This window comes from Herbaspirillum sp. YR522 (genome assembly GCF_000282575.1).
In the GTDB taxonomy this organism is placed as follows: Bacteria; Pseudomonadota; Gammaproteobacteria; order Burkholderiales; family Burkholderiaceae_D; genus Herbaspirillum.
The window spans coordinates 1-56486 of sequence record NZ_AKJA01000027.1; the positions used below are offsets into that span (position 1 = coordinate 1).

Genomic DNA, 56486 nt, shown 5'->3' on the forward strand with positions numbered 1-56486 from the left:
AGAAAGCCGTTCTCGAGGCTGGCGCCGACCACCTTGATATGGTTGGCCAGCTGGAAGCGCTGTTCGAAATCGCGTGCGGCGATGCCACGGTGCAGGAAGTTGACCTGCTGGTCTTCCTTCTGCTTGCGGCCGACCACCTTCAGGGTCTCGTTCTCGGTCTCGATCTCGATCTCGCTGCGGGCAAAGCCGGCAACGGCCATCGTGATCCGGTATTTGTCTTCGGCCACCAGTTCGATGTTATACGGCGGGTAGCTGGGCTGATCGTTGCGCTGGGCGTTGTCGAACATCTGGGCCAGGCGATCGAAGCCGATGGCAGTACGGTACAGGGGGGACATGTCAAAAGTACGCATGATAAAAATATCCTTTCAAAGTAAGCGATGTTTTTGTCGCAGACCTCAACCTCGAGCATCTGCTGGTACCGATCTAGGGACGTCCTTTTTTCTTTTCAAGAGATTTTTTTCAAAAAAAAATCGCACGGGCCCAGCGTCGCCATGACCCGTTCCCGCTCGGCCAGCACCGCCTGCGCGCCGGATGCCAGTCTTTCCATCGTGAAAAACCTCAGGTCGTGCAAGCCGATGGTCGCCAACGCGACCTTCAGGTAAGGCCTCAGAAAATCAGGCTGCCGCGCCCTTGCGCCGTTCAAGCCGCCACCGGCGACGACCCCGACATACACCGGCCGGTCACGCAGCAGGCCTACCTTGCCGTTGGGCGTGATGGAAAAGGTGCGGCGCACCCGTACCACATGATCGATCCACGCCTTGAGCGAGGACGGCACCGTGTAGTTGTGCATGGGGGTGCCGATCACCAGGCAATCGGCCGCCTCGACCTCATTGATGAGCTGTTCCGACAACGCACGCGAACTGCCTGCCGATGGCTGTTCTTCGGGCTCGGCGGGTGCCGCCAGCGCATCGGCGTACTCGGCATCGATATGGGCCACGGGCGTGGCATGCAAGTCGCGCACGGTCAGTTCGACGGCGACGTGGCCGTCGGCCAGGCGCGCGATGATGCGCTGCGCCAGCCACCACGCGTTGGCGTCCTGGCTTTTGGGGCTGGCTGCGATGTGCAGGATCTTCATGCCGCCGCTCCGATGGCTTTTCCAAAGCGCATCGCACTGCTCAGCAGCCCCTGGCGAAAATAGAACCGTTGTGCCAGCGCGTTGCCCAGGCCGGTATCGAGCACCAAGCGCGCGCAACCGGCTTCGGCCGCCACTGCGCTCAATGCGGCCAGCAGCCGTTCGCCCCAGCCCCTGGAGCGGGCCTGCGTGGCCGACACCAGGTCGCCGACATACAAGAAGCGCCCGTAGACCAGGTTTTCCTGGAAGCGATAACCGGCCAGCGCCACCACCTGGCCCCGCTCCCAGGCGCCCAGGATGCGATAGCTCTCGTCGGCGGCGCGGGCGATGCGCGCCAGGAATTCGGCCTGGCTGCCCAGGTGCGGCCTGAGCTCGCGCATCACCGCATAGCACGCGCGACGCTGCTCTTCGTCGTCGGCATGGCGCAGCGCCGGGTCGGTGATGGTCCATTGTTTCCGGGTCAGTTCCTGCAGGCGGTCATGCATGGTTTTCCTTGCTTGTGTCGTGGTACGGAAAGAACATCGTAAGGGACCAATGGCATAATCGGCAGAGCCAAGAAATGTTATTTGGACTAGACCATGAAAACCACGCTCCCGCACGCACTGCTGCAACTGCAGACCAGCACCGATACGCCCTATTACCGCCAGATCTACACCCGCTTGCGCAATGCCATTGCCGACGGCCTGCTCAAGCCGGGCCATCGCATTCCTTCTGCGCGCGCGCTGGCGGCCGAGATGGGTCTGGCGCGCGGCACCATCGAGAGCGCCTACGCGTTGCTCACGGCCGAGGGTTATATCGAGGCGCGCGCCCAGGCCGGTACGGTCGTCGCACCCGGGGTGCGACCGCATGCGCCGACAGCGCTCCCCTCTGCGCGGCATCCGCAACACGAGGTGCAATCGCATGCCGATAGCGGCCCGGCACCGGTCATGCCGCGTGCGTTCCAGATGGGTGTACCGGCGCTGGATGCGTTCCCGCGCAAGATATGGGCGCGCCTTGCCGCCCGCGAGGCGCGCGCCACCCGCAGCATCGACATGCTCTATCCGCCGCCGGCCGGACTGGCATCGCTGCGCGGGGAGATCGCGCGCTACCTGCAACTGTCGCGCGCCATATCCTGCGCACCGCAACAGGTCTTCGTCACGGCCGGCTACCGCGACAGCCTCGACCTGGTCACGCGCGCGCTGCTGCGGCCGGGCGAGCAGGTCTGGATGGAAGACCCCGGCTATCCGCCCTCGGCATCGCTGCTGCGCGGGGCCGGCATGCAGTTGGTCGGGGTGCCGGTCGACGCCCAGGGATTGCAGGTCGAGCAAGGCCTGCTGCTGGCACCCGACGCGCGCGCGGCGCTGGTGACGCCGGCCCACCAGAGCCCGCTGTGCGTGACGCTGTCGTTGCAGCGGCGCATTGCCTTGCTGGAATGGGCGGCGCGGCGCCGCGCCTGGGTCATCGAAGACGACTACGACGGCGAGTACCGCTACGACAGCCGCCCATTGCCTTCCCTGAAAAGCCTGGACCGCGACGACCGCGTGCTGTATGCCGGCACCTTCAGCAAGGTGCTGTTTCCGGCGATCCGGCTGGCGTACCTGGTGGTACCCGCTGCCGAAGTGCAGCGTTTCGAAGACGCCGCACGCTGCTTTTCGGGTGGCAGCCCGGTACTGATGCAAAAGGCGGTGGCGGGCTTCATGGCCGATGGGCATTTTGCGCGTCACATCCAACGCATGCGTCGACTCTATGCCCAGCGGCGTGAACTGGCGGCGGCCGGATTGGCCGATGTGCTGGGGCGGGCGGTGCAGATGGAAACCACGCCCGGCGGCATGCACCTGCTGATGCGCCTCAAAGGCCGGCGCTCGGACCGCCTGCTGGCACAGCGCATGCGCGACGCCGGCATGTTCAGCCGCGCATTGTCCGAATGCACGCTGGATCGACGCCACGACCTGACACCGATGCTGATGCTGGGTTTCACCAACATCACCTCGCGCGAGCAGGCGCAGGAACTGGGCCGGCGTATCCTCGCACTGCTGTGACCGGCTCATCATGGCCTATTACCTATTACATTTCTTGGCGCTTATCGACTGTCCAAGAAAGCAACATGATGACGGCTCTTCCCTGTCACCTGAGAGCACATCATGAGCACGCGCATCGACATCTACAAGAACGCCACCGAGCCATACCAGAGCCTGCTGGCGGTCAACACCTACCTCGCAGGCTGCAGCCTGCCGCGCGAGCTGGTGGAAATGGTCTTCCTGCGCGTGTCGCAGATCAACGGTTGTGCCTATTGCATCGACAAGCATTCGCGCGACCTGCTCAAGGGCGGCATGACGGTCGACAAGTTGGTGCTGGTGCCGGTATGGCATGAAGCGGGGGCGCTGTTCTCGCCGCAGCAACAGGCGGCGCTGGCCTGGGCCGAGGTGGTCACCCGCATCGACCGGGGCGGCGCCGCCGACGCCGATTACGAGGCCGTCGTGGCGCACTTCAGCCAACGGGAATATGCCGACCTGACCATCGCCATCGCCTTGATGAACGGGCTGAACCGGCTCGGCATCAGCGGTCGCCTGGTACCGGCGGCGGCGCTGGCAGGCCACTGAACTAAGCGGCCTTGATGGCCGCCACCAGTACCCGCAGCATGTCGCGCGTGCGGGCCTGGTCGAGCCGCGAATGCAATACCACCTGGGCCAGCGGCAGGCTCGGCAGCCCCAGCCTGGCACCCACCTCGACCGCACCGGGCGGCGCCGTTCGCACCAGCAGCGCCGATACGGCAAGACCGGCCGTCACCGCCGCGCCCACGGCATGGATGCCGCCTCCGATGAACACCTCCGCCCAGGCGATACCGGCCTCGTCGAGCCGCTGCAAGGCCAGGTCGCGAATCCGGCAGGTAGTCGAGAAGGTGGCCAGTCGCAGGGGCTCCCCGGGCCGCTGCTGCCAACCGGGCGCCGCGAACCAGCCGATGCGTTCCTGGATCACCAGCTGCCCGTCGGTGTCATGCGGCTCGCGCCGTACGATGGCCGCGTCGAGCTCGCCCCGCAGGTATTGCTGCATGACCTCGCGCGAAGGGGCGATGCGTACCTCGATCACCACCGCCGGGTCGTGCCGATTGACCTGGGCCAGCACGGCGGCAAAATCGTTGCCCGCCACATGGTCGCTGATGCCCACCGAAAAGCGCACGCGGTCGGCTTGCAACTGTCCCAGCGCGCGTTCGTGCACCGCCAGCAACTGGCGCGCCAGCGGCAGGAACTGCACGCCATCGGTCGACAGCTGCACGCTGCGCGGGGTGCGCTCCAACAAGCGCCGCGCCAGGCGCTGCTCGAGTTTCTTGATCTTCAGGCTGACGGCCGACTGGGTACTGTCCAACGCCTCGGCGGCGCGGGTGAAACTGCGCATGTCGGCGGCCAGCACGAAGGCTTGCACGGCATCGAGATCGAGTGGCTTTTCCATGGCGACTCCTGCTGCCCAATGAACCTCAATGATTCGATAAATAAATCATTTAAATAATCAAAGAGATGTTTTTTAAATGACTGGCGCAGCTTAGCATGCTTCATCACCTCACTCGAAAGGAGCACCCCATGCCACTGGTCCGGATCTCGCTGCTGCGCGGCCAAAGCCGCGCCTACCGCGCTGCCATCGTCGACGGCATCTACCAGGCGCTGCGCGACAGTTTCAACGTGCCCGATGAAGACCGCTTCATGGTAATGACCGAACACGACCCCGAGGAACTGGTGTTCAGCCGCAGCTACATGGACATCGCCCGCTCGGACGGTTTCGTGCTGATCCAGTTGACCGTCAGCAACACCCGCGACCAGGCCCAGAAGAATGCACTGTATGCCAGTATCGTCGCTCATCTAGGGCGCGACCCCGGGGTGCGACCGCAGGACGTCATGATCAGCCTGGTCGAGGGCGACAAGGGCAATTGGTCGTTCGGACATGGCCTGGCGCAATACATAAGCCCCCGGTGACGCGAAACAGCGGGGCAATGCCTCGTCATTTCGGGCAACGACGGCCGGGCTGACCTGCTACGATGGCGGCTTGCCATTGAACGCGCAGCCGCGCCTTGCACATGCCCCCCTCGCCTGCCACGGCCCCTTCATGCCCCTCGTCCCGACCAACCCGCCCATCCCGCCCGCGCCCGCTGTTGCTGGGCGCCGTGGCACTCGCCGTGCTGCTGGCGGGCTGTTCTTCTTCCAGCAAATATTACGATCCGAACAAGTCCAATCGCACCGAATCGGGTTTCCGCAACAACTACGAGCAGCCAGCACGGGGCTCGTTGTGGAAGTGGCAATGGGAACGCCTGGTCGAAGGGCATCCCAAGCCGCCGGCCAACGGCTACCGGTTTCCGGTGCTGCATCCCGACCTGGCCTGGTTGAACGCCAACCGACGGCAACCCAGCGTGACCTGGATCGGCCACGCCACCTTCCTGCTGCAGATCGGTGGCAAGAATGTGCTGACCGACCCGATCTTTTCGGAACGGGCCTCGCCCTTCTCGTTCGTGGGACCGCGCCGCAAGGTGCCGGTGCCGGTCGCCATCGCCGAGTTGCCGCACATCGACGTGGTGGTGATCTCGCATAACCATTACGACCACCTCGACCGCGCCAGCGTGGAGCAACTGAACCGCCAGGCCGGCGGCCCGCCGCTGTTCCTGGTGCCGCTGGGGGTAATGGACTGGATGAACGACCTGGGCATCACCAACGTGCGCGAGCTGGACTGGTGGGACCGCATCGCCCAGGACGACCTCGATATCTACTTCGTGCCCGCCGCGCACTGGTCGGCACGCGGCCTGTTCGACCGCTCCGAGTCGCTGTGGGGCGGCTGGGTGTTTCGCGACATGCAGGCGCAGGCGCGCGGCCAGGCCTTGCCGGCCGGGCACGAACCGTTCTCGGTGTTCTTCGCCGGCGACACCGGCTACTCGAAGGACTTCCGCGACATCGGCGAGCGCTTCGAGCGCTTCGACCTGGCGCTCATTCCGATCGGTGCGTATGCACCGCGCTGGTTCATGCAGAACCAGCACGTCGACCCGCAGCAGGCGGTGCAGATCCACCAGGATGTGCGCGCCAAGCGCTCCATCGGCATGCACTGGGGCACCTTCGAACTGGCCGACGAGCCGCTGGACGAACCGCCCCGAGTGCTGGCCGAGGCGCTCAGGCAGGCCGACCTGCCGGCCGACGAATTCATTACGCTGGAGCACGGCCAGACCGTCAAGCTGGCGCCCTGAAGCGCCTCAGAAGCGCCAGCTGGCCGTCGCGCTCAAGGCGGTCGTCGGGCCCTGGCCGGCCCGGTTCAGCACCGACAGCGCCGCCGCCAGCGTAGCCTGCGAGCCCTGCCAGCCCACCCCCGCCTGCCATTCGAGCCCACGCCGTGGTGCTATCGCCGCGCGGGTCGTGAAGGCCGGCGCGCCGCCCAGGCTGGCCGACTGCACCTGCTGCGCCGGATGCCAGGCCTGGATCCACTGCACGCCCAGATCGGCACCCCAATGTGCGCCCTGCTGCGGCGCCTGGTGCAGTCGCCATTGCACGCCCGTGCGCGCCTGCAACGTATTCACACTGCTCGACGCCAGGCGCAGGCGCGCACCCTCGGCGCCGCTCTCCTGCGCTGCGGCCCGTTGCAGGCGTTGTCCATCCAGCCCGGCCACGGCGGCAACGCTGGTGTTGTGCGCCAGCGGCCAACGCCAGCCACCGCCGATGCCGGCGGCCACCCAGGCAGCGCGCCAGTCGCCCCGCAGGCCGGCGCGATAGCCATTGGCATCGACCTGCCGTTGCACACGCCCTTCTTCCACGCCCAGGCGTGCCTGCATCGTGGCAAACGCGCCGGCCTTGGGATGCTGTGCAAAGCGCGCATGCAATCCGGCCTCCAATGAAGAGGCATGTCCGCGGCCTGGCGTATGGGCATCGAAGCTGGCACTGCGGTTGGCCAGCGCGCCGTGCCATCCCCAGCGCCAGCCGGGTGCTTGACGCGCTGCCGTGTCCATGCCGAAGGCCACGCCACTGATGCTGCCCTGGCTGGCGGCCAGTTCCGTGCCTGCGGACTGCCGGTAGACGCCGCCGAAGGGTGCCGCAAAAGCGCGCCAGCGGCCCGGCTGCGTGGCATGCGGCGCCAGGTTGGCCACCAGGTCGTCCAGCTGGCGGGTGCGATGCAGGATCCCCGCGGCCATCGCGCCGTATGCCAGCGGCGAGAGCTGTCGCAGCGCGGCGCTGACGCCGCTGCCGTCGGCAGCCGAGAAGTCGAGCGCGGCCAGCAACGCCTGCTGGTCGGACGAGGGCGAGGCCGCGGCCATGGCGTCGAGGCTGGCGCCCACGCCGGCGTACCGGTTGCCGCCATGACGCGCATAGGCATTGCCGCAACGGGTCATGCGCACCGTTACCGCGCTGCCATCAGCGGGTGCCAGCGTCATGGCCAGCGTGGGCGAAGCCAGCGCCGAGCGCAGCTGGGCGAAGCGCCCGCTGGCCTGGCCGGCGCTTACCCAGTGCTGGCCAGCGATGACGAAGTCGTTCGGATACCAGCCGCGCTGCGCATCGACGACCAACGTCCCGTCCAGCGTGGCGCGCCCGCTCACCACCAGCCTGCCGTAGTCGCCGCCGGCATCGATCGTGCTGCGCAGCGTACCGTCGCTGCCCTGCCGGTAGTGGCCGTCGATGACCACCCGCCCCTGCGCGGTCTGCGGCAGCACCACGCCGTCATTGCGAAACAGGCCGGCTCCGTGGAGTCGATAGCGGCCATTGCCAGCCAGCGTGGCGCCCTGGTCGATCGTCACGTCGTGCAAGGCATGGTTGCCACTCAACACCGATTCGCCACCGGCCAGGCGCAGCGAGATACTGTCGACGCCGCTGATGTTGCCGTCATAGCCGAACGCGAAACCGGTATCGGCGCGACCGTCGGCGCCCACGCCCAGGTTGAGTGCCGTCAGGCGCGGCGCGCCGGTGCCGTCGCGCTGGACGAAGCGCGAACGGATATCGCCCTGCAGCGCGGCACCGCGCATGATATCGATGCGGGCGACGTAGGCGTTGTCGGCGATGTCGATGGCCGCGACGCGACCGGCCACGCTGCCATGCACCTCGACCTGGCGCATCAGCGGACCATCGAGTTCGTCCAGCAGCGGGGCAACTGCGCCGTTGAAAGTGCGCTGGTAGGAACCGCGCGTTTCATAGGCATTGCCGCGGGCGTTCTGGCCGAAGTCGAAGCTCAACGCCAGGCCCTGCTCGCCCATGGCCTGGACATGGCCGCGTTGCTGCAGCACATGGTCGCGTCCGTAGGCAAACAACACCCCGCGCCCGTGGGCGCCGTCGGCCATCACCCGGGTGCCCGGCGCGATGACCAGCGTGTTGGATCGGCCATCGACGCGCACCCCCGCGGCGCCCTCGCCCACGCTCAGCAGGTCCGCACGCTGGTGGATGGTGTTGCGGCTGCCATAGACATGCAGCCCCATGGCCAGCGGCACGGTGCTGGGATGCGCGGCCAGGTAGCCAGCGCCTTCCCGGTTGCGCTGCGAGAAACCGGCGTCGTTGACGAGCTGGTCGCCGCTGCGATAGAGGGAACGGCCGAACAGCGCGCGGCGGTCGATGGTGTATCCCATGTCTTGCAGCGCGGCCAGTTCGGCTTCCATCATGACACTGTAGTTGCGATATTCCTGGTGGCTCATCAGGCTGTTCTTGAGTTCCATGTGCGACATGTAATTGGCATCGAGCCTGCCGTCCTCGTAGTGCATGCGCACCGGCACGCCCGGCATCGCACCGTCGAGCACCTGGCTTACCTGCGCACCGCTGAAGTGGCCGCGCTCGGCGCGCACGTCGAACGCGTTGGCCTGGTCGGTGTTGGCACAGGTGCCGCACAGGATGGCTTGTCCCGGCTGCGCCGGGCGACCATGGTCGTCGCGCAGATGGCTGGTCCAGGCGTTGAACGCACCGGCGAAAGCAGGCGCCGTCGGGGCCGTGGGGTCTTCGGCCAGGTTGACCACCGTCGCATTGACGCCCAACCCATGCGCCAACTCGTGCAGCAACACCGGCATCAGGCCCATGCCCGACGGTGCACTCGGCAACACCCCAGCCTGCGGCACATCGGAAAAGGGCTCGTTTCCCACCACGATGGTGGCGTGATTACCATTGGAAGCGATACCGGCGGCGCGCCCCAGCAGGACCGCCTGCAAGGTCGAGTAGCGGGCGTCCGGCGCCGGGTCGCTGGTGGCCAACAGCACGGGCAGGCCGACAGGCAGGATAGTGATGTTGGCGGCAAATGGCAGCGATGGCCCGCCCAGCGTACGGTTCCAGTAGCGCATCGCGTCCAGCATCTGCCGGCGTTGCGATGTCGAGAAATCCCAGGCGGTGTCCGGGGCTGCCGGCGTCAATGGCGACTCGGCCGCGCTGAGGAAATCGATACGCATGCGGGCGACGCCGCGGGGGTCTTCCAGCACCACCGATTCGACGGCGCCCACCGGCGCGATGAAGCACATGAACACGGCGCCGGCCAAGGCACCTCGTCTGAATGGGGCCATGACTGCTCCTGACAGGCCGCAGTCGTGACGACTATCGGCGACGTTAAAAAGTCGCGAATCTACCGATCTGTCCTTGCATTAGAAATCGTAATACGACGAGATCCCCTTAAACCCTGCGAATCTCGTCGACGCCCTGGCCCAGCCTCTCTTCCTGGACAATTTTTTATCTTATTTTTTCTATTTTCGAACCATCGCGGATGGTGACGGCCGTTTCCGCAAACAAAAAAAGCCCGCATCGACGATGCGGGCTTTTGGCGGCAGACAGGCGCCGTCGATGGGCTTTCAGTCGACGATGAACAATCTGGCGCCGATGGCGGTCGACGAGCGATGCGGCTCGGCGTTGTCGGCCACCTGGTAGCTCATGCCAGGCTTGAGCACGAAAGTACGGCCGTCTTCCAGCTCGGTATGCAGTTCGCCTTCCAGGCACAGCAGGATGTGGCCCTTGACGCACCAGTGGTCGGCCAGGTAACCCGGCGTGTACTCGACCATGCGCACGCGCATGTCGCCGAATTGCATGGTGCGCCAGGTGGCATGCCCGGTGTCGCCGGCGTGCTCGGTCGCGGCCACGGTGCTCCAGTCGGTGGTACCGAAGGGCAGGTTCTCGATCTTCATGGGGCCACGCCTTGCAACTTGGCAGCGATCAGTTTGCCCAGGCGTTCGACGCCGGCCCGGATCTGTTCCGGCGGCACCGTCACGAACGACAGGCGCATGGTGTTCTTCTCGGCCACGTTGGCGAAGAACGGCGCGCCCGGCACGAAGGCCACCTTTTCCTGCTCCACCGCTTCGTTGAGCAGCGCGCCGCTGTCGATGTGCGACGGCAACGTGACCCAGACGAACATGCCGCCTTCGGGCTTGCTCCAGCTGCAACCGGCCGGGAAGAATTCCTGCAGCGCACCCAGCATCGCATCGCACTGGTCGCCGTAGAGCTTGCGGATGGTCGGCACGTGCTGGTCGAGGAAACCGTCCTTGATCGCCTCGAACACCACCATCTGCGTCAGTTGCGCCGTGTGCAGGTCGGTCGCCTGCTTGGCCTGTTCCATCTTCAGGATCAGCGGCCGCGGCGCCACCACGTAGCCCAGGCGAATGCCCGGGGTCAGCACCTTGGAGAACGAACCCATGTAGATCACGCCGGACGGGTTCATCGTCAGCATCTTGGGCAACGGCGCATTGCGATAGCTCAGCGCGCCGTACGGGTCGTCCTCGATCAGCGGCAGGCCCAGGCGGGCACAGGTCTCGACCAGCCGGACGCGACGCTCGGCAGGGATGGTGCGACCGGTGGGGTTCTGGAAGTTGGGCAGCGAGTACAACATGCGGGCGCCGGCGGCGATGGGCGCTATCGCCTCCGGCAGCAAGCCTTGCTCGTCGCTGGGGACCGATTCGAACCTGGCGCCATACAGCGAGAACGCCTGCAATGCGCCCAGGTAGCTGGGGGTCTCGACCAGCACCTTGCTGCCTTCGTCGACCAGCACCTTGCCCAGCAGGTCCAGGCCCTGCTGCGAGCCCGACACCATCAGCACCTGCTCGGGCAGGATCCGGGCGCCGTCGGTCGACAGCGAATCGGCGATCCACTCGCGCAGCGGCAGATAGCCGTCGGTCGGGCCGTATTGCAGCGCGACCTTGCCCTGCTGCGTCAGCACGCGGTCGAAGGCCGCCTTCATGTGCTCCACCGGGAAGGTTAGCGGCGACGGCAGGCCACCGGCAAACGAGGTGATGTCGGGACGCATCGTCACCTTCAGGATTTCGCGGATCGCCGAGCTTTGCATCTGCTCGGCACGATGGGAGAACTGCCATTGCAGCGGGGCGGGGTTTTCGGGTTTCATATCGGTCCTACGAATTGTCTGGGGCGACCGCCCAGCCGGCGAGATCGATCTCGCCACGGCTGCGGTCGCGCGGTCTTGCAAGGGGCCACCGGTGCCGGCACGCCAGGGCGATCAGGCGATCTCGGCGATCATCTCGATCTCGACGCAGGCGCCCATGGGCAACTGTGCCACGCCGAAGGCGGAACGGGCATGCTTGCCGGCGTCCCCGAAGACCTCGCCGATCAGTTCGGAGGCGCCGTTGGTCACCAGGTGGTGCTCGGTGAATTCGCCGGTCGAATTGACCAGGCTCATCAGTTTCACGATGCGCTTGACCCGCGTCAGGTCGCCGCCGCAGGCCGCCTGCAGCGTGGCGATCAGGTCGATCGCCACGGCACGCGCCGCCTGCTTTGCATCGTCGGTTCCGATGTCGCGTCCCAGCTGGCCGACCCATACCTTGCCATCCTGCTTGGCCAGGTGGCCCGACAGGAACACGGTATTGCCGGTCTGCGCATACATCACATAGGCTGCGGCCGGGGTGGCCACGGCCGGCAGTTCGATGTTGAGCGCCTTGAGCTTTTCATATACGGACATACGGAACTCCTGTTTTTGCATCGCACCCGGCCCGGGGGTCTCCCGGGAGGCACTTTGCCGTTGAAAAATAGACGTCGATTATCGCAAATATCGGCAACTTTGGCCGGACAATCGCGGCCGCTGGCATATGGCCGGTCGGCTCGCAATGCCGGCACGCGCCTAGCGCCGGACCGCCATGCGGCGCCCCACCGCCACCACCGCGATCACCGCCAGGGCGAACAGCAGGTTGCTCGCGTCCAGCGGCTCGCCCACCACCAGCGCCGCGCCCAGCAGGCTCATGAAAGGTTGCAACAATTGCACCTGCCCGACGCGGGCGATGCCGCCCAGCGCCAGCCCGCGGTACCAGAAGAAGAAGCCGATGAACATCGAGAACAGCGATACATAGCCAAACGCGATCCAGGCTTGCGGGCCGGCCGACAAGCCATGCTGCCAGGCCATCGCCGCCGATATCGGCAAGCTCACCGGCAACGAGATCACCAGCGCCCAGCAGATCACCTGCACACCGCCCATGCTCTGCGCCAGGCGTCCCCCTTCGGCATAGCCCATGGCGCCCGCGGCCACGGCGGCAAACAGGGCCAGGTCGGCCGCATGAAAACTGCCGCCGCCCTGGCGCAGGGCAAAGCCGACCACCATGCCGCTACCGACCAGTGCCGCCAGCCAGAAGCCGGCCGAGGGCCTTTCGCCAAAGCGCAGCGCGCCCAGTACTGCGGTCGCCAGCGGCAATACGCCCAGCACCACCGCGCCGTGCGAAGCCGGCACATGCTGCATGGCCAGCGAGGAAAACAGCGGAAAACCCACCACCACGCCCAGCGCCGTGATGATCAGGCTGCGGCACTGCTGCGCCGTGGGCCGCGGGGCGCGACTCCAGGCGAGCAAGGCGATGGCGCATAGCGCAGCCACGACCGCCCGTCCCAGCGCGAAGAACACCGCATCGAGTTCGGCCACGGCAATGCGCGTGGCCGGCAGCGTGAGGCTGAAGATCGCCACCCCGGCCAGGCCCAGCCACATGCCGCGCGATTCATTGCTGTTCTTGCCGGTGACGGGTACGATGCCCGCCGTTTTTCCCTGACCCTGCATGATTGTTATTCTCCGTTTGAATTTCAGACCCAGATTGCCAGCGCCGAGTACAAGGTGGCGCCCACCATGCACACCGCAAATACGGCGGCCCACAATGGCCGCTCCAGATAGCGGCGCAATGCGGCGCCGGCACCGGCCCACAGCGACACGCAAGGCAGGTTGATGGCGCAGAACACCAGGCAGTAGAGCAGGATCGCCCAGGCCATGGGGAGCTTATGCAGCATCGGCATGAAGGCGGCCGCGCCCGTGATGCCCATGACCCAGGCCTTGGGATTGACGAACTGGAACGCGGCCGCCCCCCAGAACGACATCGGCCGCGCGCCGGCTGCGGCGGCACCCCCGATACGCATGCGACACAGTTGCCAGGCCAGCCACAGCAGGTAGGCCGAGCCCAGCGCCTTGAGCACCAGCGTGATGCCGGGCAGTGCCAGCAGCAGGCTGCCCATACCGATTGCGCATAGCGCGGCCAGCAGGCCGAAGCCGGCGGTCACGCCCAGCATGTGCGGCAACGAACGGCGAAAGCCGAACCAGATGCCCGACGAGGTCAGCATGATGTTGTTGGGCCCCGGCGTGATCGACGAGACGAAGGCAAACGCGGCCAGCGGCAACAGCACCTCCATCTCAGGCCCCCGGCTGCAGCAGCGTATCGGCCACCTCGCAGCGGCGCGCCAGCACGCGGGCGAACACGTCATGGTCGATGTTGCCCCCCGACAGCGTCACGCCCAGCTTCCGTCCCTGCAGGCGGGCGCGCAATTGCAGCGCTGCCGCCAGCGCACAGGCACCGGCCCCTTCGGCCACGTTGTGGCTGGTGATGAAATGCAGCTTGATGGCATCCATGACTTCGTCATCGGTCACCGCCACCACCTCGTCGACTTCTTCCAGCAGCACTTGCAGCGAGGCGGCATCGGGCACCCGGCAGGCGACGCCATCGGCGATCTGCGTCGACACCGGCGACGCCATGCTGCGCCCGGCCTCGAACGACAGCTTGTAGGCCAACGCATGGGCCGACACCACACCGATGATGCGCGTCTTCAAGCCCAGCGCATTGCGCGCGGCCACCGCACCGCACATGCCCGATCCCTGCCCGACCGGCACCAGCAGCACATCCAGGTCGGGCTGGGCGCGCAGCAATTCCATCCAGTAGGTGGCCACCCCGGCGACCAGGTCGCGGTGATACGACGGCACCATGTGCAGTTGCCGCTCAGCGGCCAGTTGCGCCGCGTATTCGCGGCTTTCCTGGAACTCGTCGCCATGTTCGACCAGCGTCACGCCCAGCGCGCGCATGGCGGCGTTCTTTTCACGGATGTTGCCGCGTGGCACCACGATGGTGGCCGGCAGGCCGGCGCGGGCCGCGGCCAGTCCCACCGATTGCCCGTGGTTGCCGCGGGTGGCGGCGATCACGCCGCGCAGGCCCGGTTGTCGGCGCGCCAGGTGCTGCAGGTACACCATGCCGCCGCGCACCTTGAAGGCACCGGTGGGCGCGTGGTTCTCGTGCTTGACCCAGACCTCGGCGCCCAGCGCCCGATTCAACAGCGGCCAGGACAACTGCGACGTCGGGGCCATGCCGCGATACACCACCTGGGCGGCGCGCTCGATCTCGGCCAGGCCCGGCAACAGGTCGCGGGCGGCATCCACGTTGGCGGTCGAATCAGCGGTAGCGGCGATGGTCATGGTCGGTCTCCTGGGGTGGTGTGCCGGGGCACTTGCAATGTCAGCCATCGTAATCGACAATACCAGTACAGCACCGATACACTTATCCAAATAATCCCAAACATTGTCACGGCAAAATGACCAATACAGTCAAGCGCACCCGCTCCGACCCGGCGCAGGCCGGCACCACCGCCCTGCCCGCCGGCCCCGCCTCTGGCTGGCCGATACTGTCGCGCGAGGGCGGCGATTCGCTGGTGCAGCAGATCGTGCGCAGCATCCGCGCGCGCATCGACGACAAGCTCCTGCGCACCGGCGCGCGCATGCCCTCGATCAGGCAGTTTGCCGATGACCACCAGGTGTCGCGTTTCACCGTGGTCGAGGCCTACGACCGGCTGGTGGCGCAGGGCTTCCTGGAATCGCGGCGCGGCTCCGGCTTCTATGTGAAGGATCGTTCCGGCGGCAGCATCGGTGCCGGCTTTGGCGCGCCGCACCAGGCGCCGGTGGCGCCGCCGGCCGATGTCGACGTGGTCTGGCTGGTGCGCAACATGTTTCGCCAGTTGCCGCCACACAAGATGCCGGGCGGCGGCTTGCTGCCGCCGGATTGGCTCGATGGCGAACTGATCGCCAACGCCCTGCGCGCGGTCAGCCGTGAAAACCCTTCGCTGCTGCTGGGCTACGGCACGCCGCAGGGCTTTCTGCCGCTGCGCCAGCAGTTGCAGCTCAAGCTGGCCGAGCACGAGATCGCGGCCGGCCCGCAACAGATCGTGTTGACCAGCGGCGTCACGCAGGGCATCGATACGGTGGCGCGTCACTTCCTGCGTCCGGGCGATGTGATCTTCGTCGATGATCCGGCCTGGTTCCTGATGTTCGGCTCGTTCGCCGCGCTGGGCGCACGCGTGATCGGCATCCCGCGCGGCGCCGACGGCCCCGATATCGCCTCGCTGGCCGAACTGGCGGCACTGCACCGGCCCAAGCTGTATGTCATCAATTCGGTGCTGCACAACCCGACCTCGACCTCGCTGTCGGCGGCCAAGGCGTTCCAGATCCTGCGCGTGGCCGAGGAATACGACTTCACCATCGTCGAGGACGACATCTATTGCGACATGCATCCCGGCCCTGCGGTGCAGGCCGCCACCCGCATTGCCTCGCTGGATCAGCTGCAGCGGGTGATCTACCTGGGCGGATTGTCGAAGACGCTATCGGCCAACCTGCGCGTGGGCTTCATCGCCACGTCCACCGAACTGGCGCGCCAGCTGGCCGATCGCAAGATGCTGGCTACTCTCACCACCGGCGAGATCGGCGAGCGGGTGGCCTACAAGGTGCTGTCGGAGGGGCACTATCGCAAGCACGCGGAGCGCCTGCGCGGACGGCTCGATGGCGTGCGCGACAAGGTGGTACGCCAGCTCGAACGCATCGGCATCGACGTCGGCGAGCCGCCCTCGTGCGGCATGTTCCTGTGGGTCGATGCGGGGTGCGACACCAACGTACTGGCCGAACGCGCCATGGAACAGGGCTTCCTGCTGGCGCCGGGCGCCCTGTTCTCGCCGGCGCAGCTGCCGTCGACCCGCATGCGCATCAACGTGGCGTCGATGGGCGACCCGGGCATCTGGCGCTTCCTCGAACGGGAGATGGACCGGCGCGCGTAGCGCCGGCCCCGACACCCGGGCCGCCCAGGCCGCTCAGGCCGCCAGCTGGATGTGGATACGCGCCACTTCGTTGACGTGGTTGGTATCGGCAGCGGCGTAGAACACGTAATCACCGTTGCCGAAGATCAGATAGCTGTAGGCGGTATCGGTGGTGTCGATCTGGATCGATTCCGTGGCGGTCATCTTGATGGTCAGTACATTGTTCACGCCCATGCTGGTGACGTCGGTGGCGCGCACCAGCATGTTGGTATTGCTGCCGGACGACACGTCCAGCACGCTGATGCCGGTGGCGTCGGCGGAAAACTTGGACAGCGTGAGCGTAGCTGCCAGGTTATCGAAGTGCAGCGTGGTGGTGCCGGCGCTGCCGGCACCATAGGCGTGGTTCAGGTTGTCGGTGCCGGTACTGGCGTTGACGATGCCATTGTTGACCCCGCCGGCGCTGACGTTGAAGGTGCTGGTACCGGTGCCGGCGTACAGCGTGTTCATGCCGCCTTGCTGGGCGTTGATGATGTCGGTCTGGCCGCTGGCGGCGTTGCCGGCATTGAGCACGTTGGTGGTGCCGGTTCCCAGCGCGGTGAGCGTGTTGCCGTTGCCGTCGCCGGTCAGCGTACTGTTGACGCTGGCGCTGCCGATCAGGTTGAATATGCCTGAATAGGTATCACCGGCGGCGTCGCCGCCGCTGCCGGTGCCGCTGGCCAGGCTGGCGGTGATGGCGCTGCCGGTAGCGTACTGGTAGCTCACGGTATCGCTGCCGCCGCCGCCGACGAAGGCGTTGCCGCTGCTGTTGGCATAGAACAGGTCGGCAAAGGCGCTGCCGGTGGCGTTCTGGATGTTGGCGTAGGTATCGCCCGCGGCATAGCCGTTGGCGCCGGTATTGTGGAACAGGTCCACCGTCACGCCCGCGGTCGAACGCGCATAGTTGACGGTATTGGTGCCGCTGCCGCCATCGAAGAAGTTGGCCACCGCGCTGGCATAGAAGGTGTCGCTGAAATTGCTGCCGACGATGTTGCTGATGCCGTTGAACGAGTCGCCGGCGGCGTAGCCGCCGCTGGTGTTGGCGCCGGTGGTGTTGCTCAGGTCGACCGTCACGCCGGCAGTCGAGCCGATGTAGCTGACGGTATCGACGCCACCGCCGCCGACGAACACGTTGGCCTGCGAGCTGGCGATGAAGGTGTCGTTGAAGCTGCTGCCGATGACGTTATAGATATTGTTGAGCTGGTCGCCCTGGGCGTCGCCGCCGGTGCCCACGCCGGTGCGCAGGTCGATCGTCACGGCCGCGCCCGAACCGACATAGCTGGCGTAGTTGCCGGTGCCCACGCCGGTGATGTTGTCGGCGCCGCCACCACCGACGATCACCGAATTGCCGCCCGCGGCGCCCTTGAGCACGTCATTGTAGGCGCTGCCGATCAGGTTCTCGATGTTGACGAAGCGGTCGCCCGCCGCATAGCCGCCCGAGGTGCCGCTGCCGTCGGTGACCGACAGGTCCACCGTCACCGCGCTGGTGGAGGTGGCGTAGCTGACGGTATCGGTGCCGGCGCCGCCATCGAAGCTGTTGGCCTGGGCATTGGCCACGAAGGTGTCGTTGAAGCTGCTGCCGATCAGATTGTTGATGAACGACAGCCGGTCGCCGGTGGCGTCGCCACCCGAGGTGCCGGTGCCGTCCGAGTAATTCAGGTCGACCGTCACCCCGGCCGAAGACCCTGCGTAGCTGGCCGTGGTATAGGCACGGTTGGCCGCGATGCCGATCAGCGTGTCGCCGCCGGCGCCGCCGGTCAGCACCGAGCTCACACCCACCGTTGCATAACCGATCAGGGTGTCGGCATAAGCGCTGCCGATCACGTTCTGGATGTTGGTGAACGTGTCGCCGGCAGCATAGCCGCCGTTGCCCGAGCCTACGCTGGGCGACAGGTTGACCGTCACCGCCGCGGTCGATGCGGCATAGCTGACCGTATTGGAACCGGCGCCACCGTCGAAGTTGTTGCTGGCGGCACTGGCGACGAACAAGTCGTTGTAGGCACTGCCGGTGAGGTCCTGGATGTTGACCAGGGTGTCGCCGGCGGCATAGCCACCGGAGGTGCCGGTGCCGTCGGTGTAGTTCAGGTCCACCGTCACGCCCGCATTGGAGGCGGCGTAGCTGACCCGGTTGTGCGACGAGGTGCCGCCGCCGTCGAAACGGTTGGCCGCTGCGCTGGCCACGAAGGTATCGTCGTAGATGCTGCCGGTCAGGTCCTGGATGTTGGACAACTTGTCGCCGGCCGCATAGCCGCCCGAGGTGCCGGTGCCATCGGTGTAGTTCAGGTCGACCGTGACGGCGGCGGTGGAGGCGGCATAGCTGACCCGGTTGTGCAGCGAGGTGCCGCCGCCGTCGATGACGTTGGCCACGCTGCTGGCAACGACGGTGTCGTCGGCCGCGCCACCCAGGAAATTCTGGATATTGAGGTAGATGTCGCCGTTGGCGTCGCCGGCCGTGCCGGTTCCAAGATTGAGGTCGACCGTGACCGAGCCCGAGCTTTCGTAGCTGATGGTATTGCTGCCGGCGCGGCCATCGAACCTGTTGGCCACGCCGTTGCCCACGAAGATATCGTCGCCGGCGCCGCCGATGGCGTTCTGGATGTTGACATAGGTATCGCCCGCGGCGTCGCCCAGGCTACCCTGGTTGCTGACCAGGTTGACCTTGACGGCCGCGGTCGAATTCTCGTAGCTGACGGTGTTGTTGCCGGCGCCGCCATCGATACGGTTGGCCACCGCACTGCCGATGATGAGGTCGTTGCCGGCGCCGCCGGTGGCGTTCTGGATGTCGTGGTAGAGGTCGCCCGCGGCGTCGCCGGCGGTGCCGATCTGCTGCCCCAGGTCGATCGTCACCGCGCCCGTCGAGGCTTCGTAGCTGACCGTGTTGGTGCCGGTGCCACCCCAGAATTCATTGAGCTGGCCGTTGCCCACGAAGGTGTCGTCCAGGGCGCTGCCGATGACCTTCTGGATGTTCTCGTAGGTATCCAGGTTGGCATCGCCGCCGGTGCCGATATTGTTGGCCAGGTCGACCTTCACGCCGGCCGTCGACGTGGCATAGCTGACCGTATTGACGCCGGCACCGCCCTTGATCACGTTGACCGCGCTGCTGCCGACGATGAGGTCGTCGCCCGCGCCACCGGTGGCGTTCTGGATGTTGAAATAGGTGTCGCCCGCGGCATCGCCGGCCAGGCCCTGGGCTTGCTTGAGGTCGATGGTGACGGCACCGGTCGAGCTCTCGTAGCTGACCGTGTTGTTGCCCAGGCCGCCATCGATCACGTTCACATCGGCGCTGCCCACCAGGATGTCGTTGCCGGCACCGCCGGTCACGTTCTGGATGCGCACATAGGTGTCGTTCAAGGCGTCGCCCAGCAAGCCCTGGCCGGTGGCCAGGTTGACCTTCACCGCACCGGTGGAGTTCTCGTAGCTGACCGTGTTGACGCCGGCACCACCGTCGATGGCGTTGGTCGCCGCGCTGCCCACGATGGTGTCGTTGCCCAGCCCGCCGATGGCGTTCTGGATGTTGTAGTAGCGGTCGCCGGCGGCGTCGCCCAGGCTGCCGCTGCCGGTGGCCAGGTTGATCTTGACCGCCGCCGACGAATGCTCGTAGCTGACGGTGTTGCTGCCGTTGCCGCCTTCGAAGTTGTTGACGTCGGCATTGCCCACGAAGGTGTCGTCGCCGTTGCCGCCCTGCGCATTCTGGATCCGCACGTAGGTGTCGCCGGCGGCGTCGTTGTTGAAACCCTGGCCGAGAAACAGGTCGACCTTCACGCCCGCGCTCGAATTCTCGTAGCTGACCGTGTTGCCGCTGCCGCCACCGCCATCGATGGCGTTGGCCACGGCGCTGGCGACGATGATGTCGTCGCCGGCACCACCGATGGCATTCTGGATATTGGCGTAGGTGTCGCCGGCGGCGTCGCCGCTCAGGCCCAGGCCGCTGGCCAGGTTCACCTTGACTGCGGCGGTGGCGTGCTCGTAGCTGACCGTGTTGCTACCCAGGCCGCCATCGAATTTGTTCACGCTGGCATTGCCCACCAGAATATCGTTGCCGGCCCCGCCGATGGCGTTCTGGATGTTCAGGTAGGTGTCGCCGGCGGCGTCGCCCAGGCTGCCCTGGTTGGTGGCCAGGTCGACCTTGACCGCCGTCAGCGCCTGTTCGTAAGAGACCGTATTGTTGCCCAGCCCGCCGTCGATGCGGTTGACCTGGCCGGTGGCCACGATCAGGTCGTCATAGACGCTGCCCACCACGTTCTGGATGTTGGTGAAGGTGTCGCCGGTGGCGAAGTTCTGGGCCAGCGTGTTGTCGCGCGTGTTGGTCAGGTCGACGATCACCGCGCCGGTGGCATGCGAATAGTTGACCGTGTTGCCGCTGGTGCTGTTGCCGTTGAAGCCGTTGGCGTCGGCGCTGGCATAGAAGGTATTGCCGCCGGCGCTGCTGCCGATCACGTTCTGGATGTGCACCAGGGTGTCGCCCTGCGCATTGCCGCCCACGCCGGTGCCGGTAAACAGGTCGACCGTGACGGCCGCGCCAGCCGAATAATCGACCGTATCCGAGCCGGCCAGGCCGCCGTCGAAGATATCGGCGCCGGCGCCGCCGATGAAGGTGTCCGAGTACGAACTGCCGACGATCTTCTGGATATTGGTCAGCGCGTTGACCGGCTCGAACGTGCGGGTGACCGTATTGGTCAGCATGTTGGCCGTGATCGCCGAGGACGAGCCGCTGTAGTCGACGGTATTGAGCGTGCCGCCGCCGCCATTGAAGTTCTTGCTGTCCAGCCCGACCACGAAGGTATCGTTGCCGTCGCCGCCGATCACGTTCTGGATGCGGATGTAGGTGTCGCCTGCCGCATCGCCATTGGACCCGCGCCCGGTCACCAGGTTGACCGTCACCGCGGCCGTCGAGCCGGCGTAGCTGACCGTGTCGTTGCCGCCGCTGCCGCCGTCGAAGCTGTTGACCGCGGCGTTGCCCACGAAGGTATCGTCGTAGGCGCTGCCGACGAAGTTCTGGATCCCGTTGTAGGTATCGCCGGCGGCAAAGCCGCCGCTGCCCAGGTTGGACTTCAGGTTCACCGTCACGCCGGCCGTCGACAGCGCATACGACACGGTGTCGGTGCCACCGTTGCCGGTGAAGCTGTTGGCCGCGCTGCTGGCGATGAAGGTGTCGTTGCTGGTACTGCCGATGACGTTTTCGATACTGACGTAGGTGTCGCCGGCGGCATCGCCGCCGCTGCCGACGTTATTGACCAGGTCGACCGTCACGCCGGAGGCCGAATGCGCATACGACACCGTGTCCGAGCCGCCGGTGCCACCGTCGAACCTGTTGACCTGGCCGCTGGCCACGAAGGTGTCGTTGTTGGCGCTGCCGACCAGGTTCTGGATATTGGTCAGCTGGTCGCCCTGGGCATCGCCGCCGGTGCCCACGCCGGTATTGAGGTCGATCGTCACGCCCTGGGTCGAACCGGCGTAGCTGGCCGTATTGTTGCCGGTGCTGCTACCGACCAGTTGGTCGGCGCCGGCCCCGCCCTGGAAGAAGCTGCTGCTGCCGACGCCGCCATAGATGATGTCGTTGCCGGTGCCGCCATAGAGCAGGTCATTGGCATTGCTGCCATAGATGGTGACCCCGCCGTTGCCGGCATGTACCTCGTGCGGCACGCCTTGCGCCGGGAAGATCAGCACGTTGTCGCCGGTGGACGGATCGAGATAGGTCAGGTCGGCCGACGAGGTGGCATCCTTGATCGCCACGTGGCGCGTATCGGACAGGGTCAGCACGCCGCTGGAGGTCGCCATGGTGGTGACGAACGACAGGTCGAACTGCGAATGCACCGGGCTGCTGGCATTGGCCAGCTGGGTGTTGTACTGGAACTGCAGGTTGAATTCGGTCTGGCCCGGCGCGATGGTGATCTGGTACACCCCGCCGCCCATGTTGGTGCCGTTGAGCAGCGTCACGTCGCTGGGCACGCCCATGACGGTCAGCGTCAGCAGCGTGACGTCGCCGCCGACCTTGACGTTGAATACCTTGATGAAGGTATTGCTGTTGTTGCCAGAGGCGTAGATGGTATGGACGTCATCGCCGGCGGTGATCACCTGGCGCGCGAACTGCACCGCGTTGGAACCATCGCTGGCCGATTGCGGCGTGCCGCCGCTGCCGTACAGCACATCGCCCACCTGGGTGATGGTGGTCAGGTTGACCAGGTTCACCGACAGGGTCGGCGAACCGGGGCCGGTCACCACCGTGGAGGGCGTGGTCGGCGGGCGCTCCGGCGGCACTTGCACATCGACCGGCCGGGTAGGCTCGGAGTCGGAAGAATTCTGGTTGGGGTTGGTCGCCACCTGCCCGCCCACCGGGGAGGCATCACCCGCGGTCGGCTGGGTCGGTATCGACAGCGTCTGTGCGCCGTTGGTGACCGACTTGGAATTGTCGGCGATCACCTTGGCCAACTGGCTGGTGGCGTCCCCGGTGACCGAATGCGAATTGTCGGCAATCACCTTGGCCAGTTGGCTCAACGTGTCGCTGGCCACCGGCGCGGCATTGCGGTCGGCGCCCTGGCCCTGGCCCGGGCCGTATTGCTCGGTGGTGCCGGTCCGGTCCTGCGCGGCCACCGGATCGGAATTGAGCACCCGCGACTGGTCGTTGGGCGCCAGCGGGATCTTGCCCACGGTATCGAGCAGGCGTCCGGTATCGGCGCTGCCATCGCTGAACTTGACCTTGGACTTGTCGTCCATCGCCTCCATGGCGCCACCGGCCAGCACCACCTTGGTGCCATCGGCCATGTGCAGCACCAGGTCGACGTCGACCACCTGTACCTTCTGCACCGCGCCGCGCGGCGCGTTGAGCTGGAAAGAGCCGCCCTGGTCGGGCATCACCACCCGGACCGGGCCGGTGACTTTGTCGCCTGGGTTGGCTTGGGGTGAAGGTGCGGTTGCCATGGTGCCTCGCTATCCGAAGTCAGGTGTGGGTTGTCGTTACGTCAATCATTGTTTGCCGTGCGGCAATTCCAGCCGCAATCCTACCGTATTACTGCAACATCTTGTCGCGCGGCCCGTCGGCTGCGATGCGCCCGCCGTCGATGACGATGATGCGGTCCAGGTGGCGCAGCAACGCCGGGCTATGGGTGGCCACCACCAGCGTGCGCCCGCTGGAAAAGCCCATCAGCCGTTCGATGATGCGCGCTTCGGTGGCCTGGTCGATGCCGGTGGTCGGTTCGTCCAGCAGCAGGATGCGTGGGTTGGCGGCCACCGCGCGTGCCAGGGCCACCATCTGGCGCTGCCCGCCCGACAGGTTGCCGGGCGCCCTGAGCATCTGGTCCAGGCGCAGCTCGCCGCGGGCGATCAGCTCGTCCAGGCCCGACACGCCCAGCGCCGCCTCGTAGACGCTGCCCAGCACCCGTTCGCCGACGAAGATATTGGCCGCCAGCGTGCCATCGAAGACGAACGGCTCTTGCGGCTTGAAGCCCAGGTTTTGCATGCGCACCTCGGGGGCATAGGCGGTCACGGCCACGCCATCGATGAGCGCATGGCCCTGCTCGACGTGATGCAACCCGGCCAGCACCTTGAGCAGGCTCGACTTGCCCGAGCCGGAGCGGCCGACGATACCGACCTTCTCACCGGGCTGGATGGTCAGTGCCACCTGCTGCAGGGTCGCCCTTTCGTTCTTGTCCAGGTGCAGGGTCAGGTTGCCGACCTGGATCAGGCCGCGCATTTCCTGGCGCAGCACGTCGGCGCCGCCGGTGCCGGCACTGTCGTCGAACAGCGCATCGAACTCGGCCCGGGCACGGCGAAACATCTCGATACGCCCAAGGAAGGTCGACAGCGACGACAGCACCGACGTCGAACGACTGATCAGCAGCGACGAGGCGATCAGGGCGCCGACGGTAAGTGCGTTGTCCTCGACCAGGTAGACCCCGACCACCAGCGTGGCCACCGACATGGCGGTGTAGCCGACGGTACCCACGGCGTACCCGGTATTGGTCCAGAAGCGGCTCTTGGCCTGGGCCACCGCATTGTCGGCGGCGTCGGCCAGGAAGGCCTTGAGCAGCCGTTGCTGCAGCAGCGAGGTCTTGAGCGTATCCATGCCATAGACCAGGCTGGCCATCTTGTCGGTCTTGCCGATGCCGGCCTTCATGGCGGCGATCGCATAATCGTTGGACGGCACCTTGAACAGCAACTGCGCGCCCACCAGCAGCGCACCGCCGACCAGCATCACCCACACCAGGTGCGAACCGACCAGCCCGATGGCCACCAGGTACAGCAGCAGGAAAGGCAAGTCCACCAGCAGCAGCATGTAATTGGACGACAGCAGGTCGCGCGCGCCGGACAGGTCACGGTAGCGTGCCAGCACCACCCCCACCGGCGCGCTCACGCGCGAACTCAGCAGGCGTCGCGCCGAGACCTCGTCGAACTCGACATCGAGCCGCCCGGCCAGCTGTTCGGTGTAATACACGCGGATGATGCGCAGCATCAGTTCCAGCGCCACGAACAGCAGCATGCCCAGCGTCAGCGCCCACAGGGTCTCGGGAATATGATTGCCGATCACCTTGTCGTAGATCAGTCGCGAATACAGCGGCAGCAGCAAACCCAGCAGGTTGACCACGATTCCCGCCACGATGATCTCGACGAAGCGCGCGCCATAGGCGCGCAGCAACGACAGGTAGGTCGGGTCCGCGCGCAGGCCCGCCGCCGCGGATGGCGGCGCGTTGTTGACGTGGACCTGGTCGCTTTCGTTCATGGCGTTCCCGTGCTACCCGGCTCAGGCCTGCGGACGATTGGCATTCATCTCGCGAATCGCCTCGCGCAGCTCCAGGCGCAAGTCCTTGATCATGGTCTGGCGGCCCGAGCGCATTTCGTCGATCACGGTCTGCCAGTTGATGTTCTGGCGCATCAGTGCCTCGGTGATCGACGTCAGCGACTGCGGAATGGCGCCCAGGCCCTTGATGCGATCGTTCTGCATCGCCATGTGCTTGGCCAGGTCGATCTGCAACTGGCGTGCCGACAACGCATCGCGCGCCATGTTGCTGGTGTTCTCGCCGATGGTGTTGCCCAGTTCGCCCAGGCGCGAAGCCACCGAGGAGTGGATTTCGGCCTGGTGCTGGATGGCGCCCATCTCGTCGGCCAGGCGAATCGATATCTGGCTCAGCAGCGCCGGCAACTGCGCGATGTTCTGGGCGCTCTGTTCGTTCATGTTCGAGATTTCGCTCTGCTGCGCCTGCAGCGATGTCATCGCCGACGACAACGCGGTCTGCCCGGCCTGGATCGTGGAGACGATCTGCGGCAGCACTTCGAAGGTGCGGTTGGCGATATCGCCGTTGACCGACAGGCGTTCCTCGAGCAGCGACAGGCTGTCCGACAGGTCGCGCGCCGAAGTGACCTTCTGGTTGATGATCTGGCCCACGTTGCGGATCTCTTCCAGCGTCTGCTGCCCCACTTCGTGCATGCGCGGGCCGAAGGCCACCAGCTGGCGCAGGCTGCGCGACTCTTCCATGCTATCGGTAAACAGCTGGACGATGTTGTTGAGGCGGTCGTTCAGGCCTTCCAGCTTGATGCCCGCCTGCAGCGAGGCTTCCGAGCTGTTGCGCGAAGCCATGATCGATTCGCGCTGCAGCACCATCAAGTCCTGCAGGAATTCGGCCAGGAAGGTCTCCGACACACCCTGGCGCTGGGTGGCGGCCGGCCCCGACATGTCGTGCACCACGTGCTGCACCATGTCGCTGATGCATTCGCGGGCGCGCACCACCAGCTTCTTGCCGGCACCGCGCAGCGGCGTCAGGGTCAGGCCCAGCGCCAGCGAACCGATCAGGCCGAACATCGAGGCCGAGAACGCAGTACCCATCGAGGCCAGCGGTTTTTGCAGGTCGGCCACCAGGTGCATGAAGGACGCATCCATGTCGCCGCCCTGGGTCGCCTTGCCGAAACCGTCGATCAGCGCGGCCGTGCCCACCAGCGTCTCGAGCAGGCCGATGAAGGTGCCCAGCAGGCCCAGCGCGATCATGAAACCGGTCAGGAACTGCGGGAACTCGGTCTTGGCCTCGAGATGGGCGCGCAGGTCGTGCAGCGAGCTCTCGATGGTTTCCTGCTCGATGCGCGAAGTCAGGCGGCCCTTGGTGCTGGCCACGCTGACGAGCACCTGGCCGATCTCGGTGCCGGCGAACTCGGGCGCCTTGACCAGCTCGTCCATCGACTCGCCGGCCTTGGTGCGATCGTAGAACTGCATCAGCTTGTCGTGTTCCCAGTTCAGGCGCCACAGGTTGTACATGATCAGGCCCACGCCGAACACGGCCACGCCGATGATGAACAGGTTCAGGAAGGGATTGATATGGATCGCATGCAGGACGAAGTCCCGGAACAGGAAGCCTCCCAACAGCAACATCAGCGTCGGGATGGCGGCAAGTGCATAGAATTGGCGTAGGTTTTTCATACGTGCGGGGTTCCGGGCAGATGGATGCGGTAAATGCAGTCAGGACGATAAGAACAGAAACGGGAAATCGACGCCCGCACCTGGCGGGTATCGACCAATACGGTGGCAGACGGGCTGGGCAGCGTGCGGCTCATCGTGGCTCCCTCAGCGCCGACTGCGAGAAACGCGACAGCGGCGACATCAGGTACTGCCACACGGTGCGGCGCCCCACGATCATGTCGGCGGTGGCGGTCATGCCCGGCATCAGCGCCAATGGCTGCTGCAATTGCTGGGCATTGCGCTGGACCTCGATCTTGACACGGTAGTAACGCTCGTAACGCTCGCCGCGCTCTTCGGGCACGGTGTCGGCGCTGACCTCGGTGACGGTGCCATCCATGGCGCCGTACACCCCGTAGTCATAGGCCGAGACCTTCACGCGCGCCGGCGCGCCGGTCATCAACTGGGCGCGGTCGGTGGGCGAGATCCGGGCTTCGATCACCAGCTTGTCGTCGCTGGGGGTCATCTCGATGATCGGGTCGCCCGGGCGCACCACGCCACCCACGGTATTGATGAGCACCCGGTTGACCACGCCATCCATGGGCGCCCTCACCTCCGAGCGCGAGACGCGGTCATTGCGCGACTTGATTTCTTCCTGCAGGCGCGCCAGTTCGGTCTCGGCCGTGGTCAGCTCCGAGCGCGCCTCGGAGCGAAAGCGCGACGACGCCTCGCCCATCTTGGCCTGCGATTCGGCAATCGCCGCGTTCAGGCGCGGGATCATGGCGTTGGTGGCGGCCAGCTTGCTCTGCGCGTCCTGCACCCGGGCGGCGGACTGGATATCTTCCAGCTGCGAGGCGGCATTGCGTTCCAGCATGCCGTGGATCAGCTTGTACTGGCGCTGCGCCAGGTCCAGTTCGCTGGCCAGGCTCTTCTGGCGACTGACCGCCTCGCCCAGCTCGGCCTGGCGCTGCGCCGATTGCTCGCGCAGCACCGACAGCTCCTGCGACAGCTTGGCCGCACGCGCGGCGAACGAGGCTTGCTCGCTCTGCACCGCCGGGTCGTCGCGCGATAGGTCGGCCGGCATCTGCAAGGCGTTGCTGCCGGCCGCTTCGGCCGCCAGCCGGGCGCTCTTGGCGCGCAGGCCGAGGATCTTGACCCGGCCTTCGCCCAGGTCGGCGTTGGCCCGCACGTCGGCAATCGAGATCAGCGTCTGGCCCTTCTTGACGACCGCGCCCTCGCGCACCAGGATGGCCGACACGATGCCGCCTTCCAGGTGCTGGATCACCTGGTTATGCTCGGAGGCGACGATGCGACCGCTGCCGCGTACCACCATGTCGATCGGAGCGAAGATCGACCACACCACCAGCAGTGCCAGCAGCGCCACGCAGGCCAGCACCGCCAGGCGCGGGCGCGGCATCGCCCCCAGCTGGCCCAGCCGGCGATCCAGGCGCGGTGCCAGGCGGCGCATCAAGCCGCGACCGCGGGACGCGATCCCGAGCCCGGCGGCGGGCTTGGCCGAGCCGATCACTTCGCCCCCGCCAGGTATTGCACCAGCACGCGCGAGACGTCGGTCTCGCTGTTCTCGGCGGTGGCCACGCGGCTGACCACGAGCTCCTTGTCCACGCCGGCATCGATCAGGTAGTTGCGCACCGCCACGGTGCGATAGTAGGCACGACGGCGACTGTCGCTATAGCCGCCCGAACTGATCACGCCCGTCACCACGATCTTGCCCTGGCGCGCCTTGACCCGGCGCACCCAGTCGCCCAGGCTCTTGTCGAGCGCGCGGGTGCCCTCTTCCGACAACTGGGTCGAATCGGCATTGAAGTTGAGCACCACGCCACGGTCGGTGGCATCGGTGCGCACGCCGGGCGCGATTTCGTCCTTGGTCGGATCGGTCTTGACCTGGATCGCATTGGGGCTGGAGGGCGCTGCACTGCTGCGCAGGCTGCCGGCATCGGACTGCAGCGGCGGCGCCGCCAGCTTGGCCTTGAGCTGCGCCACCTCGCGCTTGAGCGACTCGATCTCCTGCGCACTGTCGCGTTCGGCGCGGGTCTCGGAGACGCGCGCATCCTTGGCCTCGGGCGTGTCGATGCGCACGCTCTTGTTGCGCTCGCTGCCTTGCACGGTCTGGCTCTGGCTTTGCTGCACCAGCTTGCTGACCTTCATCTGGGCCAGCTTCTGCGAGTAATAAAACAGGGTGACGACGAACACCACCACCACGAAAATCATGACCAGCACCACGTTGGACAAGGCGTCCACGAAGCCCGGCCAGAAATTCTGCTCTTTTCCACCCTCCATGAATCCCCCGAGAATCCTATTTCACTGCCTGCGCAGGCACGGCGCCAGGCGCCGAGGCGCGGCCGGTGTTGCGCAGGATCTGGTAGCTGATGTCTGCCTGCTGGAACAGCAGCGTTGCAAAATCCATGCGCGCCTGGTAGGCCTGCTGGTAGGCATCGAGCACGTCGAGCAACTGCTTGCTGCCGGTCGAGAGCTGTTCCAGGAACACATCGGCCACGTTGGCATTGGTCTGGTAGGCCTGGCGCGAGATCTCCATGCGCTTGCGCACCGCACCCAGGGTGCGATAGTTGATCTCGATCTGCTCGCGCAGCTTGCGTTCGACATCCAGCGCGGTGTTGCTCTTCTCGACGTACTTGGCGCCGATCTGCTTCTGGTAATACATGTCGGAGCCGCCATTGAGCAGGTTCATCGACATCACCAGCATCAGGCGGCGGTCGGTCTGCAATTGCAGCCCGCCGCTGGTGGTATCGATGGCGCCGCCGGCGCCACGGGTCTTCTGCTGCGTCCACTCCAGCGCAAAGGTGGGCGAGAACTTGGCCCGCGCCGCCTTCAGTTCCTCGTCGGCGGCCGCCACGTCACGGCGCGCCGCGCGCACGCCAGGGTTGCTCTCGTAGACGTCCTGCAGCGCCATCTTGGACGTATCGGGCACCACCGGCATCATGTGGTCGGGCACCTCGACCTGCTCGATCTTGCGACCGGTGACCTGGTTCAGCGACACCATGGCCGCCTCCAGCGCACCTTCGGCTTCGGCCACCGCCGCCTGCGCGGTCAGCGAGCGGCCACGTACCCGCTCGAAATCGATCCGGCTGGCGCCGCCGCCCTCGACCCGCTTGCGCATGTAGTCGAGCAGGGCATTCATGCGTTGCGAATAGCTGCGGGCAAACGACAGGGCGGCATAGGCGCGCATCAGGTCGTAATAGGACTTGATGGCGGTGTAGTACAGCGTCTCGCGGGCATCGTCGCGACGCAGGTCGGCGGCCTGCGACAGCGCGCGCGACTTCTGGAAATCAAAATAGGAACCCGGCGCCAACAGGGGCTGGCGACCGATCACCGTCACGTCCCAGCGCTTGTGGTCCGAGGCGCGCTGGATCAGGCCGGTATTGGGATCGATCACCGACGAAGGCGACGAATATTCCTGGCCTTTCTGGGCGCGCACATCAAGGGTCGGCCCCAGCTGCCCGGCCGCGACGCGAGCGGCATAGCCGGCCTGGTCGGCCTGGGCCGAGGTGGCGGCGTAGCTATAGCTGTTATTGAGCGCCAGCTCCAGCACCTGCTGCAAGGTCAGGTTGGGCACCGGTTCACCCTCGGCGGCGATGGCGATCTGGGGCAGCGTGATGGTGCTGCTCTTGAAGTCGGGATCTGCCTGGCGCAGCAGCACCACGATCTCGTCGTCCGGACTGGGACCGGACTTCGCGTCCATCGGCAACAGCGCGGGCAACCTGGCATCGGCGGCAGCCGGCCCGGCCGGGTCGCTGCCAAGGCGGATCTGCGGCGGGGCTTCGAGCCGCTCGAGCTGGGCCGGCGGCGGCAGAGGCAATTCGGGTGAGCCGGCTTCGGCGGCCATGACGGCGCTCGAGGCGCCCAGGCCGAGCGAAACGCCCAATAAGATACGTTTGCTTGTGAGAACTATCATCAACACGTCAGGCCGGCACCAACCAGCCCTCCCCTGCCCCAATCAAAAATAAGAAAGAACCGGCCCCTGATCGCCGGTTGTCATCATCAACTGCCCGTTTTGCAGGCCTTTTACCCGAACATCAGATAATTGTTATTGGAATAACAATCTTATTCTTATTCTTTTTAGCTAATTTCAGATTATAAGGCCGAGAATATTTGTATTCTGACAAAAATAATTTTAGCACCTGCCCATTGCATGGAAATGACAGAGAAGACCGAAAAACCCCTTTGATTTCAATCACCTTGCTTCTTTTTGATTGAAATCACAGCGCCCCAATTATCTTTATTTAGTTGCCAGGAGGCTATCAGGATTTCGATAAATATCTCGAAAGTGGTCGAAAAGCATCACCCTTGCAGTTGAAAAACGCCAAGGTCTCCTTATATCCAGCAAGTCGCGATACGCATGCCGCCCGGCGGCGTTGCCGATTGCCGCGCACCGACTCCTTCCCACCATTGCTTTAAGGAAATAAACATGGCATCCGACAAACAGACCATGGGCTTCCAGGCCGAAGTCACGCAGTTGCTGCAGCTGATGATCCACTCGTTGTATTCCAACAAGGAAATCTTCCTGCGCGAGCTGATCTCGAACGCCTCCGACGCCGCCGACAAACTGCGCTTCGAGGCGATCAACAACGGCGCCCTGTTCGAGGACGACCCCGAACTGGCCATTACCGTGGCCGTGGACAAGGCCGCCCGCACCATCACCATCTCGGATAACGGCATTGGCATGAACCGTGACGAGGCGATCTCGCACCTCGGCACCATCGCCAAGTCCGGCACCAAGGAATTCTTTTCGCGCCTGTCGGGCGACCAGCAGAAGGACGCCGCCCTGATCGGCCAGTTCGGCGTGGGCTTCTACTCGGGCTTCATCGTGGCCGATCGCATCACGGTCGAGAGCCGTCGCGCCGGCACCCCCGCCGACCAGGGCGTGCGCTGGGAATCGACCGGCGCCGGCGATTTCTCGGTAGAGGCGATTAACAAGCCCAAGCGCGGCACCGACATCATCCTGCACCTGCGCGAAGGCGAGGACGAGTTCCTGTCGGACTGGCAGATCAAGTCGATCATCCGCAAGTATTCCGATCACATCGCGTTGCCGATCCGGATGCAAGCCGAAGAGTGGGACGAAGAAAAGAAAGAGACCGTCAAGAAGGACGAACTGGAAACCGTCAACCAGGCCAGCGCCCTGTGGACCCGCAGCAAGTCCGACATCACCCCAGAGCAGTACGAAGAATTCTACAAGCACATCTCGCACGACTTCGGCGCGCCGCTGGCGTTCACCCACAATCGGGTCGAAGGCCGCAGCGAATACACCCAGCTGCTGTACGTGCCCACCCGCGCCCCGTTCGACCTGTGGGACCGCAACAAGCGTGGCGGCATCAAGCTTTACGTCAAGCGCGTATTCATCATGGACGACGCCGAACAGCTGCTGCCCGTGTACCTGCGCTTCGTCAAGGGCGTGATCGATTCGGCCGACCTGCCGCTGAACGTATCGCGTGAAATCCTGCAGGAGTCGCGCGACGTGCGCGCCATCCGCGAAGGCTCGACCAAGCGCGTGCTGGGCCTGCTGGAAGAACTGGCCAACAGCGAAGAACAGGCCGAAAAGGACAAGTACGCCGGCTTCTGGACCGAGTTCGGCCAGGTGCTCAAGGAAGGTATCGGCGAGGACGCGGCCAACAAGGAGCGCATCGCCAAGCTGCTGCGCTTTGCCTCGACCCATAACGACAGCGATGCCCAGGTCACGTCGCTGGCTGACTACGTGGCACGGCTCAAGGAAGGCCAGGACAAGATCTACTACGTCACCGCCGAGAACTACCTGGCCGCCAGGAACAGCCCGCACCTGGAAATCTTCCGCAAGAAGGGCGTCGAGGTGCTGCTGCTGACCGACCGCGTCGACGAATGGATGCTGTCGTTCCTGACCGAATTCGACGGCCGGGAACTGGCCTCGGTGGCCAAGGGCGGTCTCGACCTCGGTTCGCTGGAGAACGAAGCCGAGAAGAAGCAGCACGAGCAGACCCAGAACGAGTACAAGGACCTGGTCGGCAAGATGCAGGGCGTGCTGGGCGACAAGGCCAAGGAAGTGCGCGTCAGTTCGCGCCTGACCGATTCCCCGGCGTGCCTGGTGGCCGACGACAACGAATTGTCCGGCAACCTGGTGCGCATGCTCAAGGCGGCCGGACAGGATGCGCCAGAGTCCAAGCCGATCCTGGAAATCAATCCGGACCATCCGCTGGTGCAACGCCTGAAATACGAAGAGGCCAAGTTCGACGACTGGTCGCATCTGCTGTTCGACCAGGCCTTGCTGGCTGAAGGTGGTGCGCTGGCCGACCCGGCCAGCTTCGTCAAGCGCATGAACGATATGCTGCTGGGCATGGCGTCCAGATAAACGCTGCAGTTGGGCGTGCAATGAAATCGGCGGCCCGCAGGTCGCCGATTTCATTTGTGGTGCGGTAAAGTGGCGGCTCTTGCCTGACCACCCAAGGAGAACCGGATGAACAAGTTGCTGACGTTGTCACTGACGATGCTGGTGTGCGCCGCGGCCAGCACCGGCGCCTCGGCCCAGGCCCTGACCGGCTGCGCGGCCAAGAAGGCCGATCTGCAGGAACATCTCGCACAGGCGCAGGCGCACGGCAACCACGCCCAGCAAGCCAAGCTCAGGCTGGCCCAGCGGCAGTTGAATGCCAACTGCACCGATGAAGGCCTGCGTCGCGAGCGCGAAGCCGACGTCAGGAAAAAGGAACGGCAGGTCGCCAAGCGCCGCGCCGACCTTGAAAAGGCACAGGCCAAGGGCAAGCAGGACAAGATCGCCAGGCAAGAGAAAAAACTGCAGGACGCCGAGGCCGAGCTGAAACAGGCGCAGGACATGCTCGCCAAGTAGGCGATCGATCGATTGCATGGAACTGAACTTCATCAACCCGCGCAAGAATGCCTTGGCCTACCTGGTCAAGATCCTGTCGGGCTGCCTGATCCTCTGGTTCGGATTGCGTGCGGTGGGCATTGCCGAGCCGTACTGGGCGATGATCTCGCTGATCATCGTCACCGAGCCCGACATGACCATGGCCAAGGCAAACTTCCGGGCGCGGGTGATCAACACCCTGTCGGGCTGCATCGTCTCGTGCATTGCGCTGGTGATCTTCGGCCCGACCTTCCTGGCCATGCTGGTGGCGCTGACGGCTGCGGTCATCGTCGCCATGCTGCTGCAGAACTATCCCAGCAACTGGCGCCTGGGCCCGGCCACGGTGGTGATCCTGCTGTCGGCCGCGTTTACCGGCAACGGCCTGGGCGAAGAGCTGCACCTGGCGTTGATGCGCGTGGGGGAAGTCATCATCGGCAGTACGGTCGCCCTGCTGCAGACGGTGGTGTACATCTGGCTAATCAATCGGCGCAAGCAGAAAACGGCCGAAGTGCCGCCTGCCGACCCCCGACCGTGAGCGCCCAACAAAAAACCCGCACTCCCGAAGGATGCGGGTTCTTGCCTGGCGCAACCGATCACTGATGCTAGTGCGTCACGCGGGTGGTGCGACCGTTGGACAGCAGGCGCACCCGCTCGCCGACGCGGAAGGCTTCGTCGGCATCCTGGGTGATGGCACGCAGTTCGCCGTTTTCCAGGCGCACGGTGATTTCGAGGCCGGGCCGGTTGGCTACCCGCGACTCGACCTGGTTACCCACCACGCCACCGGCCAGGGCACCGACGATGCCCGCGGCCAGGGCGCCGTTGCCGCCGCCGATATTGGAACCGGCGGCAATCCCGCCCAGCGCACCGCCGGCCAGCGTGCCCACGCCGCTGGCGCCCTTGTCGATGGTGACGTTGCGAATCGATTCGACCACCGCCATGCGGACGGTTTGTTCGCCCTGCGCCTGGCGGGTGTTATAGACGCTTGCCGAATTGGGGGTGACGGCACAACCGGTCGCCATCAGCCCCAGGGCCGCTACTGCGATGAATTTTTTCATACCAATACTCCAACTGAAATGTGGCCATGCTGGCCGAAACCGAACTACAGCCCCCATCTTAAACCAAAGCATGGCACATCACCGGCGCTGGCCGGGTGGAGTCAGCGACCGCCGGAGACGTCGATGAAGGTGCCGGTGGCATAGGACGACTGGTCCGACACCAACCACATGATGGCATTGGCCACTTCCTCGGCAGTACCGCCGCGCTTCATCGGCACGGCGTCCTTCAAGCGGTCGACGCGCCCCGCCTCGCCGCCACTGGCATGGATATCGGTATAGATCAGGCCCGGCCGCACGGCATTGACGCGTATCCCTTCGGCCGCGACTTCCTTGGCCAGCCCGATGGTGAAGGCATCGATGGCGCCCTTGGAGGCGGCATAGTCGACATATTCGCCCGGCCCGCCCAGCTTGGCCGCCATCGACGACAGGTTGACAATGGCCCCGCCCGGCCCGCCGTGGCGGGTCGACATGCGGCGCACGGCCTCGCGCGCGCACAGCAGGCTGCCGGTGATGTTGGCCAGCAGGACCTGGTTGATCCGCTCGGCGGTCATTTCGTCGAGCCGCGACTGGCGCCCCAGGATGCCGGCGTTATTGACCAGCGCCGTCAGGGTGCCCAGTTCGCGGTCGACGGTCGAGAACATCCCGATGATGTCGTCCTCCCTGGAGACATCGCCGGCCACCGCGATGGCGCGCCCGCCGCCACGCACGATATCGGCCACCACCGATTCGGCGGCCTCGCGATTGGACACGTAATTGACGGCCACCGCGTAGCCCTGCTGCGCCGCCAGTCTTGCCGTGGCCGCACCGATACCGCGACTGCCGCCTGTTACTAGGATGACCTTGTCTGCCATGTCTGTCTCCACTGGTTGGGGTGATCGAATGACGCTATCGGCGCAGGTGCGCTAACATCGTGGCGTATTGTCGCCCGATGTGTTGCCGGGCGCACTGCATGTAATTAATTTCATCCGAAACCGATCCAGATGGCCGCCCGTTCACCCAGCTCTTCCGCATCCCGCCGCAAACCGGTCGATTTCACGCCCGCCGACCCACTCCTGGCCAGCTTCGCGCCGGTGGTGGCCAGCGACACCCGGGTATTGATACTGGGCAGCCTGCCGGGGGCGGCATCACTGGCGGCCAGCCAATACTACGGGCATCCGCGCAACAACTTCTGGCGACTGGTGGGGGATGCGATCGGCGTGGCGCTGGTCGAGCTGGACTATCCGACACGCCTGGCGACGCTGCTGGCGCATCGCATCGGCCTATGGGATGTGATCGCCAACGCCCGGCGCATCGGCAGCCTGGACAGCGAGATCCGCGACGCTGCACAAAATGACCTGCTCACGCTGATCGATACCCTGCCCGACCTGAGGACGATTGCCTTCAATGGCGGCACGGCCGCCAAGATCGGGATGAAAGCCTTGGGTGGACGTGCCGGCGACTACCGGATCCTGCTGTTGCCGTCGAGCAGCCCGGCGCATGCATCGCTTTCCTACAGCCAGAAATTGGCGTCATGGGGTGCACTGGCGAACCTGCCTGCCACCCAGGATTGAACATGCCGGCCAGACCAGCGGGCGGCATCATCGTTACCCGGGATTTCTACAACCCCAGCTTGTCGATCTCGGCATAAGCCCGGTTCAGCCACACCTTCACGCGCGAGCGTTCCATCAGGCCCAGGCCTGCGGTGGCGCGGTCGGGGTGATTGAGGGCGGCCCAGAAGCTGGCGCTCTGCTGGTCGATCTTGAGCATGGTGGCGTCCGGCAGGCGGCGCAGCGACATCACGCTCGCGCCCAGGGTCTCGGCCCGTTCGCGTTGGCCCGAGGCATCCAGGATATCGAAGCGGTCGCTGCGCACTTCATTGAGCACCAGCACCAGCTTGAGACGCCCGCCAAACTGGTCGAGCCACTGGCGCAACAGGTCGACCGAGTCACGCCCGGTGTCCATCACGTGCCACCAGGTCAGCGTGATGCCCTGTTCGGCGACAAAATCGAGCACGCCGGAATCCTCGATCCAGGTCGCCAGCGCATGCTGGGTCTGTGCCGCCAGGTCGACCAGGATGCGACGTTGCGGGTCTTCGAGGGCGCGCTCGATCAGCGGATCCAGGCTGTCGTGCTGGTCCAGCGCCAGCGGCGCCGAGAAGTCGCCGTAGAACCGCAGCAAGGCGCCATGCGACTTGTCGGTATCGAAACCGTTGAATGCGATATTGCGGTCGACAAAGTACTGGGCCAACACACGGGCGACCAGCGATTTGCCGACACCGCCTTTTTCGCCACCGATGAAGTGGATGTGACTCATTGCCTTGGATCCTCAGGTTCGTCCTGCATGTTGAACTGCGATGGGAAGTGCGGGGGAAATTGCCGGTCGAGCATAACATCGATGAACGGGGCGGCCCGGTCACGCTGGGCGGCAACCGTTACTTGCGCATGAAGAGGTAGTCGTAGAACTCACCCGAGAATCCGCCATTGAAGATCAGGTACTGGATAGCCCGCCCGAACAGGACGATGCCGCCGAATACGATCGCCAGCTTGAGGCAGAAGATGAGTGTCTTTAGCATGGCCCGCAGTTTATAACGACTGGGCCGTGCCGGGAATGGGATTCGGTGGCGTTGCCTGGCACCGCTTGCGGTGCCGGCGCTGGTCGCCAATGCACCGCCGGGGCCAGGCCGAAGCGATGCCAAGCGCGCTGGAACCCCTGCCTGCGCAGGGTCCATCGTCAAATCCTGCCGGCTACCCGGGATGCGCGGCGCGCCTCATCCGGGCAGGCCGCCATCAGAACGCCGGCACCAGCGAGCCCTTGTACTCGGTCTCGATGAACTTGCGCACTTCGTCGGAATGATAGGCATCGACCAGCTTCTTGACCCACGGCTTGTCCTTGTCGTCGGTGCGGGTGGCGATGATGTTGGCGTAGCGCCCACGCGGGTCTTCCACGGCGATGGTGTCCTTCTGCAGCGACAGGCCGGCCTTGAAGGCGTAGTCGTTATTGATCGAGGCTGCGGCCAGGTCGTCCAGCGAACGTGGCAACTGCGCCGCGTCCAGCTCGACCAGCTTGAGCTTCTTCGGATTGTCGATCACGTCCAGCGGGGTGGCGTTGACGCCGTTCTCACCGGCGCCGGCCTTGAGCTTGATCAGGCCGGCCTTCTGCAGCAGCAGCAAGGCGCGATTGCCGTTGGAGGGGTCGTTCTGGATTCCGATGGCGGCGCCATTGGGCAACTGGTCGATCGCGCGGTACTTCTTCGAGTAGATTCCCAGCGGCGCGGTGATGGTCAGGCCGACCGGCACGATCTTGTAGCCGCGGGTCTTGACCTGGCTATCGAGGTAAGGCTGGTGCTGGAAGGCGTTGGCGTCGAGGTCTCCGGCGGCCAGCGCGGCGTTGGGTTGCAGGTAGTCGCTGAAGACCACGGTCTGGATCTCCAGCCCGTCGCGGGCGGCGACCTTCTTGACCACGTCGAAGATGGCTTCGGCGCTGCCCACCGAGATACCGACCTTGACCTTGTTCTTTTCTTGCGCCAGCGCGCCCTGTGGTGCCAGGCTCAGTGCCAGCGTGAGTGCGGTGGCCAGTTTGGCGATGGAAGCGAATTGCATGATGTCCCCGGGTTGAATGAGGACAGCATGGTCACACGGCGCCCGCGCAGCACAGAAGTAATGAATCCGCATGTGCTTATGCGCTAAATGCACAGTCGCCACCGGCAGCACGGTATCATTGCGCACCCGCGTGCCCTGTCCGCCCTTTTGTCCCACATCATGCTGATCCGCAGAAAATCCATCGAAGCCCAGGCCAATACCAAGGCCGGTCCCAATCGCCGTCGCCTCGAAGCGGATGCCAACAAGCCACGCAAACCCAAGTTCGCACCGGTGACGTTGTCCGAACTGGACGGCGTGCGCTACCTGCACTTCGGCACCGAATGGGTGCAGGGCGCCATGCGTATTCGCAAGCCCGACTGGATCGAACTCGAATACGCCCAGCAGATGATGGCCTGGATGCTGTTCAACCAGGCGCCGCGCCACATCGTGCAGTTCGGCCTGGGTACCGGAGCGCTGACCAAGTTCTCGTATCGGCACTTCGAGCAGGCGCAGGTGAGCGCCGTCGAATTGAACCCGGCCGTGATCGATATCTGCCACAGCATGTTCAAGCTGCCGCCGGCCGACGATCGCCTGATGCTGATCGAAAGCGACGCCATGGATTTCGTATTGCACGCAGCCCGGCACGGCATCATCGATGCGCTGCAAGTCGACCTGTACGACGCCACCGCACGCGGTCCGGTGCTCGACACCCCGGAGTTCTACCAGGCCTGCCATGCCAGCCTGGCACCGGGTGGCGTGATGACGGTCAACCTGTTCGGCGACCACCCCAGCTACGCCAAGAACCTGCGGGCCATGGAATATGCCTTCGACACGGTGATCTCGCTACCCGAGGTACACGACGGCAATGTGGTGGCGATCGCCTTCAAGGAACGCCAGCAGTTCGACTTTCCCACGCTGTATGCGCGCGCCGCACTGATCGAGGCCAGCACCCGCCTGCCGGCCAAGTCCTGGGTCAACGGCATCAAGAGCGCGCTGTAGGCGCCTGGCCCGGCACGCCTGCCCCAACCGATGGCTCCCAGGGCGGATGTTGGCGCATTGCCAATATTCGATGACGGCCCGCCCGCCGACACCGGTGACGGCAGTTCGCAGGCAGTGTCGTTTCCCGGGGCACATCGACCGACTCGACCAGACTCGATCTGCCCGACCGATAGCCCCATTCCCAGGCAACGGCACGGCAGCGATACGACCGGATGCGGAATGCCCGCACGCCCGGGCGGTTTGCGGCAAAAGCAGGGTTATTCCTGATACCAAGCCTCTATTTATGAGAGAACAATACCGTATCTCCTGATAGGGTGGACTCGATGTTTGGACTTTCCAAGAACGGTGCTTCGAACACGGCGAAGATCTTCGTCGTGACCGTATGCGTCGTCATCGCGCTGCTCGAGACCTGGTCGGCCATGCGCGAGCGCGACGTCAAGCTGGCCGAGTCGACGCGCGCCACCTCGAATGTGGCCATGGCGCTGGCACAACATGCCGACCAGACCTTCAATCAAGTCGACATCGTATTATTGGGCCTGCTCGAACGGCTTGAGCGCGACGGCCAATCCGGCGCCGGGCTGGAACGTACCCACGACATGATGGTGATGCGCGTGCGCAGCCTGCCGCAACTGGCGGGCCTGTTCGTCTACGACGAGCACGGGCGCTGGATCGTCAATTCGCAGCAGACACTGGAAACCCGGTTCAACAACGCCGACCGCGACTATTTCATCTACCACCGCGATCACCGCTCGGAAAAGCCCTTCATCGGCAAGCCGATCCGCAGCAAGTCCAACGGGCAATGGATCCTCACCATCAGCCGGCGCATCAACAAGATCGACGGCTCTTTCGGCGGCGTGGTGCTGGGCACCATCGACCTGGCCTTCCTGCAACGTTTCTACGAACGCTTCGACATCGGGCGCGAAGGCGCCATCATGCTGGGCAACCTCGACGGTACGATCCTGCACCGGCGCCCGCTATTGCCCGACAGCATCGGCAAGCGCCTGGACAATTCGCCGCTGTTCCGCGACCACGTCCGGCACCACGTTTCGGGCGAGGTCGAGATCCGCTCGGTGCAGGATGGCATCCTGCGCATCCAGAGTTTCCAGCACCTGGCCGACCATCCCCTGTTTGTCGTGGTGGCCATGTCCAGGAACGAAGTGCTGGCGGAGTGGCGAAGCCACGTGTGGGCACGCGCGCTGGGAGTGGCGCTGTTGCTGCTGGTGCTGTGCTACGGCGGCGCCAGGATGGTGGCCCAGGTGCGGGGGCGCGAGGTCGCCGAGCGCGATGCGGTGGGCGCCCGCAAGGAGCTGGAACAGCTGTACCAGGCGCTCGAGGAACAGGCACAGAAAGACGGCCTGACCGCCGTCTTCAACCGGCGCTACTTCGACCAGGCCTTGCATTCGGAGCTGGCGCGGCTTGGCCGTACGGGTGGTACCTTGTCGCTGATCATGGTCGATGTCGACAATTTCAAGATGTTCAACGACACCTATGGCCATGCCGCCGGCGACGTCTGCCTGCAAAAGGTTGCCGCGACCCTGTCCCATGCGGCGCAACGCAAGCATGACGTGGTGGCGCGCTACGGCGGCGAGGAATTTGCCGTGCTCCTGCCCGACTGCGACAGCAGCTGCGCCCTGGGCATCGCCCAGGCGATGATGGCGCGTCTGCGCAAGCAACGCATCACCCATGCGCACGGCGTGGGTGGCATCGTCACCGCCAGTGTCGGCGTGGCATCGCTGACGGCGCCGGGCGGCCTGACGATCACCCCGCGCGACCTGATCGAAGTGGCCGACGAGGCGCTCTACGTGGCCAAGCACCAGGGCCGCGACCGCATCTCGTTTCGGGCATTTCCCGCCTCGGATGGGCTGGAGGGGCTGTTCCTGACGGAACAAGCCGACTGAGCCCACGCCGGTGGCGGCGATCGGCCTGACGAACCGGCATCCGGACGCTGCCATCCCGGATGGCGCCCCAGGCGGCTGCGGTGCCATAGCGGAACCAGCGGTGCTGGCCAGCCACTCATTGTCAGCCGCATTGCATGCGGCCCAATAATTCCTGACAATGAGGAGACCAGACATGGCCAACGTCGGCCCTAGTGGCGCAGCACCCAGCGCCCACTTCAATGACACCGTTGAAGAGTTACAAACGAAGAAAGATCCAAGCAAGGCAGCACCGGCCAAATCGGCCCTGAAGCCGACCGCCCCCGTGGTTCCGGCGACGGAGGAGCAACTTCGGCGCGAGCAGTTCACCGCCGAATTCCTGCGCGGTGCGCTCGGCCCAGATTCGAAAAGCACCAAGAAGGCATTGGGCGCATTCGTCGAACTGGGCAAGCAGCAATCGTCGCGCCTGAAGCCTGAAATGAAAACCCGGGCTGAACCGAAAACCGAAACAGAGCAAGAACCATCAACCACAACCGACAAGCCCTGATCAAGGCAGCTTGCACGGTTGGTCGCATCAAGCCAGACCGCACCCCATGCCAGGAATTTTCCGGGCATGGGGTGTTTTTCATGGACAGGCGATCGCTTGGCCGACGCGATGAAACCATTGCCCGGCGCAATGACGTGGGCCGATGGAACTTAGCTGCCGCCGCGGACATAAATACAGCATTGGTGTATGCGGCATGGCCGCGCACTTGAAGGCGAAAATCGTTTTGGACGGGGGTTCGATTCCCCCCACCTCCACCAAATGCGGGAAGGGGCGCTCGGCTGCCTTCCTCCATCTGAAGGGGGTGACCTGGTTTCGACAGGGCGACAAGTATCCGGAGACACACCACGTCAGGCGACCGACGTAAATAGCGCAAATCCATAATTGCAAATGAACCGCAATTCGTTGCTTACGGCACCTAATAGTCGTTAAGCCGAGTATCCGGCCCCTTCGCAAGAAGGCTTGGGAACAGAAAGGCCGGACGTCTCTATCGTTAGCAGCGAGAGAAATGTCGAGCGTAGGCGAAGGCTTCGGACGTCTTCATAGTCGACAACCGTAGAGGGTGCAACCTGTAGACTGGGGGCAATGATCATGGGCCGCTGCCGCACAGGCGGGGCGGGGCGGGGCGGGGTGGCCTGGCACTGCATGCGCAGCGGATGGCCGCCCGCCATCGTCGACGGCCCGGTCGCCGCCGTGAGCGCCTTTGGCCGAGCTCGCCTGCCGTTATTCTTTACCGTTATTTCTTGTCATTACGTGCGCTACCGCACGAGCCCCCACCGATAAGTGCGCTACCGTGAAAGCGATGCGGTTGACCCTGCATGCATTTAGCCGGCGCGAGCCGGACTCGAGCCCCCTGCCCCATCCTCACACACCTCGGTACGGGGGGCTTTTTTTGCCCCAGTTCTTCACCAGCGAAGAAGGCACAATGCCTACCTACGACACCACCGGAAGCGATGGCAGCTTTTTCTACCAGGTGCAGTACACGCAACGGGAAAGCGGGTGGTCGCTGGATGGGATAAGGATCATGCGTGGCAGCGACCTGGTGTTTTCGCAATCGATCGCGACCGGGTTCTATCCCACCGAGGCGGTGGCCATCGCCTATGGCATCAACCGCTGCGAATCATTCGTGAGCGCCTTCACGCTTGGCGGCATCAGCTGGAACGATTTCCAGCATGCGCACGGACAACTGCCCTAGCACCACGGCAAGGCATCGCGGCCGGGCGAGATCCGGGCTTACTCGACCAGCCAGAGATCCACCCCGTCCTTGGTGGACACCTTCACCAGCCCTTGCGTGCGGCTATGGACGGTAAAGATGCCGGTGAGCGGCACGCAATGCTGCTTGGTGACTTCGATGATCTCGCGCGTGGCCTGATCCTTGGCCTGTTCGTTATCGGTGGTCATGATGACCCGTGTCAATCGCACGCGTGCCTGCTGCACCTGCGTGCTGTCGCAGGCGATATCGTCCTCCAGGTGGATCGAATCGGCATGCGCGTCAGCGGCGAATAAAGCAAGAATGGCCATGGCCAGCGTCGTTCTCTTCATGAGCATTGCACCTTTTCTAAGTCATAACCGGCCGCCGACCGCGCCGCCCCCTCGTGTCGTCGCCCCCTGCCCTGCGAGACAACTAACTCCGGTAACCACCTTAGTCCTGCAAATGTTGGAAGGTCAAGGACTTATCGAGTTGGCATCCCTATCCCCGAGCAGGATCGGCGGCATCGCTGCCCGGCGCAAGCCCATCGGGCAGTCAACGGTAACCAAGGCGCCGCGCATGCGATACATCCCGACTTCGACGGACTTAACTGAAAATCAAATGATACACAATCAGATAAATCCTGATGCACAACATTGGCCCAAGGAAATAAAGTACATCTCAGGGATTTCCTTATGGTGCGCCATGAAAACTTTCAAAATGATCACGACGTCAATCTGCCTTTGCCTGGCAGCAGGCTGGATCAGCCCTGCCGACGCATCCACGTCATCGAAAGCGCTCACCGTATCGGCGGTCGTCACGACCACCTGCCAATTGACCCAGGACCACGACAACCTGTCCGTGGTCACCAGCGTGTGCACCAACGGTGTCGATTTTTCGACCCCCGCAGCCGGTCAGCACACGCCATTGATCCAGCGCGCGGCGTCAGGTCCGGTCGTTATCTTCTGAGCGTAGCGATCGGCGCAGGTCTTCGATAATTCCTTCTACAAGCCGTTGCCTGGCTTCAGGGTGCGGCACGATCTGCCGTGACCCATACATCTTTGCACCACCACATGACGTGGCCGTACCGAGCGTTTGTGACGAGATCAAACACCGTTGCTCAAGCGCGTCCCCCAAAGAACATCGGCCCGATCCACAACCGCCGAATGAAAAAATTAAAAAAGTTTAAAAAAGAGCTTGCGCAGATAAAAAACCCTACCTATAATGCGACCTCTCTTGCAGTACAGCAGCACGTACAGCACGGGGCGTTAGCTCAGTTGGTAGAGCAGCGGACTCTTAATCCGTAGGTCCACAGTTCGAATCTGTGACGCCCCACCAGAATTCAGTAGGTAGAAAATCAAGCACTTGCGAGCGATCGCGGTGCTTTTTTTTCGTCCGGCGGCTGCGCTGTTTCGTTGCCGACTCCACCCGGTCGATCAAAGCCGCATTCCCGGGAAATCTGCGATGTACAAAAAAACGCCGCCCGCTTGTTCACCGGGCGGCGCTTGCCGCACTCGACGGCTTTTCGCCGACAAGCTTCAACTGAAACATCAATGGCCAGACCTGAAATGCCGCGGTAACCAGCCAGGGGCAAGATGCACCCATACCGAATGCATTACCACCCTCACCCCTGGAGCCAGCCATGCGTATCTATTGCTTCTACTTCGTCACCGCTATCACCCTGCTGGCATCTGCCGGCGCCGAAGCCGCTACCCGCGGCATCATGCGTGCCAACAATGAATTCGTCTTCCAGCTCATGAACGCCTTCAGCGGCATCCTTCACTAACCGAATCCCGACAGGAGAACATCATGCTCGTCTCGCTCTATCAGGCCGCGTCGCACCTGGTGCATCAGCTCGCCCACCTGCTGCCGCTCTAGTTGCTGCCGCGCGCCGTCAGCACCACCGGCGCCGATGTCCGGTCCTCGCCCGCTTCCTGGGCCTGCCGGTAGCGCTCGAAGTTGTCGCGATTGATCTGGGATTGCTCTTCGGCGTGCTGGTAGGCCAACTGTTCCGCCGGTGACCTGCTGCAACCGCAGAGGACCATCGCGCAGAGGACCCAGGGCAAATAGGTACGCATGTTCGTCTCCATGAATTATTTTATTTTCCTGATGGAAATATACTCCGACATTTCCAGAAGGCAAGTAAAAATCACGAAAACTCGCAACTATTCGAGCAAGCGGGCGCTGCGGGGGTCTCCCCGTGCGCTTGTTATTTCCAGGACAACGCATGCATCTCGACGACAATCAATTCGCGCTGGTCATTGGCGCAACACCGCTGGTATCGATCGACCTGGTCATCCGCAACGACCACGACCAGGTGCTGCTCGGCCTGCGCCGCAACCGTCCGGCGCAGGGCATGTGGTTCGTGCCAGGTGGGCGTATTCGAAAAAACGAGGGCTTGCAGTCGGCGCTGCACCGCGTCGCCCGATCGGAACTGGGGGTGATCCCGCAAGCCTGGACGCTGCTGGGCGCGTACGACCATTTCTATGCCGATAATGCACTTGGCCGCGACCATCTGGGTACCCACTATGTGGCGCTGGGCTGTGCCTGCACGCTGGCGCCCGGCTACGCCATCCTGGCCGATGACCAGCATGCCCAATTGCGCTGGTGGCCAATCGATGAGTTGATGAACAGCCCGCTGGTGCATCAGAACACCCGCCACTATTTCGAAGCGGACGCGCCTAATCGACTTTGAGGCGGACCCCCGCCAGGGCACGGGCTAGCGACACCACACCGCCAAGGCCGCCCGCAACGCCAGCATCGTGTCGTCCCACTGCCCGGCCTGCTGCTGCCGGAACAGCCGCGCGCCGGGGTACCACGGCGAATCGAAGCGATTCAGGCTCCAGCGCCAGTCGGGGGCGAACGGCAAGGCAATCCAGACCGGCATGCCCAGCGCGCCTGCCAGGTGCGCGGCGGCAGTGTCGACGCTGATCAATAAATCCATGCAGGCAAGCGCGGCGGCGGTGTCGGCAAAGTCGACAATGCCCTCGCCCAGCCAGTGCCAACGCGATTGGGACTGCATCTGCAGCCATGCATGGTCGGCAGCGCGCAGATCGGGCTGGATGACGAAGAAATCGACATCCGGGCGCGCCTGCGCCAATGTGGCGAAGCGCTGCAGTTCGATCGATCGGCGCCGGTCGTTGGTATTGCCGGCATTGCCCGAACACACCACGCCTACCCGCAAACGCCCCGCCGCGGCCGGCGACAGCGCATCGATGCCGGTCTGCCATGCGGCGCGGCGCGCCCCATCCGCCTGCAGGTAGGACGGTGCCGCAGGAATGGAATCGGGCTGCGTATTGCACACCAGCGGCAAACTCATGAGTGGCAATTGCAACTGCACACCAGCCAGCGGCTCGCCGGTGCCGACGATGTCGATCGACTGCGCCACCGACAAGGTATGCATCAACGCCTTCAGGCTGGCGGGTACTTCCAGTACGACCTGCGCACCGGCGTCGACCATGTGCCGCACGTAACGACAGAACTGGATGGTGTCGCCGTGGCCCTGTTCGGCCCACAACAGGAGGCGCCTGCCGGTCAGCGGGCTGGCGCCGTTCCAGGCGGGGATGCCGGCATGCCGGTAGGGGTCGGCGCCGCGCCCTTCCCAGCGCCATTCGTAGAGCGGCCAGGCCTCCTGCCACTGGCCCATGATCAATAACGACAGTGCCAGGTTGACCTTGGCATCGGCGTCGTCCGGTGCCAGGCGCAGTGCGCGTCGGTAGCTGTCGATGGCCTGCTCGTATTGCCGCAGGCGTGCCAGGCTGGTACCGCGACTGACGTGGGCATCCGTCAGTTCGGGGTCGACGATCAATGCTTCGTCGAAATAACGCAGGGCGTCTTCGAACATGCCGTCGGCATGTTCGATCAGGCCGGCATCGAGCCAGTAACCGGCGCGCTGGCGATCCAGGCGCAACGCCTGGGCCATGCTGCGGCGGGCGCTGTCGAATTGCCCGGCACGCTCTTGCAGCATGGCGCGCCGATGCCAGGCATCGGCCAGTTCGGGTTGCAGCCGCGTGGCTTGTTCGATCAGTTGCAGTGCCTGCCCGTCGTTGCGCCCCGACGGGGCAAGTGCCTGCAGGGCGGCCGCGGCAGCCAGGAAGATCTCGGCACGCTGCTGGCCCGACTCGATCAGGGCACGAAACAGCAGGAAGGCGTCTTCATGACGCCCCAGCTCGAAGAACACCCGCCCCAGCTGGTAGCGCACGGCCACGCTCTGCTCGGCATCGGCGGCCAGGCCGCGCAGGGCGCGCTGCAACACCAGTGCCGCCTCGTCGAAGCGATGCTGGGCGGCGGCCACGCTGCCCAGCAGGTGCAGTGCCTGGGGTTGGTCGGGGGTATCCTGCAGCAATGCCAGCAGGATCTGTTCGGCCTGGGAGTATTGGTCCTGCTGGAACAGCTGGTGGGCCTGTCGGAGCGATTCGGTGGGATTCATGGCGGTGCGATCGGGTGCGAACCGCGCTATTGTCTCATCCCGCGGCGCGGCGGCGCCAAAGCAGTCGCAGCGCCAGCAACACGCCGACGATGACCGCAAACAGCAGCGGCTGGGCAATCAGGTTCTTGCCCGACTTGTCCCACCAGTAGTGCAAGACCCCCAATGGCACGATCAGGTAGATCAGGCGGTGCAGCTGCGCCCAGCGCTTGCCGCCCAGCCGGCGCACCATGCCGTTGGTGCTGGTGATGGCCAACGGGATGGTCAGCACCAGCGCGATCACGCCTACCGTGATGAAAGGACGCTTGACGATGTCGCGCCAGATCGCCGCCAGGTCGAAGAAATGATCGAACCAGACAAAGGCGGTGAAGTGTAGCGCCATGTACAGGAAGGCCATCAAGCCTGCCATGCGCCGCATGCGCACCAGCCAGTTGATGCCGGTCAACTTGCGCAACGGAGTGATGGCCAGCGTGATGCACAGCAGATAAAGGGTCCAGTCGCCGGTGCCGTGGGTGATCGCCTCGAGCGGGTTGGCGCCCAGGCCGCCGGTCAAACCCAGCACCAGCAGCCGCAGCAGGGGCGTGGCCGCCAGCAGCAGCAGCAACCACCAGATGGCGGTGACGGTGCGCGGTCCAAGATTGCGTACGCAGGCCGGAGCTAATGGCATCGCCGCTCCGTCAGTAGAACTTGCGCAGGTCCATGCCGGTATACAGGCTGGCCACGTCGTTGTATCCGTTGAACATCAGCGTCTTGCGCTTGGGGGCGAAGAAGCCGTCTTCGCCGATGCGGCGTTCGCTGGCCTGCGACCAGCGCGGATGGTCGACGTTGGGATTGACGTTGGAATAGAAACCGTATTCCTGCGGGGCATACAGGTTCCAGGCGGTCTTCGGTTCTTCCTTGAGGAAGCGGATGGCGACGATCGACTTGGCCGACTTGAAACCGTACTTCCACGGCAGCACGATGCGAACCGGCGCGCCGTTCTGGTTGGGCAGCACTTCGCCATACATGCCGAAGGTGAGCAAGGCCAGCGGGTGATTGGCTTCGTCCATGCGCAGGCCTTCGCGATAGGGCCACTTCAGGATCGGGTCGTTGAGCCCCGGCATCTGCTTGTTGTCTGCCAGCGTGACGAATTCGACATACTTGGCATTGCCGGTCGGTTCGGCCTTCTTGAGCAGCGCCGACAGCGAATAACCGATCCAGGGGATCACCATCGACCACCCCTCCACGCAGCGCAGTCGATAGATGCGTTCTTCCAGCGGCGCCAGCTTCATCAGTGCATCGAGGTCCAGCGTGAACGGCTTCTTGACCTCGCCCTCGATCGACACCGTCCACGGGCTGGTCTTGAGCGTGCCGGCGTTCTTGGCCGGATCGGACTTGTCGGTGCCGAACTCGTAGAAGTTGTTATAGGTCGTGGCGTCCTTGTAGGCGGTCTGTTTTTCCATCACCGCGTAGGCATTGTTCAACCTGGCCGGCAACTTTCGGCCCTGCTGGGCAAACGCCGAGGCCACCGCCCCCAGCCCACCCAGGCCGGCCAGGGCCGCACCGGCGGCCACCCGCCCCATGAAACTGCGGCGCGCCTGGTAGATCTCACGCGGGGTGATTTCGGACGCGGTGGGAATCTCGATCTGGTCGGGACGGATCTTGATCAGCATGGGGGCTCCATCGAACAGGGTTGGTGCAAGGCAACGGCCTTGCTGACATGATGCATGCTAGGGACCACACGGTGACAGCCGGATGGCATTCTGATGACAATTTTGTCATGAACAAAACCGGTGTGGTTGCTAGAATCCGGCGATTGCTTTCATGATGCTCGATTCTCTCTCATCCTCGAAGAAGACGCATGGCCATTCTCGTAATCGAAGACGATCCCAAGACCGGCGACTACCTGAAAAAAGGCTTGCGCGAATCCGGCTATGCGGTCGACCTGGCGCGCAATGGCACCGATGGCCTGCACCTGGCGCTCGAAAACGACTACGACCTGGTGGTACTGGATGTAATGCTGCCCGGCCTCGACGGCTGGCAGGTCATGGGTGCGCTGCGCGCCCGGCGCGACCTGCCGGTGCTGTTCCTGACCGCACGCGACCATGTCGACGACCGGATCCGAGGCTTGCAACTGGGCGCCGACGACTACCTGGTCAAGCCGTTTTCGTTCACCGAACTGGTATTGCGCATCCGCACCCTGCTGCGCCGGGGCGTGCAGCGTGAAGCCGAGGTCTACCAGATCGCCGACCTGCAACTGGATCATGTGCGGCACAAGGTCACGCGCCAGGGCGTCAACATCGCCCTGACCAACAAGGAATTCATGTTGCTGCACTTGTTGATCAAGCGCCGCGGCGAGGCGCTGTCGCGCAGCGTGATCGCCTCCCAGGTATGGGACATGAACTTCGACAGCGACACCAACGTGGTCGATGTCGCCATCAAGCGCCTGCGTGCCAAGCTCGACGCCCCCTTCGAGCACAAGCTGATCCACACCGTGCGCAGCGTGGGCTACATGTTCTCGGAACATCCATGATGGCCACCCGGCGCGGTACGATGCGGCACCTGCCGCTGACCTTGCGGGTGGCGCTGCTGTTTGCGCTGATCGCGGCAACCGTGGTCACCGCCCTGGGCTGGTACCTGTACGGCAGCGCGCGCGAGTCGCTCGAATTGCGCGCCGACCAGGCCCTTACCGGGCGGGTCGAGCACTTTCGCACCCTGATGCGCGACCTGGTCAATGTGCAGCAGATGGAGCAGCGCCCGGCCCTGTTCGAAAGCATGATGGGCAACGAACAGGATGTGCGCATCTTCCGCCGCCAGGGCGAGGCGCCATTCATCCAGAGCAACCCCGAGCGGCTGGTGCCGCCCGAGATGGAGGCGGTGCCGGTCGGCACCCCGTTGTCGGCCGACGACTTGTTTACCAGTACCCGCGCCGATGGCGTGCAGGTACGCTGGGCCGCGGCGCTGGCCGAGGTGGGCAACGAGCGCGATGGCCGCAATACGGTCGAGATCGTGGCCGGCTACGTGATGGTGGAAGAGGCGCGCATGATGCGTTCGTATCGCTGGCGCCTGGTTGCGGCCGCCGCCGCGGCGGTATTGCTGACCGCGCTGCTGGGCTGGCTGTTGTTGCATCACGGCTTGCGCCCGCTGCAAGAGATGAGTCGACGCGCAGCGCGCATCACGCCGGACCACCTGAGCACCCGCCTGGAACAGGACGGCATGCCCGAGGAACTACGTCGCGTGGCGCTATCGTTCAACGCCATGCTCGATCGCCTGGAGGCCGGCTATGCCCACCTGTCGCAATTTTCGGGCGACCTGGCCCACGAGATCCGCACGCCGGTCAATGTGCTGATGGGCCAGAGCCAGGTAGCGCTGGGCCAGCGCCGTTCGCCGCAAGAGTATGAGCAACTGCTGGAATCGAACGTCGAGGAACTGCAACGCCTGTCGCGCATCATCGACAACATCCTGTTCCTGGCCCAGGCCGACCATGCCACGCTGGCGGTCGATTGCAGCGATTTCGAACTGGAGCGTGAGCTGCGCCGCATCGCCGATTACTTCGAAGGCCTGGCCGAGGAGCGCGGCATGCAGCTGGTGCTCGATGCGCACGGCAGCTGCCACGCCAATCTCGACATGTGGCGCCGCGCGGTCGGCAACCTGGTGGTCAATGCAATCCGCCATGGCGAAGCCGACGGCGCCATTCGCATCAGCGCCCGGGCCGATGCGAGCGGCAGCCGCATCGTGGTCGAGAATCGCAGCGCCGATGCGCTACCGCACAGCATGGCGCGCATGTTCGACCGCTTCTACCGGGGCGACCGCTCGCGCACCGCGCTGACCGAGTCGAACGGACTGGGCCTGGCCATCGTCAAGGCCATCATGGGATTGCATCGGGGCACGGCGACCGTGGAATGTACGCAACCGGGGTGGATCAGGTTCACGCTGCAGTTCCCCGGTTCAGACTGACCGGGGTCGCTGCCACGCAGCACATCGTCATTGCTTTTCGATATGCACCTGCACCACCGTCGGCGCCGCCTGCGGCGCGGCCAGGGCCGCCTGCTCGAGCGCGTCGGCGGCAGCCTGTGCCTCGCGTTCTTCGGCTGCGCGCCGGGCCTTTCTGGCCGCCGAGGCGCGCGTGAAGATGATCTTCAGGGCCGCCATCACCGGCACCGACAGGAAGATGCCGGCTACCCCGCCCAGCTGGTCACCGGCCAGCAGGCCCAGGATCACCATCAGCGGACTGACCTCGACGCCTTCGCTCATCAGGTAGGGATTGAGCACGTAATCCTGGAACAGGCGGTAGGCCACGATGAAGCCCACCAGCCACAGCAGGTGCGGATAGCCGCTGAAGCCGGCCACCAGCAAGGCCGCGGCGCTGGCCGCCAGCGGTCCGGCGAAGGGAATGAATTCGAGTACCGCCGCCAGCCCTGCCAGCAGCATCGCATAGGGCACGCCCATGAGCGAAAAGGCGATGCTGTAGGCCGCCAGGGTGGCGATCGACAGGAACAGCAAGGCGCGCACGTAGCGCGACAGCAGCACGTCGAGGTCCTTGATGATGTTATTCCATAGCCGACGGTTACCGCCGTTCATCCAGGACAGCATCTCGTCGCGGATGGCCGGCGCATCCTTGATCAGCAAAAAGCTGATGATCGGCACCAGCACCAGGTAGATCAGGTTGCTGGCGGCATGCATGACGCCCACCCCGAACTGCTTGGCCAGCGGCATGGCCTGGTCGGTGCCGTTGGCCAGCTGGTCGCGCAGGAAGCCAAGGATGCGCTCGCGCACCGGCTCGGCAAACCCCGGCAGCGGGATGCGGGCAACCATATCGTTGGAGCGCAACAGGGACGGCAACTGCTCGCTCAGGTGCAGCGCCTCTTCCTGGATGCGCGAGCCGAACACGGCGGCCACCGCTGCCACGATGGCCAGCACCAGCGCAAATACCACTGCGATCGATACCGTACGTGGCACCCGGCGCGGGCGCACCCGCTCCATCTGCTCCACCAGCGGATAGACCAGATAGCTGAAGAACACCGAGAACACCAGCACCAGCAGCGTGGCCGAGACGGTATAGGTGATGAAGAACAGCAACGCCACCAGGGCCACGGTCCAGACGATCCTGGCGATGCGCAAATCGAAACCCAGCATAGAAAACCTTTGGATGACGCCCAGCACGCATCGGTCCCCTGACCGCAATCATCGCGCTGGCTGCAGACGATCCGCAGCACGGCTGAGCTTGACCGAAAGCTTAGAGCAAACCGCCAATATGCCCCATCAGCCGATCTCTTCTGACGCTGTAGGACAGCGCGAGGAACCCGCCCCACAGGCAATCCGCCCGGCGCGGCTGCCATGTTGCCTTGAATGCACGAGATGTTATACGATGTCTGATCACATAGAATTCACTGGAAACCACATGTCCAAACACGATCACGGCAACCCCGTCAACACCACACGGCGCACCGTCCTGCTGGGCGGCCTGGCGATGGCCGGCGCGGCGCTCGATGCCTCGGCGCAGGCATTCGATTTCAAGCCCAGCCAGCGTTATCCGGATCCCGCCATCGAAGTGCTGGACAAGAGCTTCCTGAAATATCGCCTGTTCAGCGCCGGCGTGGAACAACTGGCCAGCGGCTTTCGCTGGGTCGAAGGTCCGGTATGGTTCGGCGATGGTCGCTTCCTGCTGTTTTCGGACATTCCCAACAACCGCATCATGCGCTGGGATGAAGCCACCGGCCAGACCTCGGTGTTTCGCCAGCCCTCCAACTTCAGCAATGGCCTGGCGCGCGACCGGCAGGGCCGCCTGCTGGCATGCGAACATCTCACGCGCCGCGTTACCCGCACCGAATACGATGGCAGCATCACGGTGCTGGCCGAACGCTACAACGGCAAGCGTTTCAATTCGCCCAACGACATCATCGTCAAGTCGGATGGCTCGATCTGGTTCACCGACCCGCCGTTCGGCATCGCAGGCGAATGGGAAGGCGACAAGCAGACCTCGGAACTGCCGCATTCGGTCTATCGCATCGACGGCCAGAGCGGCAAGCTGAGCCTGGTCACGGATACCCTGGCCGGCCCTAACGGACTGGCGTTTTCGCCAGACGAAAAACTGCTCTACATCAACGAGTCGCGTGCCACGCCCAATCGCGTGATCTGGGCCTACGAACTGACCGACAACGGCACCCGCCTGGGCCAGCGCCGACTGGCGGTCGACGCCAACGGACCTGGAGGCATCGACGGCTTCAAGCTCGACACCGACGGCAACCTGTGGTGCGGCTGGGGCAGCAACGGCTCACTCGAGGCCAATGCGGCCGAACTCGACGGCGTGCGCGTATTCAATCCCCAAGGCCGGGCCATCGCCCATATCCACCTGCCGGAGCGCTGCCCCAACCTGGTGTTTGGCGGCGCCAAGAAGAATCGCCTGTTCATGGCCAGCAGCCATTCGCTTTACTCGCTGTATGTCGAGGCGCGCGGCGCAAGCTAGGATGGCCACGCAAAAAAAATCGCGCATCGGGGATGCGCGATTTTTTTGCTTGCAGGTTGCGGCGGCGGCGGTGGCGTGGCTTGCCACCGCGCAGTCGCCACTGGCTTATACCAGTGTCAGCGTGACGTCGATATTGCCACGGGTGGCGTTGGAGTAAGGGCAGACCTGGTGCGCCTTGTCGACCAGTGTCTGCGCCACTGCGCGATCCAGGCCCGGCAGCGAAATCTTCAGTTCGGCTTCGATACCGAAACCGGCAGGGATCTGGCCGATGCCCACGGTGCCGGTGATGCTGGCGTCAGCCGGCAGGGTCACCTTGTCCTGGCCGGCCACGAACTTCAGCGCACCCAGGAAGCAGGCGGAGTAGCCGGCTGCGAACAGTTGTTCCGGGTTGGTGCCGGCACCGCCGGCGCCGCCCAGTTCCTTCGGGGTCGACAGCTTGATGTCGAGCACGCCGTCGGAGGACTTGGCGGAACCTTCACGGCCGCCAGTGGCGGTTGCGGTGGCTTGGTACAGGGCTTTTTCGAGTTTTTTCATGATGTTTCCTTTCGGTTCAGGTTAAGGCCCGCAGGCCGCATCGGTCATGACAACCATTCATCTTATCCAGCATCACTGCCTGCACATCGTGACCGCAGGCATGGCCTGCAGGCACCGACTTGCATCAACTACAACTTTCACCGTCTAGCGTTTGCCGCCAGTTCGAGACAACTCTAGATCAGGTTCTATCCCGATGCGAACCCGCTGGTGCCCGCGGGTTCAATCTCGAACGACAGAATAGCGAACTATTTAATTAACACCATCAAATCCTGACGATATTTCCTGCTGCAATCTGTTCGGGCATCACCTTGCGTGTTCCAGGATCGTTGCGCCGTCCATGCATGCATAATAGATCGTACAAAATTAAATTGCAAGCTATTTAAATTCAAGCGATTGAACATATCGCCTGATATCGCTGGCCGGTTGCCCCTGCGCTTGCACGCGCCAGGCCGGGTGCGCCAAATCCGGCAAGTTAGGTATCATGCGCACTCCCGCTGCCAGCTTTATACCGACGCCCGGCGTCGGCCCCGCCATGCCCAATGAAATCCGTACCGCCGCCGGCCATCCGCTGCGCACCCTGGACCTGTTCTGCAAGGTAGTCGACAACTACGGCGATATCGGCATCTGCTGGCGCCTGGCGCGCCAACTGGTGCGCGAACATGGCATTGCGGTAAGACTGTGGGTCGATGACCTGGTCAGTTTCCAGCGCCTGTGCCCCGAGGTCGATACCAGCGCCGAGCTGCAGCAGGTCCACGGTGTGGCCGTGCGCCACTGGCACGCGCAAGACCAGGAGGCCAGCTTCGCCGCGGACGACGTGGCCGACATCGTGATGGAATTCTTCGGTTGCGAGATCCCGCACGGGTACGTGGCGGCGATGGCACAACGCAACGTGCGTCCCTTGTGGTTCAACCTCGAAGGCCTGTCGGCCGAGCAATGGGTCGAAGGCTGCCACACCCTGCCCTCGCCGCATCGCTCCTTCAAGCTGACCAAGTATTTTTTCTTCCCAGGTTTCAACGACAAGACCGGTGGCCTCAGTTTCGAGGCCGACCTGCAGGCGCGGCGCCAGGCCTTCGTCGAGCAGGGCGAACGCCAGGCCTTTCTGGCCAGCCTGGGCGTGACCGCCGAGCAAATGCAGGGCTGCAAGGTTTCGCTGTTCTGCTACGACTATGCACCGGTGGCCGACCTGCTTGCCGCCTGGCAAGCCAGCCCGCGCCCGGTCACCTGCCTGGTGCCCGATGGCGTGGCCAGTGCCGCGATCGAGCGGTTTCTCGGCGCCCCCGCGCGGCCCGGTGCATTCGCCACGCGGGGCGCCTTGACAATGCGGGTGTTGCCATTCGTGCCACAACCCGACTACGACAAGCTGCTCTGGAGTTGCGACTTCAACTTCGTGCGCGGCGAGGATTCGTGGGTGCGGGGCCAATGGGCCGCCAGGCCGTTCGTCTGGAACATCTACAAGCAGGACAAGAACCTGCATCACGTCAAGCTCAACGCCTTCCTCGCGATCTATCGCCCGGCCACGGCCGAGCTGGCCACCCTGGCACGGGCCTGGAATGGCGCCGCGCCCGGCGAGATCGACTGGGCGGCGACCTGGAGCGCCGTGTTGCAGGACTTGCCGGTACTGACCGCCGGCGCCGGACAATGGGTCGATACGCTGTTGGCAAATGGCGACTTCATGACCAATTTGCTCAGCTTCGCCCGCAGGCTCGAATAAAACAGGCCCGAAAATAGGGTAGAATAGCGGGCTAACTTTTATGCAGTTTGGAATTCAACGTACGTGGGCTTGCGGTGCTCTTTGCCATCAGGCTACGGACAGTTTGAAGAAACCTACCTTTTCACGACTATCCGCTATGAAATTTGCAAAAGAAATCCGCGTCGGCAACATCATCATGGTCGACAGCAAGCCCATGATCGTCCTGCGTTCGGACATCAACGGCTCTTCCCGTACTGGCTTCACCTACAAGTGGAAGATGAAGAACCTGCTGACCAACACCCCGATGGAAAGCGTTTTCCGCGGCGACGACAAGTTCGACGTGGTGGTGCTGGACAAGAAGCCGGTCACCTATTCGTACTTCGCCGACCCGCTGTTCGTCTTCATGGATCAAGAGTACAACCAGTACGAGATCGAAGGCGAGAACATGGGCGAAGCCATCAACTACCTCAAGGATGGCATGGAATGCGAAGCCGTGTTCTATGACGGCAAGGCGATCTCGGTCGAAATGCCGACCACCATCGAACGCCTGATCACCTACTCGGAACCGGCCGTCAAGGGCAACACCTCGGGCAACGTGCTCAAGGAAGCCAAG

50 protein-coding genes, 1 tRNA gene and 1 other RNA gene (1 of these 52 running past the window's edge) are annotated in these 56486 nt (G+C 64.4%); 23 read left to right on the top strand and 29 right to left on the bottom strand.

All coding sequences use genetic code 11. The annotated features are described in order from the left end of the window. The 3 genes from PMI40_RS04890 to PMI40_RS04900 form a co-directional block, all read right to left on the bottom strand. Positions 1–350, bottom strand: a 350-nt coding sequence (locus PMI40_RS04890) for an Hsp20 family protein (protein ID WP_008112749.1), incomplete at its 3' end; no start/stop codon positions are given. Between the two features lie 95 nt (positions 351–445). Then, on the bottom strand, positions 446–1075 hold the full coding sequence (locus PMI40_RS04895; protein WP_008112751.1) for an FMN-dependent NADH-azoreductase: 630 nt from the start codon (positions 1073–1075) through the stop codon (positions 446–448). Continuing rightward, a complete protein-coding gene (locus PMI40_RS04900) occupies positions 1072–1557 on the bottom strand; it encodes a GNAT family N-acetyltransferase (RefSeq protein ID WP_008112753.1) in 486 nt (161 codons plus the stop codon). Before PMI40_RS04900 ends, PMI40_RS04895 begins: the two co-directional genes overlap by 4 nt. Before the next feature lie 93 nt (positions 1558–1650). Between PMI40_RS04900 and PMI40_RS04905 the strand changes: the two genes are divergently transcribed. Then, positions 1651–3090 (top strand): PLP-dependent aminotransferase family protein, encoded by a 1440-nt coding sequence (locus tag PMI40_RS04905; RefSeq protein WP_008112755.1) that lies wholly within the window; start codon positions 1651–1653, stop codon positions 3088–3090. A gap of 102 nt (positions 3091–3192) precedes the next feature. Beyond that, on the top strand, positions 3193–3651 hold the full coding sequence (locus PMI40_RS04910; RefSeq protein WP_008112757.1) for a carboxymuconolactone decarboxylase family protein: 459 nt from the start codon (positions 3193–3195) through the stop codon (positions 3649–3651). Position 3652: 1 nt separating this feature from the next. Here PMI40_RS04910 and PMI40_RS04915 read toward each other — a convergent pair whose 3' ends face one another. Beyond that, entirely contained in the window at positions 3653–4498 is an 846-nt protein-coding gene (locus PMI40_RS04915) for a LysR family transcriptional regulator (protein ID WP_008112759.1), read from the bottom strand. Between the two features lie 128 nt (positions 4499–4626). On the opposite strand from PMI40_RS04915, the gene PMI40_RS04920 reads away from it, so the two are divergent. Both PMI40_RS04920 and PMI40_RS04925 read left to right on the top strand, forming a co-directional pair. Beyond that, a complete protein-coding gene (locus tag PMI40_RS04920) occupies positions 4627–5016 on the top strand; it encodes a tautomerase family protein (RefSeq protein ID WP_008112761.1) in 390 nt (129 codons plus the stop codon). 101 nt (positions 5017–5117) lie between these two features. Further along, the gene (locus tag PMI40_RS04925) at positions 5118–6269 is read left to right on the top strand and encodes an MBL fold metallo-hydrolase (protein ID WP_008112762.1); all 1152 of its coding nucleotides are present in this window, start codon (positions 5118–5120) and stop codon (positions 6267–6269) included. A gap of 6 nt (positions 6270–6275) precedes the next feature. On the opposite strand, the gene PMI40_RS04930 is transcribed toward PMI40_RS04925, so the two are convergent. The 7 genes from PMI40_RS04930 to PMI40_RS04960 form a co-directional block, all read right to left on the bottom strand. Then, positions 6276–9539, bottom strand: coding sequence for an autotransporter domain-containing protein (locus tag PMI40_RS04930; protein WP_008112763.1), 3264 nt, complete (start codon positions 9537–9539; stop codon positions 6276–6278). Between the two features lie 282 nt (positions 9540–9821). Continuing rightward, complete coding sequence (locus tag PMI40_RS04935) at positions 9822–10151, bottom strand: DHCW motif cupin fold protein (RefSeq protein ID WP_008112764.1); 330 nt, start codon at positions 10149–10151, stop codon at positions 9822–9824. After that, the gene (locus tag PMI40_RS04940; RefSeq protein WP_008112765.1) at positions 10148–11359 is read right to left on the bottom strand and encodes a PLP-dependent aminotransferase family protein; all 1212 of its coding nucleotides are present in this window, start codon (positions 11357–11359) and stop codon (positions 10148–10150) included. The genes PMI40_RS04935 and PMI40_RS04940 overlap by 4 nt, the downstream gene beginning before the upstream one ends. A 111-nt stretch (positions 11360–11470) precedes the next feature. After that, positions 11471–11929, bottom strand: a complete 459-nt coding sequence (locus PMI40_RS04945) for a RidA family protein (RefSeq protein ID WP_008112766.1) — start codon at positions 11927–11929, stop codon at positions 11471–11473. 159 nt (positions 11930–12088) lie between these two features. After that, a complete protein-coding gene (locus tag PMI40_RS04950; RefSeq protein ID WP_008112768.1) occupies positions 12089–13006 on the bottom strand; it encodes a DMT family transporter in 918 nt (305 codons plus the stop codon). Positions 13007–13029: 23 nt separating this feature from the next. Further along, the gene (locus PMI40_RS04955) at positions 13030–13626 is read right to left on the bottom strand and encodes a LysE family translocator (RefSeq protein ID WP_008112769.1); all 597 of its coding nucleotides are present in this window, start codon (positions 13624–13626) and stop codon (positions 13030–13032) included. Position 13627: 1 nt separating this feature from the next. Then, positions 13628–14677, bottom strand: a complete 1050-nt coding sequence (locus PMI40_RS04960; RefSeq protein ID WP_008112771.1) for a threonine dehydratase — start codon at positions 14675–14677, stop codon at positions 13628–13630. A gap of 116 nt (positions 14678–14793) precedes the next feature. Between PMI40_RS04960 and PMI40_RS04965 the strand changes: the two genes are divergently transcribed. After that, positions 14794–16302, top strand: a complete 1509-nt coding sequence (locus PMI40_RS04965) for a PLP-dependent aminotransferase family protein (RefSeq protein ID WP_008112773.1) — start codon at positions 14794–14796, stop codon at positions 16300–16302. A 33-nt stretch (positions 16303–16335) separates the two neighbouring features. Here the strand turns inward: PMI40_RS04965 and PMI40_RS04970 are convergent, their stop codons facing one another. The 6 genes from PMI40_RS04970 to PMI40_RS04995 all read right to left on the bottom strand — a co-directional run bounded on the left by PMI40_RS04970 (position 16336) and on the right by PMI40_RS04995 (position 30557). Then, a complete protein-coding gene (locus PMI40_RS04970; protein ID WP_008112775.1) occupies positions 16336–23235 on the bottom strand; it encodes a hypothetical protein in 6900 nt (2299 codons plus the stop codon). A gap of 88 nt (positions 23236–23323) precedes the next feature. Beyond that, positions 23324–25033: a peptidase domain-containing ABC transporter gene (locus PMI40_RS04975; protein WP_008112777.1), complete on the bottom strand. Its 1710-nt coding sequence runs from the start codon at positions 25031–25033 to the stop codon at positions 23324–23326. A 21-nt stretch (positions 25034–25054) separates the two neighbouring features. Then, a complete protein-coding gene (locus PMI40_RS04980; protein ID WP_008112779.1) occupies positions 25055–26719 on the bottom strand; it encodes a hypothetical protein in 1665 nt (554 codons plus the stop codon). Positions 26720–26849: 130 nt separating this feature from the next. Beyond that, positions 26850–28163 carry an HlyD family type I secretion periplasmic adaptor subunit gene (locus PMI40_RS04985; protein ID WP_051001758.1) on the bottom strand — a complete coding sequence of 438 codons (1314 nt, stop codon included), beginning with the start codon at positions 28161–28163 and terminating at the stop codon, positions 26850–26852. A 56-nt stretch (positions 28164–28219) separates the two neighbouring features. Next, on the bottom strand, positions 28220–28993 hold the full coding sequence (locus PMI40_RS04990) for an OmpA family protein (protein WP_008112784.1): 774 nt from the start codon (positions 28991–28993) through the stop codon (positions 28220–28222). 16 nt (positions 28994–29009) lie between these two features. Further along, complete coding sequence (locus PMI40_RS04995; RefSeq protein ID WP_008112785.1) at positions 29010–30557, bottom strand: TolC family protein; 1548 nt, start codon at positions 30555–30557, stop codon at positions 29010–29012. A gap of 582 nt (positions 30558–31139) precedes the next feature. Here PMI40_RS04995 and htpG point away from each other — a divergent pair. From htpG to PMI40_RS05010, 3 genes are all read left to right on the top strand, one after another. After that, on the top strand, positions 31140–33050 hold the full coding sequence (gene htpG / locus PMI40_RS05000; RefSeq protein WP_008112786.1) for a molecular chaperone HtpG: 1911 nt from the start codon (positions 31140–31142) through the stop codon (positions 33048–33050). Positions 33051–33155: 105 nt separating this feature from the next. Further along, the gene (locus PMI40_RS05005; RefSeq protein WP_008112789.1) at positions 33156–33542 is read left to right on the top strand and encodes a DUF1090 domain-containing protein; all 387 of its coding nucleotides are present in this window, start codon (positions 33156–33158) and stop codon (positions 33540–33542) included. A gap of 16 nt (positions 33543–33558) precedes the next feature. Beyond that, positions 33559–34095: an FUSC family protein gene (locus PMI40_RS05010; RefSeq protein WP_008112791.1), complete on the top strand. Its 537-nt coding sequence runs from the start codon at positions 33559–33561 to the stop codon at positions 34093–34095. Between the two features lie 67 nt (positions 34096–34162). Here the strand turns inward: PMI40_RS05010 and PMI40_RS05015 are convergent, their stop codons facing one another. Both PMI40_RS05015 and PMI40_RS05020 read right to left on the bottom strand, forming a co-directional pair. After that, on the bottom strand, positions 34163–34615 hold the full coding sequence (locus PMI40_RS05015; RefSeq protein ID WP_008112794.1) for a glycine zipper 2TM domain-containing protein: 453 nt from the start codon (positions 34613–34615) through the stop codon (positions 34163–34165). 101 nt (positions 34616–34716) lie between these two features. After that, on the bottom strand, positions 34717–35466 hold the full coding sequence (locus PMI40_RS05020) for an SDR family oxidoreductase (RefSeq protein WP_008112795.1): 750 nt from the start codon (positions 35464–35466) through the stop codon (positions 34717–34719). A gap of 129 nt (positions 35467–35595) precedes the next feature. Here PMI40_RS05020 and PMI40_RS05025 point away from each other — a divergent pair, with 129 nt between their 5' ends. After that, positions 35596–36165, top strand: a complete 570-nt coding sequence (locus tag PMI40_RS05025; RefSeq protein WP_008112797.1) for a DNA-deoxyinosine glycosylase — start codon at positions 35596–35598, stop codon at positions 36163–36165. Between the two features lie 46 nt (positions 36166–36211). Here PMI40_RS05025 and PMI40_RS05030 read toward each other — a convergent pair whose 3' ends face one another. From PMI40_RS05030 to PMI40_RS05035, 3 genes are all read right to left on the bottom strand, one after another. After that, a complete protein-coding gene (locus PMI40_RS05030) occupies positions 36212–36907 on the bottom strand; it encodes a hypothetical protein (RefSeq protein ID WP_008112799.1) in 696 nt (231 codons plus the stop codon). A 118-nt stretch (positions 36908–37025) separates the two neighbouring features. Beyond that, entirely contained in the window at positions 37026–37166 is a 141-nt protein-coding gene (locus tag PMI40_RS24235) for a hypothetical protein (protein WP_008112802.1), read from the bottom strand. Positions 37167–37380: 214 nt separating this feature from the next. Then, complete coding sequence (locus PMI40_RS05035; RefSeq protein WP_008112804.1) at positions 37381–38193, bottom strand: MetQ/NlpA family ABC transporter substrate-binding protein; 813 nt, start codon at positions 38191–38193, stop codon at positions 37381–37383. 159 nt (positions 38194–38352) lie between these two features. On the opposite strand from PMI40_RS05035, the gene PMI40_RS05040 reads away from it, so the two are divergent. The 5 genes from PMI40_RS05040 (at position 38353) to PMI40_RS05055 (ending at position 42784) form a co-directional block, all read left to right on the top strand. Beyond that, a complete protein-coding gene (locus PMI40_RS05040; protein WP_040501690.1) occupies positions 38353–39171 on the top strand; it encodes a spermidine synthase in 819 nt (272 codons plus the stop codon). Between the two features lie 323 nt (positions 39172–39494). Continuing rightward, positions 39495–41069 (top strand): sensor domain-containing diguanylate cyclase, encoded by a 1575-nt coding sequence (locus PMI40_RS05045; protein WP_008112808.1) that lies wholly within the window; start codon positions 39495–39497, stop codon positions 41067–41069. 172 nt (positions 41070–41241) lie between these two features. Further along, on the top strand, positions 41242–41592 hold the full coding sequence (locus PMI40_RS05050) for a hypothetical protein (RefSeq protein WP_008112810.1): 351 nt from the start codon (positions 41242–41244) through the stop codon (positions 41590–41592). Between the two features lie 165 nt (positions 41593–41757). Continuing rightward, positions 41758–42092: a transfer-messenger RNA gene (gene ssrA, locus PMI40_RS23185) on the top strand. 422 nt (positions 42093–42514) lie between these two features. Beyond that, a complete protein-coding gene (locus PMI40_RS05055; RefSeq protein ID WP_008112813.1) occupies positions 42515–42784 on the top strand; it encodes a hypothetical protein in 270 nt (89 codons plus the stop codon). Between the two features lie 38 nt (positions 42785–42822). Here PMI40_RS05055 and PMI40_RS05060 read toward each other — a convergent pair whose 3' ends face one another. Then, the gene (locus PMI40_RS05060; protein WP_008112814.1) at positions 42823–43131 is read right to left on the bottom strand and encodes a hypothetical protein; all 309 of its coding nucleotides are present in this window, start codon (positions 43129–43131) and stop codon (positions 42823–42825) included. Here PMI40_RS05060 and PMI40_RS23705 point away from each other — a divergent pair. From PMI40_RS23705 to PMI40_RS23710, 3 genes are all read left to right on the top strand, one after another. Next, a complete protein-coding gene (locus PMI40_RS23705; RefSeq protein WP_157221445.1) occupies positions 43109–43747 on the top strand; it encodes a hypothetical protein in 639 nt (212 codons plus the stop codon). The two genes, PMI40_RS05060 and PMI40_RS23705, sit on opposite strands and share 23 nt — an antisense overlap. 293 nt (positions 43748–44040) lie before the next feature. After that, positions 44041–44116: transfer RNA gene (locus PMI40_RS05070), tRNA-Lys, on the top strand. A 304-nt stretch (positions 44117–44420) separates the two neighbouring features. Continuing rightward, positions 44421–44564 carry a hypothetical protein gene (locus tag PMI40_RS23710; RefSeq protein WP_008112815.1) on the top strand — a complete coding sequence of 48 codons (144 nt, stop codon included), beginning with the start codon at positions 44421–44423 and terminating at the stop codon, positions 44562–44564. Between the two features lie 88 nt (positions 44565–44652). Here PMI40_RS23710 and PMI40_RS05075 read toward each other — a convergent pair whose 3' ends face one another. Then, a complete protein-coding gene (locus tag PMI40_RS05075; protein WP_008112817.1) occupies positions 44653–44856 on the bottom strand; it encodes a hypothetical protein in 204 nt (67 codons plus the stop codon). 149 nt (positions 44857–45005) lie between these two features. On the opposite strand from PMI40_RS05075, the gene PMI40_RS05080 reads away from it, so the two are divergent. Continuing rightward, positions 45006–45473, top strand: a complete 468-nt coding sequence (locus PMI40_RS05080; protein WP_008112819.1) for a GDP-mannose mannosyl hydrolase — start codon at positions 45006–45008, stop codon at positions 45471–45473. A 24-nt stretch (positions 45474–45497) separates the two neighbouring features. On the opposite strand, the gene PMI40_RS05085 is transcribed toward PMI40_RS05080, so the two are convergent. Genes PMI40_RS05085 through msrP form a run of 3 tightly spaced genes read right to left on the bottom strand, consistent with a single transcriptional unit; the run spans position 45498 to position 48856 of the window. Beyond that, positions 45498–47207: a lipopolysaccharide assembly protein LapB gene (locus PMI40_RS05085; RefSeq protein ID WP_008112820.1), complete on the bottom strand. Its 1710-nt coding sequence runs from the start codon at positions 47205–47207 to the stop codon at positions 45498–45500. A gap of 34 nt (positions 47208–47241) precedes the next feature. Beyond that, positions 47242–47871: a sulfite oxidase heme-binding subunit YedZ gene (locus PMI40_RS05090; protein WP_008112824.1), complete on the bottom strand. Its 630-nt coding sequence runs from the start codon at positions 47869–47871 to the stop codon at positions 47242–47244. 10 nt (positions 47872–47881) lie between these two features. After that, positions 47882–48856 (bottom strand): protein-methionine-sulfoxide reductase catalytic subunit MsrP, encoded by a 975-nt coding sequence (gene msrP, locus PMI40_RS05095; RefSeq protein ID WP_008112826.1) that lies wholly within the window; start codon positions 48854–48856, stop codon positions 47882–47884. 188 nt (positions 48857–49044) lie between these two features. On the opposite strand from msrP, the gene PMI40_RS05100 reads away from it, so the two are divergent. Together PMI40_RS05100 and PMI40_RS05105 are read left to right on the top strand one after the other, a co-directional pair. Continuing rightward, positions 49045–49716 (top strand): heavy metal response regulator transcription factor, encoded by a 672-nt coding sequence (locus PMI40_RS05100; RefSeq protein ID WP_008112829.1) that lies wholly within the window; start codon positions 49045–49047, stop codon positions 49714–49716. Next, complete coding sequence (locus PMI40_RS05105; RefSeq protein WP_008112831.1) at positions 49713–51140, top strand: heavy metal sensor histidine kinase; 1428 nt, start codon at positions 49713–49715, stop codon at positions 51138–51140. The genes PMI40_RS05100 and PMI40_RS05105 overlap by 4 nt, the downstream gene beginning before the upstream one ends. A 27-nt stretch (positions 51141–51167) precedes the next feature. Here PMI40_RS05105 and PMI40_RS05110 read toward each other — a convergent pair whose 3' ends face one another. Continuing rightward, entirely contained in the window at positions 51168–52319 is a 1152-nt protein-coding gene (locus PMI40_RS05110) for an AI-2E family transporter (RefSeq protein ID WP_008112833.1), read from the bottom strand. Positions 52320–52584: 265 nt separating this feature from the next. Here PMI40_RS05110 and PMI40_RS05115 point away from each other — a divergent pair, with 265 nt between their 5' ends. Further along, positions 52585–53649: an SMP-30/gluconolactonase/LRE family protein gene (locus PMI40_RS05115; protein ID WP_008112834.1), complete on the top strand. Its 1065-nt coding sequence runs from the start codon at positions 52585–52587 to the stop codon at positions 53647–53649. 105 nt (positions 53650–53754) lie between these two features. Here the strand turns inward: PMI40_RS05115 and PMI40_RS05120 are convergent, their stop codons facing one another. Beyond that, positions 53755–54183 carry an organic hydroperoxide resistance protein gene (locus PMI40_RS05120; RefSeq protein ID WP_008112836.1) on the bottom strand — a complete coding sequence of 143 codons (429 nt, stop codon included), beginning with the start codon at positions 54181–54183 and terminating at the stop codon, positions 53755–53757. A 532-nt stretch (positions 54184–54715) separates the two neighbouring features. On the opposite strand from PMI40_RS05120, the gene earP reads away from it, so the two are divergent. After that, on the top strand, positions 54716–55894 hold the full coding sequence (earP, locus tag PMI40_RS05125; RefSeq protein WP_008112839.1) for an elongation factor P maturation arginine rhamnosyltransferase EarP: 1179 nt from the start codon (positions 54716–54718) through the stop codon (positions 55892–55894). A gap of 136 nt (positions 55895–56030) precedes the next feature. Beyond that, a protein-coding gene (locus PMI40_RS05130; protein WP_008112841.1) for an elongation factor P crosses the window boundary here: on the top strand, positions 56031–56486 show its 5' portion. It continues 120 nt past the right edge of the window; the window shows 456 of its 576 coding nt (coding positions 1–456); it begins with the start codon at positions 56031–56033; its stop codon lies off the right edge, out of view.

Excerpts from the sequence above, each read along its gene's own strand:
- PMI40_RS05015 (WP_008112794.1), bottom strand. The coding sequence starts at position 34,615 with ATGAAAAAATTCATCGCAGTAGCGGCCCTGGGGCTGATGGCGACCGGT.
- PMI40_RS04930 (WP_008112763.1), bottom strand. The coding sequence starts at position 9,539 with ATGGCCCCATTCAGACGAGGTGCCTTGGCCGGCGCCGTGTTCATGTGC.
- PMI40_RS04985 (WP_051001758.1), bottom strand. The coding sequence starts at position 28,163 with ATGCGCCGCCTGGCACCGCGCCTGGATCGCCGGCTGGGCCAGCTGGGG.
- PMI40_RS04895 (WP_008112751.1), bottom strand. The coding sequence starts at position 1,075 with ATGAAGATCCTGCACATCGCAGCCAGCCCCAAAAGCCAGGACGCCAAC.
- PMI40_RS23710 (WP_008112815.1), top strand. The coding sequence starts at position 44,421 with ATGCGTATCTATTGCTTCTACTTCGTCACCGCTATCACCCTGCTGGCA.
- earP (WP_008112839.1), top strand. The coding sequence starts at position 54,716 with ATGCCCAATGAAATCCGTACCGCCGCCGGCCATCCGCTGCGCACCCTG.
- PMI40_RS05080 (WP_008112819.1), top strand. The coding sequence starts at position 45,006 with ATGCATCTCGACGACAATCAATTCGCGCTGGTCATTGGCGCAACACCG.
- PMI40_RS04910 (WP_008112757.1), top strand. The coding sequence starts at position 3,193 with ATGAGCACGCGCATCGACATCTACAAGAACGCCACCGAGCCATACCAG.
- PMI40_RS04960 (WP_008112771.1), bottom strand. The coding sequence starts at position 14,677 with ATGACCATCGCCGCTACCGCTGATTCGACCGCCAACGTGGATGCCGCC.
- PMI40_RS05020 (WP_008112795.1), bottom strand. The coding sequence starts at position 35,466 with ATGGCAGACAAGGTCATCCTAGTAACAGGCGGCAGTCGCGGTATCGGT.
- PMI40_RS05060 (WP_008112814.1), bottom strand. The coding sequence starts at position 43,131 with ATGAAGAGAACGACGCTGGCCATGGCCATTCTTGCTTTATTCGCCGCT.
- PMI40_RS05075 (WP_008112817.1), bottom strand. The coding sequence starts at position 44,856 with ATGCGTACCTATTTGCCCTGGGTCCTCTGCGCGATGGTCCTCTGCGGT.
- PMI40_RS05100 (WP_008112829.1), top strand. The coding sequence starts at position 49,045 with ATGGCCATTCTCGTAATCGAAGACGATCCCAAGACCGGCGACTACCTG.
- PMI40_RS05030 (WP_008112799.1), bottom strand. The coding sequence starts at position 36,907 with ATGAGTCACATCCACTTCATCGGTGGCGAAAAAGGCGGTGTCGGCAAA.
- PMI40_RS04945 (WP_008112766.1), bottom strand. The coding sequence starts at position 11,929 with ATGTCCGTATATGAAAAGCTCAAGGCGCTCAACATCGAACTGCCGGCC.
- PMI40_RS05025 (WP_008112797.1), top strand. The coding sequence starts at position 35,596 with ATGGCCGCCCGTTCACCCAGCTCTTCCGCATCCCGCCGCAAACCGGTC.
- PMI40_RS04900 (WP_008112753.1), bottom strand. The coding sequence starts at position 1,557 with ATGCATGACCGCCTGCAGGAACTGACCCGGAAACAATGGACCATCACC.
- PMI40_RS05050 (WP_008112810.1), top strand. The coding sequence starts at position 41,242 with ATGGCCAACGTCGGCCCTAGTGGCGCAGCACCCAGCGCCCACTTCAAT.
- PMI40_RS04920 (WP_008112761.1), top strand. The coding sequence starts at position 4,627 with ATGCCACTGGTCCGGATCTCGCTGCTGCGCGGCCAAAGCCGCGCCTAC.
- PMI40_RS04940 (WP_008112765.1), bottom strand. The coding sequence starts at position 11,359 with ATGAAACCCGAAAACCCCGCCCCGCTGCAATGGCAGTTCTCCCATCGT.
- PMI40_RS04975 (WP_008112777.1), bottom strand. The coding sequence starts at position 25,033 with ATGAACGAAAGCGACCAGGTCCACGTCAACAACGCGCCGCCATCCGCG.
- PMI40_RS04995 (WP_008112785.1), bottom strand. The coding sequence starts at position 30,557 with ATGGCCGCCGAAGCCGGCTCACCCGAATTGCCTCTGCCGCCGCCGGCC.
- PMI40_RS05035 (WP_008112804.1), bottom strand. The coding sequence starts at position 38,193 with ATGCAATTCGCTTCCATCGCCAAACTGGCCACCGCACTCACGCTGGCA.
- PMI40_RS05010 (WP_008112791.1), top strand. The coding sequence starts at position 33,559 with ATGGAACTGAACTTCATCAACCCGCGCAAGAATGCCTTGGCCTACCTG.
- PMI40_RS05115 (WP_008112834.1), top strand. The coding sequence starts at position 52,585 with ATGTCCAAACACGATCACGGCAACCCCGTCAACACCACACGGCGCACC.
- PMI40_RS05090 (WP_008112824.1), bottom strand. The coding sequence starts at position 47,871 with ATGCCATTAGCTCCGGCCTGCGTACGCAATCTTGGACCGCGCACCGTC.
- PMI40_RS05055 (WP_008112813.1), top strand. The coding sequence starts at position 42,515 with ATGCCTACCTACGACACCACCGGAAGCGATGGCAGCTTTTTCTACCAG.
- PMI40_RS05105 (WP_008112831.1), top strand. The coding sequence starts at position 49,713 with ATGATGGCCACCCGGCGCGGTACGATGCGGCACCTGCCGCTGACCTTG.
- PMI40_RS04950 (WP_008112768.1), bottom strand. The coding sequence starts at position 13,006 with ATGCAGGGTCAGGGAAAAACGGCGGGCATCGTACCCGTCACCGGCAAG.
- PMI40_RS23705 (WP_157221445.1), top strand. The coding sequence starts at position 43,109 with ATGGCCAGCGTCGTTCTCTTCATGAGCATTGCACCTTTTCTAAGTCAT.
- msrP (WP_008112826.1), bottom strand. The coding sequence starts at position 48,856 with ATGCTGATCAAGATCCGTCCCGACCAGATCGAGATTCCCACCGCGTCC.
- PMI40_RS04915 (WP_008112759.1), bottom strand. The coding sequence starts at position 4,498 with ATGGAAAAGCCACTCGATCTCGATGCCGTGCAAGCCTTCGTGCTGGCC.
- PMI40_RS05085 (WP_008112820.1), bottom strand. The coding sequence starts at position 47,207 with ATGAATCCCACCGAATCGCTCCGACAGGCCCACCAGCTGTTCCAGCAG.
- PMI40_RS05120 (WP_008112836.1), bottom strand. The coding sequence starts at position 54,183 with ATGAAAAAACTCGAAAAAGCCCTGTACCAAGCCACCGCAACCGCCACT.
- PMI40_RS24235 (WP_008112802.1), bottom strand. The coding sequence starts at position 37,166 with ATGCTAAAGACACTCATCTTCTGCCTCAAGCTGGCGATCGTATTCGGC.
- htpG (WP_008112786.1), top strand. The coding sequence starts at position 31,140 with ATGGCATCCGACAAACAGACCATGGGCTTCCAGGCCGAAGTCACGCAG.
- PMI40_RS04970 (WP_008112775.1), bottom strand. The coding sequence starts at position 23,235 with ATGGCAACCGCACCTTCACCCCAAGCCAACCCAGGCGACAAAGTCACC.
- PMI40_RS04905 (WP_008112755.1), top strand. The coding sequence starts at position 1,651 with ATGAAAACCACGCTCCCGCACGCACTGCTGCAACTGCAGACCAGCACC.
- PMI40_RS04935 (WP_008112764.1), bottom strand. The coding sequence starts at position 10,151 with ATGAAGATCGAGAACCTGCCCTTCGGTACCACCGACTGGAGCACCGTG.
- PMI40_RS04980 (WP_008112779.1), bottom strand. The coding sequence starts at position 26,719 with ATGAAAAACCTACGCCAATTCTATGCACTTGCCGCCATCCCGACGCTG.
- PMI40_RS04955 (WP_008112769.1), bottom strand. The coding sequence starts at position 13,626 with ATGGAGGTGCTGTTGCCGCTGGCCGCGTTTGCCTTCGTCTCGTCGATC.
- PMI40_RS05045 (WP_008112808.1), top strand. The coding sequence starts at position 39,495 with ATGTTTGGACTTTCCAAGAACGGTGCTTCGAACACGGCGAAGATCTTC.
- PMI40_RS05110 (WP_008112833.1), bottom strand. The coding sequence starts at position 52,319 with ATGCTGGGTTTCGATTTGCGCATCGCCAGGATCGTCTGGACCGTGGCC.
- PMI40_RS05040 (WP_040501690.1), top strand. The coding sequence starts at position 38,353 with ATGCTGATCCGCAGAAAATCCATCGAAGCCCAGGCCAATACCAAGGCC.
- PMI40_RS05005 (WP_008112789.1), top strand. The coding sequence starts at position 33,156 with ATGAACAAGTTGCTGACGTTGTCACTGACGATGCTGGTGTGCGCCGCG.
- PMI40_RS04965 (WP_008112773.1), top strand. The coding sequence starts at position 14,794 with ATGACCAATACAGTCAAGCGCACCCGCTCCGACCCGGCGCAGGCCGGC.
- PMI40_RS04990 (WP_008112784.1), bottom strand. The coding sequence starts at position 28,993 with ATGGAGGGTGGAAAAGAGCAGAATTTCTGGCCGGGCTTCGTGGACGCC.
- PMI40_RS04925 (WP_008112762.1), top strand. The coding sequence starts at position 5,118 with ATGCCCCCCTCGCCTGCCACGGCCCCTTCATGCCCCTCGTCCCGACCA.